The following is a 57,671-nucleotide window of genomic DNA, read 5'->3' on the forward strand; positions in this document are numbered from 1 at the left end:
TTTATTATCGTAAGATATGACTTTGGGATTAGCTTGTTTTCATAAGGGTAACAATTTTTCTCACTATAAATCCAACTTCGCTTATAACGATAATAAATTATTTTTTATTTGTCAGTGCAAAAATTCGTCATAAAATTTTTGTTAAGCGGGTCGCACCGTTCGTATAGTTAAAGAAGAATTCATTATATTTTGGCAGTTGATAAGGGCAGGTATGAAGAAAAAAAACGTCGATCCGGTAGTTACCTTTTTTATCTCCGTAGTGGGTCTTGTCGTAATATTTATGGTGCTCAAAGAACTGCGCCATATCTTCATTCCGTTTGTCATTTCATATTTCCTTTATTTCGTATTCGAGCCGATGAACGGATTTCTAAAGCAAAAGAAGATTCCTCTACCCGTTACGATAATGTTGAATATTATAATCACGCTTGCGCTCTTCGGCGGAGTGGTTCAGATAATTGTTGGACGTTTTGTTCGTTTCGGCGAAGCTTTGCCCGTTTATCAGGAAAAGATAGCTCGTTTGTTTCAGGAAGGGATGCATTCGATCGGAATGAACGATACGATGATGCGCGAATTTATGAAGACGATTCAAAACATAAATTACGGCTCCATCGTCGGAGGCTTGTTCTCGTCGACTCTCGACATATTTGTGAGTATTTTTCTCATTCTCTTCTTTTTCATTTTCATCAGCAGCGGTCACGAAAAAATATTCGAAGCCATAAGAATTCGTTACGTGGAAAAAAACGTCAAGTCGACGGTCAAGAAACTTAAAAAGGAATTGAAGGAAAAAAGTCTCAAAGAAGGATTGAAGGCGAAATCGCTGGACGACCAGCTTGCCACTATGACCATTCAAAGAGAAATGAAATTGAAAAAGACTTTCAAAGACATTACGAGCCAGGTGCAAAAATATATCATAACGAAATTTCTTATTAGCCTGACGCTCGGCGTTCTTGTGGGGCTTGTATTATGGCTTTACGGAGTGGAGTTTTATGTGGTATGGGCGACGCTTGCATTTCTGCTGAATTTTATTCCCAATATCGGCTCGATAATTGCCGTAATACTTCCGGCGTTAATGACGCTTATACAATTCGAATCTTTCGGTTATATGGTGCTGGTTACAGCCACATTGATTCTGGTTCAAAACATACTCGGCAATATAGTCGAACCGATGGCTTTCGGCGACCGTTTGGGATTAAATCCGCTCGTAATTTTAATTTCCCTTATGCTCTGGGGATATATCTGGGGAATAGTGGGAATGTTCCTTTCGGTGCCGTTGACGGCGGTAATCAAAATCATCATATCGAATTCGAGCTCCAAAAACATGCGTTTTATAGCCAATTTGATGAGCAATTAAATCCCTTCTGAGGAACTTTTTTTCGCATCCGGCTGTAATTGAAAAGCCCTGATTTTGGTAGTGCGGAGCGGCTTGAAATTTATTATATTTGTCTCAATTGAAAAGTAATGTATAAATAAAAAGAGCAGAAGAAGAGCAGATGAATCGTGTTGGGCAGTTGCCCCGATATGTAAGGGGAGGAAAGTCCGAACTCCGCAGAACAAGGTGCCGGGTAACGCCCGGGGTTCCGGTTAAACCGGAACACGGATAGTGCCACAGAAAACAGACCGCCCTGACTTTAGTTGGGGTAAGGGTGAAAAGGTGAGGTAAGAGCTCACCGCTTCGGCAGTAATGCAGGAGGTCCCGTTACGGGATCCCGCCTCCGGCGGGACAAGGTAAACCCCACCTGGAGCAAGGTCAAGCAGAAGGTCTTCCCGTTTTGACGGGAAAAGGTTGTTCGCCTTTAGCGCCTTCGGGTAGACCGCTGGAACCCGGTAGTAATGCCGGGTCTAGATAAATAACTGCCGTCCGCCTCAGGCGGATTACAGAATTCGGCTTACAGACACGATTCATCTGTTCCCTCTTCTGAATAGAACATGAAATCTAGACGCTGGAAATTAAAAGATTTACCCGATGAAAAATCGATTCTGGCGCTGGCAGACAGCCTGAATATTTCGAATGCTTTAGCCGTCCTCCTGATTCAAAGAGGAATTACAAACTTTTTTGAAGCCAAGACGTATTTCCGTCCCTCGCTTGCCTCGCTCCACGATCCGTTTATGATGGACGGTATGCAGCAAGCCACGCAGCGGGTTATCGAGGCAATTACGGGAAATCAGAAGATCTGCATCTATGGCGATTACGACGTAGACGGCACCTGCTCGGCGGCTCTGATGTATCTGTTCCTTAAAGAATTGGGCGCCGATGTAATGACTTATATTCCCAACCGTCTTACTGAAGGTTACGGCATATCGAATCAAAGCATCGATTACCTGAACAATCAGGGAGTAAATCTAATTATTTCCGTCGATTGCGGAATTACCGCCGTCGACGAAATCGAACACGCCAAATCCCATAATATTGAAACCATCGTATGCGACCATCATCAGCCGAAGGAACAATTGCCCGATGCTTATGCTGTCCTGGATCCCTTAAAACCGGGAGATACGTATCCTTTCAAGAGTCTTTCCGGGGCGGGCGTTGCATTTAAATTGGCTACGGCAATCGGCGACAGAATCGGCAAAAAAGAAATGGCGTACAAGTATCTCGATCTGGTTGCGCTTGCCAGCGCGGCCGATATTGTTCCTCTGGTCGACGAAAACAGAATCCTTGTCCGGGAAGGTCTCGAGATTATTAATAAAAATCCCAGACCGGGCATCGAAGCTCTGATTCGCTCGGCAAGAATGGAACCGGGTAATTTATCCGCAGGACAAATTGTTTTTACGATTGCCCCGAGAATCAATGCAGTCGGTCGACTAGGCGACGCTCATCGCGCGGTCGAATTATTTACAACTAACGATCCCGGCAAAGCAAGTCAACTGGCAAGAATACTCGAAGAAGAAAATTCGAAAAGAAGAGAAATCGACGAAGCGACTTTCAGCCATGCCGTCAGTATTGTAGAAAAACAGATTGACCTGAACGCCGACATTGGAATCGTATTGCACAATCCCGAATGGCATCCGGGCGTTATAGGCATAGTGGCGTCGCGCCTGGTTGAAAAATTTTACCGTCCCGCCATAATGCTGACCACAGTCGACGGCATTGCCAAAGGCTCGGCGCGGAGCATTCCGGGATTCAATATTTACGAAGCGCTTCAAAGCTGCGAAGACCTTTTGCTTCAATTCGGCGGGCACGAAGCGGCGGCTGGACTTGCAATCGAAATCGATAAACTCGACGAATTCAAAAAACGCTTTAACGACATCCTCGGCAAATCGATGAACGAAGAGGATATACGGCCGGAAATTACGATCGATTTCAAACTTTCATTTTCCGAGATATCGCCGAAGTTTTTGCGAATCCTGCGTCAGTTTGCCCCGTTCGGTCCGGGCAATATGCGTCCGGTCTTTTTGAGCGAAAACGTCAGTCTGGTCTATCCTCCGAAAGTTGTCGGCATGAATCACATCGTAACTTCTTTCAAACAAAACGGCAACGACAAAGTCTTCGACGCAATCGGATTCAATCTCGGTTATTATGCCGATTATATTGATAAAGACCGGGATTTAGTGGATATTGTGTATACGATTGAAACAATTAATAAAGACGGTAAGGAATTTCCGCAAATACGCATAAAGGATTTGAAAATCAAAAATAATATAAAGGAGTAATTTATGTCCGGACATTCAAAATGGGCTACTATCAAAAGAAAAAAAGCCGCATTAGATGCCAAGAGAGGTAAATTATTTACTAAACTGATTAAAGAGATAACAATTGCAGCCCGTCAGGGCGGAGGCGATCCGGAAGGCAATCCGCGACTCAGACTGGCGATCGACAACGCAAAAGCCGCTAACATGCCAGCCGACAATATAGAACGCGCAATTAAAAAAGCCACGGGCGAACTCGAAGGCGCCACTTATTACGAAGTGGTTTACGAAGGTTACGGTCCCGGCGGCATTGCAATTCTCGTAGAAGCAGCTACGGATAATAAAAACAGAACCGTTGCCGAAGTCCGTCATATCTTTTCTAAAAACGGCGGCAGTCTCGGCGAATCGAATTCGGTCGCATGGATGTTCGAAAGAAAAGGCATTATTACAGTTAAACGCGACGGCATGTCGGAAGACGAAATGATGGAAATTATTATCGACGCGGGCGCAGACGACTTGCAGACCGAAGAGGATTTCTTTGAAGTAGTGACAACGCTCGAATCGTTCGAACCGGTAAGACGCGCTTTGGTAGATAAAGGCTTGCAGGTAGAAAACGCATCTTTGCAATGGATTGCCAAAAATCAGGTTGCCGTTAAAGGCGAAGAGGCTGAAAAAGTGATGAAATTAATCGAGTCGCTCGAGGACAACGACGACGTTCAAAACGTCTTTACGAATGCAGATTTTGTAGAAGAACAATAAAATGAGAATCTTAGGTGTTGATCCCGGCACTCTCGTAACGGGTTTCGGGATCATCGATTTTAAAGACAACGAAATTTCCTACATCGCATCGGGTGTTATACGCATTCCCGCAGTAAACGACTTTTCTGTAAGACTCAAAAAAATTCACGACGATTTAACCGCTGTAATTAAAAAATATAAACCGGACGAGTTCGCTCTCGAAACGGCATTTTACGGAAAGAACGTTCAATCGGCGCTTAAAATCGGTTATGCAAGAGGCGTTTCGTTATTGACTGCGGCGCAGAACAATCTGACTGTCCGGGAATACTCGCCGAGGGAAGTCAAAAAAGCCGTCTGCGGAAAAGGCTCTTCATCGAAACAGCAAATCCAATTCATGATTTCGAAAATCTGCGCCATAAAAACATCGGATTTGAAATACGACGAAACGGACGCATTGGCGGTTGCCGTTTGTCATGCATTTAAATTCAAATCCCCGTCTTCAAATTCGAAAAGCAGCAACTGGAAAGAATTTATCGAAAAAAATCCCGACAGGGTAGTGTCATGATCGGATATTTAAGAGGAAAAATCCTTTCTGTCAAACCGACCCGTTTGATACTCGACGTAAACGGAGTCGGTTACAAACTGAACATCTCAATTGCCACTTACGAAAAAATAAGTGACAGTAAAGAAGCGGAGTTGCATACATATCTTGTCGTTAAAGACGACGCGCTCGATTTGTACGGTTTTTATAACGAGGAAGAAAAAGAGATGTTCGAGTTGCTCATCGGCGTAAGCGGAGTCGGACCAAAGACGGCTCTCGGTATTTTATCCGGAATAAGAGCGGGAGAGATTAAACGAGCGATAATTACGGGCGACGTTTCGAAGATTGTGTCGGCGCCGGGAATCGGCAGGAAAACCGCAGAAAGATTGATTCTCGAATTAAAAGACAAAATTAAAACTGTAGGCGAACCGGAACAAGCTGCGGGTTTAAGCGACATTTCAGGCGACGCAATTGCCGCGCTGGTTAATCTGGGCTACAATCAGAAGACGGCTGAAAAAGCGGTAAGAGCTGCTCTGGATAAAAATCCCTCGATTGCGCTCGAGGACTTAATCAAAGAAGCGTTGAGCGGAATGATGAGATAAATCCTCTTTATTCTGTTTCCTCAATGCAATCGCTTAACCCGAGGAAGTCGATTAATCTGTTGTGAGCCTCTTCGGGTAAATCCACGTTGTATTTTCTGTAAAATTGAATTGTAGACTCAATGTTCTGGAAATAGCTCTGGCAGTTTTCGCAATTTTCCAGATGAGTTTTGATTTCGATGCATCGGGGAGAATCCAGGTCTTCCCCGAGATTATCGCAAATGTGATACATTACGTCTTTGCATGAAATTTTATTTGAGTTCATGTGCGAATCTCTCGTTTAATTCGTTTCTTAAAAATGCGCGCGCTCGGTGCAGTCTCGATTTGACTGCCGGCACGCTCAAATCGAGTATCTTTGCAGTTTCTTCGGTCGATAAACCTTCCACATCCCTGAGCATAAAAACCACTCTGTATTCCGGCGCGAGCTTTTGAATCGATTCGTCGAGTATCATTTTCAGCTCGTTATTTTCGGTTACTTTATCGGGCGTCACTTTCCATTCGGCTATCTCTTTTTCGTCGATATAAGTTTCGTCGTCGTCGAAAGAAGAAAAGCCGTATCTATTTTCGGAACGAGCGAGCATAAGACAATGATTCGCTACAACGCGGTAGAGCCAGGTGGAAAGTTTCGACTGTCCCGAAAACTGTCGCAAATTTTTTACCATGCTTAAAAATGTTTCCTGCATAGTATGCTCGGCCCTTTCGCGGTTTCGGCACAGTTTGAATGAAAAATTATAAACAGTCTGTTCATACATTTTAACCAGTTCCGCCAGCGCTTTTCTGTCGCCGTTTTGAGCCGCTACGATTAATTGCTGTTCGTTCATTTGGTATGATGCCGTTACTTTAAAATAGTTTCGAAATTAGTGTCGAGGCTTTTCCACAGGTAGAGCGAAGCGATTGTGGAAAAGGGCGACCATCCGTTCTTTTTTGCCAGTCTTTTGATTTCTTCGCCCGAAGGCAAATTTTTAAGTCCGTAATTTAACATTATCGCCTTTCTAATGCCAAGATCGTCAACGGGCAACACATCGGGTCTGCCGAGAGTGAAGATTAAGAACATCTGCGCCGTCCATACGCCGACTCCTTTGACTTTTGTCAGCTCTTCAATAATTTCTTCGTCTCTCTTTTTCGAAAAATTTTTGAGTTTGACTTCGCCTTCTTTTACTTTTAAGGCGAGGTCTTTAACGTATTTAACTTTTGCATTGGAAAGTCCTAACGAGCGGAGCGTTTCGTCTTTTGCCGAAAGGATGGAATCCGGATCCGGAGAATTATCGAAATAAGCCAAAAATTTCCTGTTAATCGAATCGGCCGCTTTAAGTGATAATTGCTGCCCGATTATTGCTCTTAAAAGAGCAATAAAGTATTTTTTGTGTGTCTTTAGATTGCAAATCCCGTTGTTTTTTATTAATGTTGAAAGCACCTTATCGTTCCTGCTAAGATGTGCAAGCGCTCTTTCAATTTCAATTATTTTCATAACGATTCAGACAATTTTATGGAAAATCAATTAATAAGCAGATTAAGTAAGAATAAGTTACTGAAAAATGCCGATATATCTAAAATCGATCCGGAGAAAATAAAAGGAAAGCTTTTCACCGTCAACGAAGGCGAGTATGTTTATAAGGAAGGCGAACCGGCGGATTCGGTTTACCTGATTATTTCCGGAAAAGTCAACCTGATTAAGAAAAAACTTCTCGGCAAATCGAAAGCCTATCTTTTTGAAGAAAACGATTTCTTCGGGCAGGATGAAATCCTGGAAGGAACTTCCAGAACCACAATTGCCGTTGCGTTGTCCGATTCGTATCTGATAGCTCTTTCTAAAGATGAAATCGAGTATCTTCTTCAAATCGACGAAAACGTTAAGAATAATTTGACCGAACAGCCTGAGGAGGAAGAAACGGCAAGCAAAGCGACTTTCGAAGAGGAAAGTTCGGACGCAGAAAATTCCTCGAAAACAGAGGAATTTTTCATGCCGATTGACGACAAACAATTTCCCGGCAATAAAGAAAGAACAAACGATCTTACATCGATCGATTTCCCCGATGAAAAAATCGAAACAAAAGAAGAGGAAAAGAAGGAAGACGATTTTGATTTCGATCTTCTGCTCGACGAAGACGGAATTCCAAAACCCGAATCCGAACTGCCGGATAACGAAGAGTTCGCAAAAGAAAATCTCGATGAGACAATTTTCGATTTACTGACCGGACACGATGAAACTTTGGAGAACGAAGCGGAAGCCGAAGGCGCAAAAGACGAAGAATTTATTCCCGATGTAATTGCAACTTCCGACGGCGCTGCCGATGAAAAAGAAGAAAATAAAGTTGAGCGTAATGCAGATGAATTTGAAAACAGCGGAGAGGAATTTATACGAGACGGGCAACCCGACTTTGAAGTACCGGAACCGGAAAATACGAATGAGGGCAATAATAATACTCATGAAGAGAGTTCAATAGAAGAGGAAAATAAAATGGACATTGCTCAACTGAAAAAAATTATCAAAGCAGCCGAACTGGTTAATTCCACCGTTAAAATAGACGAAGTGCTTAAAAATATCGTTGAAGCCGCCACGGATATAGCCGAAGCCGACAGAGGAACTCTCTATTTGATCGACAAAGAAAAAAACGAACTCTGGTCGTTGATCGCAATGGGAAAAGAGATTAAAGAAATAAGGCTTAAGATCGGCGAAGGGATGGCGGGGTATGTGGCTAAAACCGGAGAAATACTTAACATCAAAGACGTCTCCAAAGATATCCGCTACAGGTCGGATTTCGACAAAGCCAGCGGATATGAAACCAAAAACGCTCTGACTTTTCCCATCAAAAACAGAGAAGGCGAAATTATCGGCGTGCTTCAACTGCTCAACAGCAAGCACGGCGAATTTTCGAAAGACGACGAAGAAATTCTCAACGCTATGTCGATTCACGCTGCAATAGCTTTGCAAAATGCCGAAATGGTAGAAAGACTTCTGAAAGTCGAAAGGGTTCAATCGCTCGGCAAAATGGCTAATTTCCTGATCCAGGATATTAAAAAACCGATATTGGTTAGCAAGCGTTATGCCGAGCATTTGAGGAATAAAGACCTGACTCCGGACAATATTCAAATAATCGATATGCTGCTCGAGCAATTAAACCACGTGGCGGACCTGGTTCAAACCACGTCGAGTTACTCGGAAGGCAAGGCAATTCTACGCACGATAAATATCAGTTTGAACAAAACATTGAATGACTATGCTTCGCGAATCGGCACGTATGTGGAATCGAGAAATTGCAGCATTAAAAATGAATTCGACAAAGATGTAACGGTAAAAATTGACGTTAAAGAATTTTATCAATGTTATACTCATATCATTAAAAACGCCTGCGACGCCATGCCCGACGGCGGCACAATCGAAGTGATGACAAAAAAAGACGAAAAAAGCGGCGTAGTAAAAATTTTAATTCGCGATTACGGTTTGGGTATTGCCGACAGTCTGAAAGAAAAAATATTCGAACCGTTTTTTACGCAGGGCAAAAAAGAAGGCGCCGGGCTGGGACTTTCGATAACCAAACAGATAGTGGAAGCGCACAACGGAAAAATTGAAGTCGAAAGCTCGCTCGGCGAAGGCACTACGGTGATTATTACCATACCGTATGTTTCCGGTATGTGAACGGCATGAGATATAATTTGATTACCATTTTGGGACCCACTGCGGCGGGCAAAACACGACTCGCAGCGCATTTGGCGTATCGGTTCAACGGCGAAATAATTTCGGCGGATTCGCGCCAGGTATACCGCGGCTTGAACATCGGCGCCGGCAAAGACCTCGACGATTATATTGTAAACGGAAAGCAAATCAAATATCATTTGATCGACGTAGTCGAACCGACCGAAGAATTTAATCTCTATTCCTTCAATCGAATGTTTTATCGGGTTTACGAAGAGATTGTTCGAAACAATAAAATTCCTTTCCTCGCCGGAGGAACGGCGCTCTATATCCATTCTATTTTGAAAGGATACAAACTCGGCAAAGCCGATTTCTCCAGATACGAAGAACTGAATAAACTTACCGACGAAGAGCTCAAAAGTCTCCTGCTGAAAGTAAGTCCGAAACTTCACAACACAACCGATTTGTCAAACCGCGACAGGATGATAAAAGCCATTATTGTAAAAAACGCGGAGGAAGAACCCGCCGCAATAAAAATCGACTCGCTCGTTATCGGTATTCAATATGAAAGAAACGAAATTAAAAAACGAATAACCGAACGCCTCAAGAAAAGATTAAAAGAAGGAATGATTGAAGAGGCGAAAGAATTGATTAAGTCGGGATTGACGTACGAAAAACTCGAATTCTTCGGTCTTGAATACAAGTATCTATCGCTCTATCTTAAAGGCGAGTTGAATTATAACGACATGTTCCAAAAGTTAAACAGCGCCATTCACAATTTCGCCAAGCGGCAAATGACATGGTACCGGAAAATGGAAAGGGAGGGAATCGAAATTTTTTGGCTCGACGGCGCCGACGTTGAAAAAGCAACGGAGATAATAAAAGAATATTACTTCAATGAATAACTTGCCTGAATTCATTAAAAAGTATAAACAACTCGACCTGAGCAGGTCGATATTTACGCGCGACGAAAAAAAGTACGACAGCATTGCGGTTGTGCCTGCAATCGACGAATACGATAATTTGATTGTCCTCTTGAATTCGCTCGCCGAACTCGAAAAAAAGTATCTTGACGATACATTGTTTCTCTTCGTAATAAACAATTCCGATAAAGCCGGCGAAGGCGTCAAAGAAAATAACCGCCGCAGTCTTGAAATGATTAATAATCTTATCCGCAATAAAATTACGGATACGCGTTTAAATCCGGGAATTATCGAATCCGGATTGAATTTAGGAACCGTAGACGCGTCTACTTCCGGAAACGAACTGCCGGATAAACACGCCGGAGTCGGATATGCGCGAAAAACGGGAATGGACCTGGCGCTTACAAAATTCGATTATTCGAACGACAAAAAGAAAATAATAATTTGCCTGGACGCCGACTGCACGGTGGATAATAATTATTTGACCGAGATAGTGGAAAGTTTTAATAAAAGAAATCTTAACGCGGCTTATGTCGACTACGAACATACTCTGCCTTCGGATGAAATCGAAAAGAGCGCCGCTATAACTTACGAAATATTTCTAAGGTATTATACGCTGATGCTTAAATATACGAACTCGCCCTACGCCTATCAGACCATCGGCTCGACAATGGTTTGTACAGCCGAGTTTTACTGCAAAGCGGGCGGTATGAACAAAAAGAAGGCGGGAGAAGATTTTTACTTTCTCGAAAAATTAAGAAAACAGACGGATATTAAGTTGATTTCGGGCGCGAAAGTAAGACCGGCGGGAAGAATTTCATGGCGGGTTCCGTTCGGCACGGGCAGAAGCATAAACGAATTTTGCAACAGCGTTAAAGAAAAAGGCAACGCCGAATCGGAGTTGTCCGTTTATAATCCGTCGATATTCTTATTACTCAAAAAGTGGCACGCTGTCTATTATCGTCATGATTACTACGAGAACGGCCGGGAGATATTGAATAGCGCCGTCTCTGTGCATGAAGGCATTGAGAAATTTCTTGTGGAACAGGGATTTCCAATCGCCTGGGAAAGAATTAATGAAAATGCGGCAAGTCCTGATCAGATAATGAAACAGAAATTTTTGTGGTTTGACGCTTTCAGGACCATGAAGCTGATACATTATCTGAGAGATAATTATTTCCCTAATGTCAATTTGTTCGATGCGGTTGATAGAATGTTCGAATTGTACGATATAAAGCCCGGTATTGCAAGGAAAGGAAATATTCCCGGTATCGAAGAACAGATGAAATATCTCGACTATATAAGAAAATTGTATGTAAAGATTATGGAATCTTAAAAAAGCGAGTAAGCCCTTTATTTAAAGAAGGGCTTACTCTGAATACATATCAGTTCTTTTTGTCGTCGATTTGATCGAGTAAAACCTCGACCGCTTTTTTGAGTTGAGGATCGTCGCCTTTTTCAAGCCAGTCGGGGGGATTCTCGACTATAATATCAGGGATTGCGGGACCCAGTTCCTGATTCTTATCGGTTGCCTTTACAAACCAACCGCGGAATGGGAGCCTTACATAAGACCCGTCTATTAATGTTCTTGCGCCGGTCGATATTACCGAGCCGTTAGTGGGATAGCCGACTAGAGTTCCGATTCCAAGATTTTTATACGCATGTGAAAATATTTCCGCATTCGAATAACTGCCTTCGTTGCACAAAGCGACAGAAGGCTTCAGCCAGGCAGCAAATACAAGGCGTTCGCCAATCGGGTAGTAATCTCGGAATTTTTTCTTTTCTTTTTCCAGATGTTTTGCCGCGCCGCGCGGGATTGTATAAGCGTGCTGTTTATAATTGAGAATTGTCATTAACAAGTCGGTTGTAAATCCGCCTCCGTTGTAACGTACGTCGATTACCAAGCCTTCCTTTCCGTATCCCGCCGCAGTAAGCTCTCTTTCGAAAACTTCCAGACTCGGAATGTTCATCCCCTGAATGTGTATGTAACCCAACCGCCCGTTCGAATACCGTTCGGTCAATTTCTTTCTGCTGTCGACCCATTCTTTATAAAGCAAATCCCTTAAAGATTTGACGGGACGGATAATTATTTCTCTGGTTTTGTCCGCATTATCTTTTACGGTCAGCAGTACCTTTTCGTCTGCGGTTTTATTGAAGTATTTGTAAAAGTTAGTTTTTGCGTCGACTTTAATTCCGTTGACGGCGGTAATAATATCGCCTTCGTAAAGTTTGCTTTCGTTCTTATCGGCGGGCGAGCCTGCTATAACGTGTTTGACAAGCATGCCGTCTTCGACCGGGAATAATTCGGCTCCGAGCAAACCGGTTTCGTCTTCCTGAGTCTCGGCGATATCTCGATTGCGAAATCCCATGTGACTTGAATTTAATTCTCCCAGCATCAAATTAAACATATCCCTGAAATCGTAATTGGTAGAAGCGGCAAGGCAAAGGTCTTTGTATTTATTTTTTAGAGCGCGCCAATTTTTCCCGTGAAAGTCGGGATCGTAGAAATTATCTCTCAAAGCCCGCCATGCTTCTTCAAAAATTTGTTCTTTTTCACCCGGGTAATCGATAAACATTTCCGATTTGAACGGAAGGCTTTCGTTTTTAGATGATTTGAGTTCTATACGACCCAGAGTTCCGTCTTTCTTGCCGTAGTACAGATACTTATAGTTGTTATCAAGTTTAAGCGCATACGGGTTAATTCCTGAATTGGTCAGTTCTTTGATATCCTTTCCGTTCCATTTGATTGAATAAATATCCCGTCCTTTAGAAGACGTGTTTTCTGCTGTGTAATAAAATGTTTTGCCGTCGGCTGAAATAACAACGTCGTCTTCATCGCCCGGAAAGTCGGTTACGTGCACAAGCCGTTCGTGTATGTTTTCAAAATCTATTTTAATGTCTGAATTGCTCTTTTTGTTTTTGCTCGAGTCTTCCTCTTCTTCCCAATCCTCTTGCGTTTTTTCCCAATCCGATTTTTTCAGCCATACAAACCAAACGTCGTCGTCTCTGTTGTGGCGTTCGGAAATAAACGCCAGTATAGAGCCGTCTTTGCTCCAATGCGGGCTAAAGTCGGAGCGAGGATGCATACTTACATTTACCGCAGGCGAGGAATTATCCGCGGCTTGAATAAAAACTTCTTCATTGAAATACAAATCGTCCATCGAGTAAGCCAGCCAATTATCGTCGGGACTCCAACAGACGCCGTGAGGCTTAGCCCACCCGTCATGCAATGTAATTCGGTCGTTCAGTTTTCCGTCGCCGTCAATTGAAGCCGTAATCAACTTTTTCTTTTCGCCTTCAAGAATGTAGGCGATCTTATTTTGTTTGTTGGAAATCACCGGTTCGGCTTCGTCTTCTTTTGTGTTTGTCAAACGTATTATTTTGCGTTTGAGCGTTTTGAATAAATCGGATTCATTCGGGTCGGACGACTTGATTAAATACAATTCGAAGTTATTATCTTCGCGGTCGGATGTAAATATCAACGCAGTGTCGCTGAGCCAGGCGAGTCCTTTGTCGTTAAAAGGAGAATTCGAAAGGTTGACCGATTTGCTGTCTTCTTTGTTATTCTCTTTCAGAAAGATTTCTCCTCTTACAACATAAGCCATTAATTTGCCGTTAGGCGATACGGCGTATTCGGTTGCGTCTTTCGAAAAAGTTTTGAACACGACGGGGTCGTATCTGTAATCGGCGGCAATTTCAATATCGACTTCCCGGAAGTCGTTTGTTTTTGTATCGAGCAGGTATATCGATTTATTTTGCTCGAAGACAATGAAATTACCGTCGCCCGAAATATTAAAATGCCTTATTGAATGATCTTTGAAATTCGTTATCTTCTCCGGCTGTGACGATTGACTGCCGTTTTCGTCGAGCGTGATTTTGTAAATGTTATATTGTCCCGATTCGGAGCTTAGAAAATAAAGGGTGTTGTCGTCTTTCCATCTGGGTTGTATGTCGTTTGTTTCGAAGAGTTTAAGTTTGGTATACTTATCGTTATCGAAGTTGTAAATCCAGATTTCGCGATTAGACGGACCTCTGTATTCGAGACGTTCGACCGGATTAATATCTGCCCGAACAAAAGCGAGCAGTTTGCCGTTCGGGGACAATGAAGGTTCGTAACCTTGAGCGCCTAAAATTCTTTTCTCCGTTCCGCCGTCTTTCGATATGATATAAATTTCCGGAGGGCGTTCGATTTTTCGGAATTCTCGGTATGTGTTGAATAAAATTTTCCCGTCTTTGGTAAAAGATGAAATATTATCGTTAGCCGAATGATATGTCAATCGTTCCGGTTCGCCGCCTGTCGATGGGATAATAAAAATATCGTCGTTGCCGTAACGTTCGCCGGAAAAAGATATAAATTTGCCGTCGGGGCTGAAAACCGGATGGCTTTCGTAACCTTCGTGAACGGTTAAACGTATTGCCTGACCGCCGGCAGACGGCGCCGTCCAGATATCGCCCTGATAAGAAAATGCGATTAATGAACCGTCGTCGTTTAATGACGGGAAACGTAAAAGCTTATCCTGAGCGTTTAAAATAGCCGACGCCAGAATAAACAGAAAGATTATTCTTTTCATTTGTCCTCCGTAAATTTTTCTTAGAGCAGATTGCTTGCCAATTCGGCGAGTAAAGAGCGTTCTCCTTTTTCAAGATTTATGTGCGCGTATAATTTCTGACCTTTAAAATGTTCTATCAAATAAGAAAGTCCGTTCGACTGCGCGTCGAGGTAAGGGTGGTCGATCTGATAGATATCGCCGGTCAGAACAATCTTTGCCCCTTCGCCCGCTCGGGTAATAATGGTTTTGATTTCATGAGGAGTAAGGTTTTGCGCTTCGTCTACGATGAAATAGATGCGTTGTAAACTTCGTCCGCGTATATAACTCAAAGGTTCTATAACCAATTTCTCTTCTTTGAGCATATTGTTGATCGCCTGATAATTTTTGTCTGTCTCGCTGAATTGATCCTGAACTACTTTAAGATTGTCCCAGAGCGGCTGCATATAAGGAGCCAGTTTGCTTTCGACGTCGCCCGGCAAAAAACCGATATCTTTATTGCTCAAAGGAACGACCGGACGGGCCACGTAAATTTGTCTGTAATCCCTTCTTGCCTGCAGGGCGCTTGCCAGAGCCAGTAAAGTTTTTCCGGTGCCCGCTTTACCCGTCAATGTAACGAGCGGAATATCTTTATTGATAAGCGCATTGACCGCAAAAGTTTGTTCGGCGTTCCGCGGCTTTATCCCGTAGACTGTTTCTTTTTCGATTCGATGAAAAGCTTCCATACCGGAATCGAGGTATGCCAAAATCGAACGGGTCGTATTTCTCAATATGAAGTATTTATTCGGCGCGGCGTCAATTTTATATTTTTTTATGATTTTTCCGGCGGGCACTTCATAAGGCGGCTGATAAAGTTTTTGAAGGATGCCGTCGTCGAAGTTATCTATGGTTTCTTTGCCGCTGTAGAGTTCTTCTACGTTCGGAATCCGGTCGGTCGTGTAATCTTCGGCGGGAATACCGAGCGCTTTGGCTTTCATTCTCAGATTTACATCTTTGGTTACGAGAATTACTTTGCGTTTCCCGTCGAATTTTTGTTTGGCTTCGTAAGCCGCGCTCAATACTCGATGGTCTACGTTGTCTTCCCTGAATACTTCCTGTATTTCTTTTGCAAGACCTTTTGTGATTACGATTCGTATCTTACCCTTGCCTTTCCCGAGCGAAATGCCGCCGTTGAAAATATCGTTGCCAGTAATCGAATCGAGCGTGCGCGCGAATTCTCTGGCGTTTAAGTTAATTACCTGATTGCCGCGCTTAAAATGGTCGAGCTCTTCAATGACAACAAGCGGAATTATTATGTCGTTTTCCTCAAAATGATTGATGCAGGTAGGATCGTGCAGGATAACGTTTGTGTCGAGTACAAAAGTCTTGGGATTTTTCTTTTTCATAAAAGAACAAAATTATTTTTTGTTTTCGATATTATATGTAATTTCTTTTCGAACATACGAAATTTTTGACGCAAAAACGAAAAATATTTTACCGGAGGTAAGTCATGCCGCTCAAATCGGTTAATCCAGCTACCGGAAAATTAATTAAAGAATTTTCGGAAATGAGCAAGAAAGAAGTCGAAGAAATAATATCGTCCGCCGATGCGGCATTCCGTCGATGGAAAGAATACGATCCGGAACATCGGTGTGAATTAATGAAAAAAGCCGGCAGCCAATTGTTGAAAGAAAAGGAAAAGTACGCGGAGACAATTACAAATGAAATGGGCAAACCGATAGTTCAATCGGTAGCCGAAGTAGAGAAGTGCGCGTGGGTCTGCGATTACTACGCGGAAAACGCCGCAAATTTTCTGGCGGACGAAATAATCGAAACGGATGCAACCGAGAGCTATGTGTCTTTCGAACCGCTCGGAGTAATCCTTGCCGTTATGCCGTGGAATTTCCCGTTCTGGCAGGTTTTCCGGTTCGCCGCGCCGGCATTGACGGCGGGCAACGGAGCTGTTTTAAAACATGCGTCGAATGTGTCGATGTGCGCTTTGGCTATCGAAGAGGTTTTTGTTAAAGCTGGCTTTCCCGAAAATCTTTTCCGAACCTTGCTAGTCGCTTCTTCTGCGGTAAAGAATATAATCCATAATGATTTGATTAAAGCCGCCACTTTTACGGGCAGCGAATTCGCAGGAAGCATGGTCGCTTCGGAATGCGGAAGCAAGTTAAAAAAGACTGTTCTTGAACTCGGCGGCAGCGATCCTTTCATCGTATTAAGAGACGCCGATGTTGCCGAAGCCGCTTCGGTGGGAGTAAAAGCCAGAATAATTAATAACGGTCAAAGTTGCATCGCCGCAAAAAGATTTATAGTCGCCGAAGAAATTTACGACGAATTTATGGAGCTCTTTATCAAGAACATGAAGGGCTTAAAAGTCGGTAATCCGATGGAAAATAATTGCGATTTGGGTCCGATAGCGAGAGAAGACTTGCTTGCGGAGCTTGAAATGCAAGTTAAGAAATCGATCGAGATGGGAGCGGCAATTATAACGGGCGGCAAGCGACTGAACAGAGAAGGTTTCTTTATGGAGCCGACAATTCTTGAAGGAGTAAAAAAAGGAATGCCCGCTTACGAAGAAGAGATTTTCGGACCTGTAGCTTCGGTCATAAAAATAAGAACCGTAGAGGAAGCGATTAGAATTGCAAACGACACTTCGTTCGGGCTGGGCGCCGCAATTTGGACAAAAGATATTGAAAAGGCAAAGTTATTGGCTCGTAAAATCGATTCCGGCTCGGTCTTTATAAACGGGATGGTCAAAAGCGATCCCCGGCTTCCTTTCGGAGGAATTAAAAAGTCGGGTTACGGCAGGGAACTGTCGCATTACGGAATGAAGGAATTCGTAAATATTAAAACTGTCTGGATAAAATAAAACCGGCGCTTTAAATCGATAAAACGCCGGCATTTAAAAAAGTTTGGCGCGCGTTTAAAGCATTTCCTTTAAGATGTTGTCGACTGCATTTAAAGCTTCGTCGATACGACCGACGTCCTTTCCGCCTGCCGTTGCAAGATGAGGTCTTCCGCCGCCCCCGCCGCCGACAACTTTGGCAACTTTCCCGACCAAATTTCCTGCGGAAAGTTTTTTCTCTTTGATCAGGTCGTCCGATACTACGCATACAATTCCAACTTTACCCTCGATATCGGAAATTAACAATCCTACGCCGCTCTTCATTTTCGACCGGAGTTCGTCGCCCATCGATTTCAAGTGGTCCATAGTGTCAACGGCTACTCTGCCTTTGAAAAGCTTAACGCCGTTAATATCCACGGGATTAGCCAATATGTTATCCAGAGCGGAAAGTTTTTCTTTCAGCTTTAAATCGGATAATTCTTTTTCGAGTTTCTTTTTCTCTTCCAGAAGATTATTGTAGAGTTCTTCCTGACGAGCTATTTTGAGTTCCTGTTCTTTAATGAATTTTTCGACTCCGGCTCCCGTTACGGCTTCGATTCTTCTGACTCCGCTGGCAATCGACGATTCGCTGATAATTTTGAATAGTCCGATTTGCGAACTGTTCTTTACATGCGTTCCGCCGCAGAATTCCATCGTATAATCGCCGAATTGAACCACGTTGACTTTTTCTCCGTACTTGTCGCCGAAAAACATTAAAGCGCCCATCTCTTTAGCCTGTTCGAACGGGATGTCCCTGTGATGAATCAGCGGTAAATTTTCTCTCAGCTTTTCATTAATGAGCGATTCGATTTGTTCGAGTTGCTGACGGCTCGGTTTTTCGAAATGACTGAAATCGAAACGGAGCCTGTCGGGACCGACATACGAGCCGGATTGTTGAACATGAGTTCCGAGGATTTCGCGCAAAGCTTTGTGCAGGAAATGAGTGGCGGAATGATTGCGCATTATGTCCCATCTTCGTTTTTCGTCTACCTGAACGGTTGCATTCATTCCCGGTTCTAACTTGAACTCGTCCGATTTATTTACAACGTGTACAATCATATTGTCGAGTTTAGCCACATTAACCACAGGTAATTTGATCCCGTCAATAATGATAAAACCGGTATCGCTGACCTGTCCTCCGGCTTCAACGTAGAAGGGCGATTTGTCGAGAACGAGGAGGATATTGTCGCCGTCTTCTTTTAATCCGATAATCTTAGCCTCCGACTTCAGCTCGTCGTATCCGGTGAATTGAGTAGGAGCTTTTTCGACAAACGTAAAATCTTCGATCGAATCGTTTTTCAGGCTTGTCGCGGTCGATTTATCGCGCGCGGATTTTCTGGCGCGCGCCTTTTGTTCCGCCATAAGCTTATTGAATCCGTCCTCGTCGATTGTAAAACCTTGTTCGCGCGCCATAACGTTTGTCAGGTCGACCGGGAATCCGAAAGTATCATATAGCTTAAAGACTTCGCTGCCGGGTATAACGGTCTTTTTTTCGCTCCGGAGCTTTTCGATAAGGGAATCGAAGAGTTCGAGTCCGCGGTCGAGCGTTACATTGAAACTTTCTTCTTCGGCTTTAATTATTCTTTCGATATTGTTTTGGTTCTCTTTTATTTCGGGAAAAACGTGCGAAAAATTTTTAACGACAGTATCGACTATCTTGAAAAGAAACGGCTCTTTCAAATTAAGTTTTCTGCCGTATCTGGAGGCTCTTCTCAAAATTCTTCTCAATACGTAACCGCGTCCGTCGTTGCCCGGTATGGCTCCGTCTGCAATCGCAAAAGTAAGCGTGCGAATGTGGTCGGCAATAACGCGCATGGCAATGTTGACGACTCCCTGTTCGGATTTGTCTTCAGCCGGCAATGCGTAGTCGTATTTATGTCCGCTTAAATTTTCAATTGCGGAAATGATAGGAGTGAAAATATCCGTATCGTAGTTCGACTTTTTACCCTGTAGCACCGCTGTAATACGTTCGAAGCCCATACCGGTGTCGACGTGTTTAGCGGGCAATTCATTCAATTTTCCGGTTTCGTCCCTGTGATACTGAATGAAAACGAGATTCCAGATTTCGATGCAGAGCGGGCTTCCGGCGTTAACCAGTTTTGGATTGTCGTAATCGTCGCTTAAATTAATATGGATTTCCGAGCACGGACCGCACGGACCGGTTTCTCCCATTTCCCAAAAATTATCTTTTTCGTCGAATTTCAAGATGTGGTTGGGATTAATATCCGTTTCGGATTTCCAGTATTGAAAAGCTTCGTCGTCAGTACGGTATACTGTAGCCCACAATCGCTCTTTGGGGAGTTTCCAGACTTCCGTTAATAATTCCCACGCCCAGGCAATCGCTTCCTTTTTATAATAGTCGCCGAAAGACCAGTTGCCGAGCATTTCGAAAAACGTATGGTGATACGTATCGCGTCCCACTTCCTCGAGGTCGTTGTGTTTGCCGGAAACGCGTATGCATTTTTGAGTGTCGGCGGCTCTTTTGTATTCTCTGCTTCCAGTACCGAGAAAAACATCTTTAAACTGATTCATCCCTGCGTTTGTAAAAAGGAGCGTCGGGTCGCCGTGCGGAATAACAGGCGCGCTCGGCACTATTTTATGCCCTCTTTCGGCAAAGAAATCGAGAAACTGTTGTCTTATCTGATTCGATGTCATAATATTCCGTTTTTTTAGGTGTAAATATAATAAAAACATTGCGTGTGTACTTGTAAATAGATAGATGTTATGGTTTATCTCGATAAACTTCGATGTTCGCATTTTATTTATAATAAAATAAGTTGTAAATTTGAATCGCATATCATAGTTTTGAAGAGGCAATCAAAGCGGGTTAAGTTGAATAAATTCAAGAATCATACCGATATAGAATTAATGCGGGAGATTGCAAAATTCGAATCCCGCGCGCTGGAGGAGTTGTACGACAGGTATTCCCCTCTGTTATATACTATTGTAAAAAAAATTGCGCCGGATGAAGAATCTGCCAGAGAACTCCTTGTTGAAGTATTTTCGATTATATGGAAAAAGAGCAATAAGTTCGATTTTACCAATGGTAATGTTTATGCCTGGCTTGTAACGTTGACCCGCAATAAAGCCGTCGATTACCTTCGGCGCAGCAGGAAATCCGAATCGATATCTCAAATTTACGACGACGAATACGAAGATTATTTCATACTTCCCACATTTCTGCCGGGAATGGACAGTCTGGACCTGGAAACCGCGCGAAGTTTGAAACCTAAAGTTGAAGAAGCTCTGTCGGAATTGACAGACACTCAAAAATACGTTTTGCATCTCGCATATTACGAAGGTTATACAGTAGACGAAATTGCAAATAAATTGAATGTGCCAGTCGAGACGGTACGGAATAAGGTTATGACGTCTCTCCATAATTTCAGAGATAATCTGGCTAAGGAATAAAATGGCAAAGAATGCGGTTCACGAAATGATTGCCGCCTTTGCGGTCGGTTGTATGGACAGGGATAATTTTGTCCAGTTCAAGGATTATATCGAGGCAGGCGGCGAATTGCCCGAAGGCGAACTGCAGGAAATGCAAAATATTGTCTCTTTAATTCCCATTATACTCGATATTGAAAAACCGGACCCGTCGCTGAAAGACGAAGTGGCGCGGCGGCTTATCGGTATGAAAGACGAAATTAAAACTCGTATCAGGGAAGAAAAGAAAGCCACTGTCGAAAATTTTTCAACTCGCGCAACCAAAGCCGGAACGCAGGCAAGTTTTCAGCTTACCAATCTTAAAAAGACTCAGACTAAAGAAAAAACGGAAGAGCCCGCAAAAACTCCAGCGGGTAAAACCGCCGGCACAATAGACCGTTCGGTTATACCGGAAGAACCGAGCAGATATTTTACAAGTCAACAAACTCAAGTTAAAACTTCTCCGCGCCCTTACGGTAAATCCGGCAGCGTCGTCGGATGGTTTGCGATAGTATTGTCGCTCGTACTCTTTTCCCTCGTCGGCTATTATTCGTTTTCTTCGATCGAAGAATTGAATCAGAAAATTTCTGATATAGAGCAGGATATAAACGTATACAGGAGCGAATTGGCTCGCACAAATAATTTCGTAAATAATTATATAGCGTTGATCGAATTTTTCAATTACGGCGACGTTACAATCGTCAATTTAAAATCGAATTTGCCGGGCGAAAACGCATCGGCGAAAGTGCTGCTCTCTTTCGACGCCAAAGAAGGACTCATTCAATTCAGAAACGTGAAGCCTCTGCTTGCAAACCAGGGGTATCAATTGTGGCTCGTCAGCAGGGGAATTTCGTATTCGATGGGTGTATATCAACCCTCGGGAAACGAATTTATTCATATAACTTCATTCCCGATTATTCCAAAAGAAAACATCGAGTCGCTTAAAATTACTATAGAATCGAATACCGGATCGCCAACGCCGTCGGTAAATGAATATATGTCGGCGCCGTTTCCGAAGGAAAACCGCAGACGCTAATCGAAACGCTCCCTCTTTAAAAACAAACCTATGCCACCGGCGATTAATACGGCGGGCAAAATTTTTATCGCATAACCGACTCCTTTTACAGCGAGGTTATTTACATATGCGAATTGTAAAAGAAAATAGGCTCCGACGGTTGAAACGGCTCCGATTATGAATCCGTAGAAGAATATTCTTTCTTTCGGATTGTCGATATAGAGAACCAACAGAATCGATGACATCGAAAACATTCCCGAAAAAATTATTACTTCCGCGTTCAAACGAATGTCGTAATATTTCAAAGAAAACGTCAGAATTGCAAAAAGAAATACGAAGACGGCAAAAAGCATCGTTCTGCGGTTGTTCGTTTTGAGTGAAAGATAGTTAACTGATATTCCGTATAACGCAATAACAATTATGATTGCCGGATCGTAAAAATTAATACTCGTATAGACGTCGGCAACCTGCAGGGCTCCCGCAATAAACAACAACGTTCCGGTCAATGTTCTGAAATTAACTTTCATAATCGTTTGCTTCCTTTTCTTTTTCGACGAAGAACGACAGGAGCAGATAAGGGATCAGAGATAAACCCGCGGTCAACAAAACGCCGATTAAAAAGACGGTTCTTATAACGGCGACTTCCAAGGAAATGTATTCTGACAAACCGCCGCATAATCCCGTTATAATCTTGTTCCTTTGCGACCTGTATAATTTTACCGGATTTTCTTCGACGGCGGGTTGTATGCGTCTGTTTTTGAGGACAACATATATTCCGGTAATCATCAAAACCCCGCCCATTAAAGTAGAGCGATTGTCGAGCAGGAAATAAGTTCTGTGAGTCAAATTGAAGTCGCTTAAAAACAGATATAGACCGGAAGTCATCAGTATGCCGCTTAGAAAAACCAGGTTGTTTTTTTTGCCTGATATTATTGGAGAGGTTCCTCTTTCCAGAGGGAGCATAACGGACGCTATGAAATATAAAAGGATAACCCATCCGCCCAGCAGAACCGAGAACATGAAGGCGACTCGAATTTTTGAGGGATCGATATTAAAATACTTACCCAGCCCGCCGCACAAGCCGGTAATCAAATAGTCCGATGACGAACGTTCTAATCTTTTTGTCGGCGTCGGACTCTCAGAGGAAATATCGTCGTCAAATAAATTCGGGAAATCGCTTTCTTCCATTTTCTGCATCTGTTTTTTTTATTGTGTCGCAAAGTATAAATTATTTTGTCAATTGTAAAAAATATTTCGTAATAGACTACAATAAAAGCATTTAAGCTTACTTTTTGAGTTTAAAAGCCAATAATGCAAAAATTTTTTTGTCCGGGAACTTACATAATTACAAAAAAAATATTACATTAAACAGCGATTTTATGTCTGTTTACCTTCTTGCGGATCCATTATTTGAGTTATGTGTACGCCGGTTAAAAATCGGATAAGGATAATAACAAAATAAAAAAACAGCTTAAGTTTTTCAGAATTATCGGGAGTTAAAAACATGTGGTCAGCAATAGCTATAATAGTCGTATTGATAATCCTGTTTCTGATTTATGAATACAGATTGCGGAAACCCGACCAGTTGGTGTTGTACGAGTCGGACGGAAAAATCATACTCCGAAAGGGAAGGTTCTATCCGCGTCATTTGAGCCTGGTGCTTCCCAGAACGATCCATTCGGTTCAATTAAATATCGATTCGACTGCCAAAGGAAATCTCGATATAAAAATTAAAATGACGCTGAGCGTAGCGCTTTCGCTCGAGAATATTCATAAATTGATTAAAGCCGGAGGATGGAACACTAAAGCCGTCGAGAAAGCCACGAAAGAACTCGAAATTCTGATTGAAAGTTTGGTGAGGGAATTCACCGAAAAGTTTGAAATCGAGGAATTGAACGGCGAAAAAATTTACGAATATCTGAATCAAAAGACCGAAATTAGCAAAGATAAATTCGGGTTGGAAATTGTTTCGATTTCGATACAGTTAATTGAAATTCTCGATTCCAAAATCGCGGACGCCATTAAACAACAGGAATCTGCCCGCATTCTGGAACAAACCGAAGAGCTTAATCAGAAAGCTCGCATTGCGGCGGCCAAAGCAAAATTCAAAGCCGAAGAAGAGATTGCTTTGATGGAAAATCAGCTCGAAATGAAAAAATTCGAACTGAAAAACAAGGAAATCGAAAAAGAAGCCGAAATAGCCGAAAAACGAGTTAAAGAAGAACTTAAAAGAAAACAGATGCAGCTCGAATTCGAATCGAAAGAATTGGAATTGCTCAAGAATAATCCCGAACTGTTGCTCCTTACTCCTCAAGCCGCTCGCCTTGCGGAAGCAAGTCAAACGCTTAAAAATGCGCGTACGGTTGTATCTTTGTCGTCCGCCGATTTGCCTCAGAGCTCGGAATTAGCGGGACTTTTTCAGAATCTTCTCCATAATCTAACGGGAAGCAGAAAGAAAAACAGTGAAGGAAAAACCGAATAGCTATCAGAATGAATTCAAAAGATCCGCTGTTGCTTTTTGAACTGAAACCGATAAAAGCGGCGAAAGTCTCGGAAATAAGCGAATCGACCGCCGCTTCTTCCGTGCCGGTTCAGGAGAGAGTTAATTTCCATATCGGAAATCCGGTGCAGGACGACCGGCTTCACTCTCTTTATATGCGCCTGGCTATGAACGTCGGACTGCTAGACGAGAAATTTTCGATTGAAAATCCCGAAGAATTTTGCCGCGAATTAAACTGTTCGGAAAATGACATCCGGAAAGTAAAACTGATTGGGGAGCTTATTAAAAGAGCGGCTCCGTATTCGCCGCGAGGCGGCTATGTTAAATCGAAGCCGGAATTTATAATCGATTTTTTTAATGACTGGCTTTCGCATAAACAGCAGGACCCGCTTTCATACGATACGGGCGCAAAATCGGGCAAAAGAGAAATAATCATTGCCTCGAACGGAATAGCCGAAACTCTGCGCGTTTTTCTCCATTCGATTTCGGAGTTCTTAGTCAATCTGCCTGCCGATGTTCTTTTGTACGATTACGAAATTCCTGCGCATCTTAAAAACTTTGAAGGCGTTCGTTTTCACAATCTGGGAAATACGGAAGACGCCCTTCTGCCTCAATTGACCCGGCTCTTGAATAACGATAACCTTCCAAAGTTTCTTATTCTGGGCAGCATTACAAACGAAGAAACAAGAAGACGTTTAAGGAATCTGAGTTTAGAGCATCCTCTTTTTTTTGTAGAAATAAATAACGCTCCAAATCACCTGTCGCTGGCTCGCGAAGCCAAAATGATGAACCGCGTTCTTCGTTTTATCACTCCTTCGGCGTTTTCGAAAAAGTTAAAAGGTTTTTCGCTCGTTTTTATCGCCGGCAATCATGAGTTTATTAAAGTTCTCGAAAACGTGCACTTCAAACTGAAAGGAACGCCGTCTTCGACTGAAATAACATTGTTGAATTATTTACTGAAGAACGGAATCAAGGAAGACGATGAGTCGATAGACCTCGATATCGAAGCCGATATCGAAGGGGAATCGATTAAATTCGGATTCGAACCGCTTTCCGACATCGCCGCTACTGCCGAAAAAATTATCGGTAGTATCGCCGAATCGAGAGGCAGTGAAATAGAAAAAAAGATTAACGGAATTATACAAAAATTCAACTCCCATTTAGATGTGAGGGAAAGATTTTCCTCGAAAATCAGTTACGACAGATTTGCTTCGTACAACGCGATCGAACTGTTCGACGAAATGACGGAAAATTTTAACAACCCGGATTGGAAAAAAGACCTCAAAGCGTCGTACCTGAGCGCATTTATCAATCATCATCCGGAATATAAACCGGAGCACTGCCTGGTAGTCAGCGGTTCTTCGAGAACAGCCCTAAGCATACTCGGATTCCATTGCGGAATTCGGGAAGTTATTATTCCCGACCTCAGCTGGACTTACGAACATTGTTTTCCCGAAGTAGTAACGGTTCCATTAAAAGATAATTTCCAGATCGATATTGACGCAATAATAAACGCAGTTCGAAACAAAATTTCGAATGATTCCGGCTGGAAGAAATACGGCGCGGTTGTGTTAAACAATCCTCATAACGCCACAGGACAAATATTCGACAGAAATGATTTGAAAGAACTGCTCAAGTGGCTGCTCGAAAAAGAAATTACGGTGGTCGACGACCTTTCGTACCAGAATGTGAAACCTTCTCCGGAATTGGAAAAAGTAGACACTCTGCGTCAATTGTGCAATGAACTTGTTGAAGAAGGTTATATAACGGCCGAAAAAGAAAAGTTTGTCGTTACGATTCATTCGATGTCGAAAACCGATTCATTCGCGGGCGCCCGACTGTCGGTTGCCGAAATTCGACTCCCCGAATTACGGGATAAATTCAAAAATATAATCGATACATTTCGCGATAACGTTTCGGCTATTTTTATTTCTTATCTGCTCTACCGTAATAAAGTGGAAGACGTCAAAGCGTATCATAAATTCCGTAACAGGATATTTTACGAAAGGAGCAATTCAATAGCCGAAGCCGCCGAAGACCTCCCTGCGGATAGAAACAGATTTAACATAAAAATAAAACCGCCGGCAGGAAGTATGTATCCTCAGATGATAATCGAAAATTTGCCGGCAGGATTATCGCTCGACTGGCTCGCTTCGGGACTTGCAAGACAGGGAATCGGACTTGTTCCGCTTTCGACATTTGCGAGAACGGAAAAAGGTTTCGAGACTGGCAGGAAATCATTCAGGCTAACGCTCGGCGGTTCTGACGGCGCCGACATCCTTGCGCGTAAAACTCGTCGTGTTTTAATCGATCTGAACAGAATGATCGCCGAAGAATCCGCAAATTATAATAAGCGCGAATTCGAAGTGAAGAAGCTTAATCTGAAGAAAAAGTTCGTACTCGCAGATTTTTCGGACGACTGGAAAGCGCTGGAGAAACGCATCCTCGACAATATCGAACATATCTTTACGGGTCATCTGAATAAAATAAACGGCGGAGCGGATTTTTCGTTTAATAAAAAGAAATTCCTCAACGAATTTATTCCTTACAAATTATCCGTTTACAGAAACAGATTCGAAGAACTTCAGTCGTACGTCAACGAGTTTGCGGGATTTATTCTTTCGGACAATCAGAATAAATTCGAATCTATTCTGGAAAGAGAATTTTATAAAGATTCGCTCGAAAGACGAAAGAGAGCTTTCCGCGCAAGAATGTTCGACAGAACAGTCCATCCGACGCAAATGTATTCTATTAAAACGGATTTAATTGCCGAAAGGATTATCGAAAATTTACTGAGGGGAATCCGGATTCAGGAAAGCGAACTGGAAAAGTTGAAAGAAGAGCTTGCAAGAGAATATCTGGGATTAAACGTGGCAATTGTCTCGAGCGAAGAGCCTCAGGAGTTGATACTCGATTTAAATGCAATGATTTCGGCGGAAAATTTTATCGGACTCTATTCCGACCGCAAATACGAAACCTTCCTGTCTTTCTGGGGCGACTGGGACGGCAGCAATCGACCTTCCGGACAGGGACACAGTCTGGTGGCTTTTGTTTTAATCGAAAATATAGTCCGTCAGGCGAGAATATTGGAAATGCTGCTAAAGAACAATCAGTCGCTTAGACTCGACGAATATCTTATTCGGGAATTGGAAAAACTTCCTCAACGAAACAAGCGGTTTACGGCGCTGTTGAACCAGATTACTCAACTAACTCATCAGCTCGAAAAGAGATACCGCGGCACTCTGCCGTTCAATTTGCAGCCGGGTAAATTGAGAAAACTCGGAATGAAACTTCATATTGCTCAGGACCCGCTCACGCTTTTGTGGCATCATAACGACCGCCTCGAAAGGAAAATGCTCGACCTGAGAATTAAAAGAAGAAACACGCTCGAATATTACTTCGATCTAAATAAAAGACTGCGTAAGACGTTGCGCTCAAATATTCCGGAAATAATGAATAATCTTTCGGACAAGCGACTGCTCCTTGAAACTCTGATGTACAGAGACCTGTTGAGAAGATTCGTCGTTACTCCGCGTATTCATCAAAAACTGATTACGGCTCAGGATCAATTTGCCATCGATACAACAGTGCATAATATAAATGAAATTAATGAAATTGCGGCTAAGTACGGAAACCCGGGAATGGTATTGGCTCTTCAGGTGAGCATGACCACGAAACCGGAGGCGTTGATATCGCTCGACCGTAAAATGAGATCGAAACGCGAAGAAATTTTAAGGGAAAACCACAATCTCGACTTGCCCGGCGTATGGCTGGTGCCGCTCTTCGAAGACCTCGATTCTGTAAGAAACATAAAGAATTATCTCGACAGAATTTGGGAATATTCTTTCCAGAGCAGAAGAATGAATCAGGATACAGCCGATCGTTTCAATGAAATTATTACGGAAATTTTTGTCGCGGGTTCTGATTTGAGTCAGCAGGTGGGACAGGCGATGGGTATGAATCTTTACAGGGAGTCGAAATACGAATTGACCACTTGGCTGGCGTCTCATAATTTGATAGGGCGGGTCCGAATGAAAATGGGCAGCGGCGAGCCGATGCAGCGTCAGGGCGGGTATTATTCGGAAGTTGCAGGAAAAGAATTGTTTGTCGATTCGTATCTGTCCCAAAACCGTTTTAATAAATACCTGGCAGAATCGACGCGTAAGAGCACTCAATATGCAACCACGCCGTTGTTGGGAGTCTTTGCAGGCGGCGACCTGCGGACTTTCCAGAGCAATATCTCCGAAAAGCTGAGACATATTACAACCGCTCAAAGAGCGCAGCTGCTATTCCATGTTATGGAAGCTCAAAAATTCAACGAAAAAGAGATCCAAAGAGCGGGCGAACCTTTGTCGGAAACAAGGCTTCAATTCAAAACGAGAGGTTTGCAGGAGCTTGAGCGACTTACCGTCGGCAAGAAAGACGAAATATTCAACGAATTCCTGAATCTGCACCGTGAGAATTTCCGTCAGATTTTATACGGCAGAGACGAAGACGTGGTGGGAATTCATCTGATATCATATTTTATCGGGAGAACAACGCCGCCTTTACGCGATCGTCCCACCGTGCGGCCGGGGCAGGGAGTCGGCGAAGGCGCCGGTCAAAAAATTCTTGAGAAAATTGCAGGCACAATACCGTTTTCGAAATACGGAAGTCTTCTGCGGGCTATATCGCACAATCAGTCTCAGAGCGTCATACTGGGCATTAACCAGTTGACAACGGGATTGTTCCGCGCCCTCAACAATTTTTCGCAGCGAGAATTTACCGAAGGCGAACCGATCTATTTGATATCGGAACGTATTTTGCCCAAACTTCCGGTTTATGAAATGCTTCAAACGCTCAGAATCTATCACGACGTCGATTTGAAATATTTGAGTAAAATGGAAAAAGCTTTTCCGGCGGGCAACTCAGCATTGATTGCGCTTCGCGAAGATATCGACTCGATGCACAATTATTTGAGCTATTTCCAGAAAGAACTCTTGAGAAGACACGGACTGGAAGTGGCGGAATTCTTTGAAGGCGATAATTTTATTCCGGACTTGTTGCCCACTCTAAGACCTGATGTCGCGGTGCTTTTGCAAAAGAATTTGTTTAATACCGACGTCGAAGAGATATTAAAAGACATTAAAGGGGATGTCGACGAGAAATGGCTTGAGGAAATAAAGTGCTTAATGAAAATCCCCGAAGAAATCCGAATGTGGCGCAGGAAAATATGGGATTTACTCGAAGAACCGGTCTATCAACGAGTGGCAAGCTTTGTCGAACTTGCAATTGCTCTCTATTCAATATCGTCGAGTTCTTCTTATAAAGAGTATCTCTTTTCCCCGAAAAAATTGAAAGCCGCGCCACAATTCGCCAAATCTTCTTTTGACGACAACATGCAGCAATTCCTTTCGGCTGCAGTCGAATATCTTTCCGCTATCTCTCAGGAGATGGTTGAAGTTCCGATTAATATTATTCGCGCATTGAAAGAAGTCGAAAGAATTATTAAGATTGAAGAGCAAGCGCTCTCTCCGAAAGATCAGGATAAACTGAAGTTCTATCTGTTGCAGATAGCTCGCCTTGCAGGTGAAAACGGTTGACGCTAAATTTGACTAAGTAAAAATTAACGAGGGGAAGATAAGATGAATGAATTTCAGACTCTCGGAAAAATTCTTGTTGTCGGCGGAATCGTTTTGCTCGTCGTCGGACTTTTGTTAATCTTCTTCGGTAAAATCCCTTATATCGGAAAATTGCCCGGCGATATTACTGTCAAAGGAAAAAATTATACAATTTATTTCCCGCTGGCTACTTCAATAATTATCAGCATAATTATTTCTTTGATATTATATCTTTTCCGAAAGTGAAACCGAATTGATTATTGTTCATCTTACCTTATAGAAAATAATTGAACAAAATAAGAGGAATCAATGGCAACCAAAACAGCAATAGTTAAACATATCGATGGGGTAACGTTTTTAGGTAAGACGGATTCGAATCATTGGGTAACGATGGACGGACCCGAGCAATTCGGAGGAAGCGACGCGGCAGTTCGTCCCAAGGAACTTATTTTAATTGCGCTCGGCGGATGTACGGGAAGCGATGTGGCGGTAATATTGAAAAAGAAAAAAGTAAAGTTCGACTCTTTCGAAATGAATATTAAAGCCGAGGTTCAGGAAACTCACCCGCAGGTATTTACTAAAATTCATCTCGAATATGTATTCTACGGAAAAGATATACCGAAGGAAGCCGTGGAAAGGGCAATCGAATTGTCCCAGAAAACCTATTGCAGCGTAACTGCGATGTTACAAAAATCGGTGGAAATTACGCATTCTTATAGAATTGAAGAAGAAAAGAAATAGTCTGATCAGAGGTATTCGGGCGGTATCGGTTTTCTGTCCGAATACCCGTTTGTTAATTCGTGATAAAACTTAATCTCCTTTTCGTCGCTTCGCCAGCAGAGATAAACTTCTTTATCGTTTATAAGAGCGGGAAAATCTACCAGCCCGATCTGAAAATTCCAGTCCTTGTATAAGCAGCCAATCTCTTCGAGTTCCTTTATGTATTCGTTTATCTGCGAACTCATTTTTAGAATATCCGGATTGCCATGATAATGACCGCCAAGCAAATCCGACTTCGACCGTATTTCGTATGCGGTGTTGATTATGTCTCTTACTATTCTCTTAACGAGCGGCAGCGTCCTGTTGGCTTCCGCTACCGTGAAATATTTTACTTGTGTTTCCACCCGTTTTTCCTTTCGCGCAGTCTTTAATCAAATAATGTCTCTTTAATGTTAATAAAATTTGGCATAAAAGAAAATAAAAACCGTATAAATTATTTTAAGTTTTGTATATTATCGAAATAAACGGCGAAAATCGAATGAAAAATCACAAAAAATACGACAAAAAAACAGAACTTGCGCTGAATACCTGGATTAAACTTGCCAGAGCCTACTCTATATTCAGCCGTCTGACAAATGAAGACATCAAAAAGTACGGGTTGACTCAAGCTCAATTTGCGGTTATTGAAGCGCTCGGACACCTGGGCCCATTGAAGGTCGGCGATATTTGTAAAAAAATTCTTGCCACCGGCGGCAATATGACCGTTGTTCTGGACAACGCTGAGAAACTCGGATTTATTGAAAGACGACATGACCCGCAAGACCGCAGAGCGGTGCTTGTAGATCTGAGTCCCAAAGGGAGAAAAACTTTCGAGGAGATATTTATTCAGCATGCCTTTCATATAACCCGGCTGATGTCCGTTTTGACTCAGGAAGAACAGAAAAAACTGGGGAAGCTTCTTAAAAAATTAGGCTCTTCTCTTGGTAATGAATAATAAATTTAGCTTGCGACAAGTTTTACAATAATACTTTTATATGCTATTTTTCTTTTACGAATTTTTTCGATTTATAAAAAAGGGGAAGTTATGGCTCTCATACGTCCGTTCAAATCGCTAAGACCGCACGAAAAAGTCGCCCATCTGGTTGCAAGCGTTCCCTATGACGTAGTAAACAGGGAAGAAGCCGCGGAACTCGCCAAAGGAAATCCGCTGAGTTTTTTGAGAGTAACGCGTGCCGAAATCGAAATGCCTTCCGATATCGACGTTTATTCTAGCGAAGTTTACGCCAAAGCAAAAGAAAATCTGGAGCGCCTTAAAAACGAAGCGCCGCTTGCGCAGGACGAACGACCGCATATTTATTTGTACCGATTGATAAGAGAAGGAAATTCTCAGATCGGACTGGCTGCCACTTTTTCGGTTGATGAGTATGAACAAGATATTATTAAAAAACATGAAAAGACGAGAAAAGTAAAAGAGGACGACCGCACGAATCATATTGTCACGACGAGAGCGCAAACGGGTCCCGTTTTTCTGACGTATAAAGGCGTCGACGTTATAAATGACGCTGTTAATCAAATAATACAAAATGAAAAACCCGTTTACGACTTCAAAGCGGCGGACGGCGTTCGGCATACGGTTTGGATAGCGCCCGATAACAAGGTCGATATTATTGTCGAAGCGATGAAAAAGGTTGATTCGCTTTATATAGCAGACGGACATCACAGAGCCGCGAGCGCCGCCAGAGCCCGTAAAACCATGATGGAGAATAATCCAGCGCACACGGGCAATGAAGATTACAACTTTTTCCTTGCAGTTCTCTTTCCCGCAGAGCAGCTTAAGATAATGCCGTACAACAGAGCGGTTCATAAATTGAATATGCCGGAGAGCGAATTCCTGGAAAAAGTAAAAATAAATTTTGAAGTGGAAGAAACCGATAACCCCGCGCCTCAGGCTAAGAGAAATTATTGCATGTACTTGTCGGGGAAATGGTACAGCCTGAAACCGAATGCAAATGTAAAACCGGGCAATACTGTCGGGGATAATCTCGATGTAAGCATACTGCAAAATTATTTATTGCATCCCGTTTTGGGCATAGAAGATCCTCGCACCGACACAAATATCGATTTTATCGGAGGCATCAGGGGAACGGAAGAACTTGTTCGACTAGTCGATTCCGGCAAAGCCGAGGTCGCATTTTCCTTGTATCCGGTATCGATTGACGATTTGATAAATATTTCCGATGCGGGTGAAATTATGCCTCCGAAATCGACCTGGTTCGAACCGAAATTAAGAGACGGTTTGTTGGTTCACCTAATTTAATGCGATTTCTAACTGACATTAATATAAAGGAGTGAAGTATGGAAAAGAGAATTTATAATTTCAGCGCCGGACCCGCCGTTTTACCGGAAGAAGTTTTGCTCGAAGCTCAGAAAGAACTCTATTCTTATAAAGGCGCCGGCATGAGTATTATGGAAATGAGCCACCGCGGAAAAATTTTCGATCAGGTAATCAAAGAAGCAGAAGCCGACTTGAGAAAGTTACTCGATATCAACGATAACTACGCGGTCTTGTTTCTTCAGGGCGGCGCAACGCTGCAATTTTCGATGGCGCCTTTGAATTTGATGCCCCCGAAAAACAAAGCCGATTATATTATTACCGGTTCCTGGGCAAAGAAAGCCATGAAAGAAGCCAAGCGAGTCGGAACGGTTAACGTAGCCGCCTCAACCGAAAGCGATAATTTCACAAGACTGCCTAAACAATCCGAATTGAAACTCGACCCGGACGCCTCGTATGTTCACTTTACTTCGAATAATACAATCTACGGAACGCAGTGGAAAACCGAACCGGAAACGGGAGGCGTTCCGCTTGTATGCGACGCATCTTCCGATATCCTTCACAAAAAAATCGATATTAACAAGTACGGGTTAATTTACGCTGGAGCTCAAAAAAATATCGGACCCTCGGGCGTCGTAGTTGTTATTATACGCAAGGATTTATTGGAAAGATCATCGGACGATTTGCATACTTATCTGAATTACCGCGTTCATGTCGAAAACAATTCGCTCTACAATACGCCGCCTACTTTCGGCGTTTATATGGCCGGATTGGTATTTAAGTGGTTGTTGAATATGGGCGGTCTGGACGAAATGTACAAACGCAACAAGGAAAAAGCTCAGATATTATACGACGCTATCGATTCGAGCGACGGTTATTATAAAGGAACGGTAGTAAAAGAAGACAGGTCTTTGATGAACGTAACGTTCAGGCTTCCGAACGAAGAACTCGAAAAGAAATTTATCGAAGAAGCTAAAAGCAAAGGCTTCGAAGGTCTAAAAGGCCATCGCAGCGTAGGAGGTATCAGAGCCTCAATCTACAACGCCTTCCCGAAAAAAGGCGTTGAAGAACTTGTTCAGTTTATGGAAGATTTCAAGAAAAACAATTAATTGTTAACAAAGGCTGCTCCTTCGGTATTGAGAGCGGCCTTTTTATTTTCTTTTTCGCTTTTGAACCAAAACGGCTCCTACGAACACAATAATCAATCCTGTAATTTCTTTTGCATTCAAACTTTCGCCCAGAAATAGAAACGACAAAACGGCGATTTGAATCAACATTGTATTGTTTATGACGCTCGATTCGACCGCCGTCAGTTCGCGTAACGTTTTGTTCCAGAGAGTAAAAGCCAGCGCGGTATTTATTCCTGCCAGCCATAAAATATAAATCCAGTCTTCGAAACCAATGGAAGGAAATCCTTCGAAAATTATTGCCGTCAATAGAAGAAGAAACGAACCTGTTCCCATACTGACGAACGTAATTGTCAAAGGAGTGAATTTATGTCCGCGGTTTATCTCTCTTCCCAAAACTGAAGCCGCCGCGTTTGCCGCAACTCCCAATGTCATAACTCCCATACCTGCAAGTTGCGCATTGTTTAAATCGACAGGAAGAAAATAAATTAATGTGCCGGCAAGAAATATTACAATCCCGACAATCTGGATTTTACCGGGTCTCTCGTCCAAAAATATTATCCCCATAGCGAGTACCGCCAGAGGAGTAAAGTTCAACATTAAGCTGACCGTAACCGAAGGCAGCAAGGAAAGTCCGATAAACTGAGTTCCCTGAGTTGCGAAATAAAAAATAAATCCCAAAAGAAATAGTTTTTTGAAATCCTTTCGGGTCAGTCGTTTAAGTTCGTCTATTTGATTTTTTTTAATTACAAACGGAAGAAAAATTATAAATGCCAAGGAATATCTCAATCCCGCGTAAAAAAGAGGCGGTATTTCTTTCAAGCCCCACTTGATTATAATGTACGATGTAGACCAAAGGAATGTGACGAACAGAGCTTCGAATACGGGTAATAATCTGCGACGGGTTTCCAATAATATTGTCCTGATTATTTGAAGAGAAAATATATCAATAAATTTTCAGACAGCCTCGGCGCAGTTGAAATTAGTCGGGCGATTAAGTAGATTGCTTAAAATTATAAGAAGAGTTATGAAAAAACTATCTCTGCTGATTTTGCTTGCGCTCGTTATATTTGCCTGCGACAAGCCTGCGAATTTCGAACTTACCAATGCGGAAGTCTTCGCATATTTGGTAGACGGCGGATGGGAAATAAACGCCACATGCATAGCGAAAGGATTCGATCAGGAAAAATCGAACGGAGTTTATATTGCGCGACTTTCATATACCGTCGATTTGATTACGCCGGATAATAAAAAATTGGAATATATCGACGAAGGGCTTGTTGATAAATCTTCCGGTGAAGAAATCGAGTATTTGCAAATTGAATCTCAGTTTCAAATCGATTCGACTTTCTCCGAGGGAAATTATAAGATTGTTATTAATGCTCAGGACGACAACACGCAAAAATCCGCAAGCGTCGAAAAAGAATTTACGATTTCGAGGGACTGATGAGTCTGTATACAATTGTTTTTGTGCTTGTTGCAATTTTAATAATAGCCGGGCTTGCCGTTTTCGGACTGCTTGTGGTTAAACTCGACAAGTGGATCGACAGGAAAGAGCGACTCGGCAGAGAAAGTATATACAAAGAAAACCGTAAAGAAAATTCGGATTAATTGAGTTTAACCTTCTTCTCTACGTTTTTAAGAATTATTCCGTCTTTAACAAGTCCGATAGCCTTATCGATATCCTCTTTCAAAAGCCTGTCGTTTTTGAGGGGAGGAATGGATTTTCTGATAATTTCGTATGCCGCCTGTGTGCCGATGCCGCATTTAAGCGGTTTATGGTGTTCGATAGCCTGTGAGGCGGCGAGCAATTCTAAGGCCAGAACGGTTATTGTATTCTGGAGCACGTCGTAACATTTCCGCGAAGCAATCGAACCCATCGAATTATGGTCTTCCTTAAAAGCAGAAGTCGGAATCGAGTCGACGCTTGCCGGATGAGCGAGAACTTTATTTTCAGAGACCAATGCCGCGGCTGTATATTGAACAAGCATGTAACCGGAATTGAGACCGCCTTTATGCGCAAGAAACTTGGGCAGTTTTTCGGACGAGCCGTTTAATATCCTGTCGGTGCGTCTTTCGGAAATGCTCGCCAGTTCCGATAAAGCGATTGCCATAAAATCCATTGCAAGGGCTACCGGTTGACCGTGGAAATTTCCTCCGCTTATGTAATCTTTTTTGTCGGGGAAAATCAAAGGATTATCCGTAACGGAATTTAATTCTGTTTCTATCTGGCGGGTTATATAGTTAATTGCATCGCGTGAAGCGCCGTGCACCTGCGGTATGCATCTCAATGAATATGCGTCCTGAACGCGCGGGTCGTTGTGTTTATGAGACGCTCGTATTTGACTTCCTTTTAACAATCTCTTTAAGTTGCTCGCAGAATCTATTTGTCCTTTGTAAGGTCTTAGCTTGTGAATTCTCAAATCGTAAGCCGAATCGGTTCCTCTCAACGCTTCGTTCGAAAGCGCCCCGGCAATATCCGCAACTTTTACGAGCTTGTTTGCTTCAATGGCTATATAAGCGGCATACGCCGTCATCATCTGAGTGCCGTTGATTAAAGCCAGTCCTTCTTTGGCAGTCAGCCGAACCGGTTTTAATCCGAATTTCTTCAATGCGGAATTAGCGTTCATAATTTTTTTATGGCGATTGCTTTCGTCGAAATACGAATCGTTAATTTCCACTTTGCCTTTGCCGAGCATTGCCAGAACCATATGAGCCAGAGGAGCCAGATCGCCGCTCGAACCTACCGAGCCCTGCGACGGAATTAACGGCAGGATGTTGTTATTCAGCATATCGATTAACAATTGCAAAGTTCGGAGTCGAATGCCGGAATGACCGGAAGCCAGAGCGTTAATCCTTAATAGCATCATCAGTTTTACGATGAAAGAAGGCAAAAGTTTGCCCACTCCCGCCGTGTGGCTGAGGATCAAATTTTCCTGTAGTTTGGAGATGTCTTTCTTGTCGATTCGAACGCTCGAAAATCCTCCGAATCCTGTCGTAACTCCGTAGATGGTTTCGCCTTTATCGACCCATTCGTCAATAAGTTTACTGCCGCGAATAATTCTTTTTACGGCTTCTTTCGATAATTCGATTTTGCAATTATTGTGGAGGAAGTAGTTGATTTGTTCGAGCGTGAGGGATTTTCCGTCGATAATAATTTTCATAAAAATGTTTCAATTGTGTTGGATTAGTTTTTTAATATGGGTTTCGTTTATCTTGCTGGTTCTGTATTTCAGCAAAACAAATTCGTCCTCGTAGCGCGTGTCGAGCACCTCCGCTATTTCGTAAACCATTGAAATTTTCTTCGGTTGAGTGTGGCTTATTCTCAGTTCGCCTTCTACGAAGTTTTGTTCGTATATGTCTATGAGCGCCGACTTCAATTTTTGTATGCCGATACCCCTTTGAGCCGAAACGAGGTAGCTGCCCGGATAGTTTGCGGAAATATAATTGATAATATCTTTTTCTTTCAGAGCGTCAATCTTATTGAATATTTTTATCTGAAGTTTTTTATCGCAATGGAGCTGGCGAAGAGTATCGTCCACGGTCTTTATGTGGTCTTCAAAATAATCGTGGGATGCGTCGATTACATGCAGTATTACATCCGCGTCGCTTACTACGTTAAGCGTACTTTTGAATGAAGCGACAAGATGAGCGGGAAGTTTTCTGATAAAACCGACCGTATCGCTAAGGAGAATTTGTTTGTTCTTTTCCAGATTGAATATGCGCGTAGTGGAATCGAGCGTAGCGAATAATTTGTCTTCCGCAAGCACGCTGGCGTTAGTCAGAAGATTCAACAAAGTGGATTTGCCTGCGTTTGTATATCCCACAAGAGTTGCATTGATTAATTTTTTACGGGCGGAACTTTTTACAATCTGTTGAGATTCGATTTTGCGCAGATTCTCTTTCAGCTTGGAAATGCGCGTACGTATTAATCGCCTGTCGGTTTCTATTTGTGTTTCGCCCGGTCCTTTTGTGCCGATTCCGCCGTATTGTTTGGACAAGTGCGTCCATGCTCTCGTAAGTCTCGGCAGCATATATTCAAGCTGAGCCAGTTCAACCTGCGTTTTGGCTTCCCGCGTTTTGGCATGAAGGGCAAAAATATCGAGTATCAATCCGCTTCTGTCGAGAATTTTACGATTGAACAACTTTTCGAGATTTCGTACCTGTGTGGGATTCAGGTCGTTGTCGAAAATGACAATCTGTATGTCGTTTAATTCGATTAATTGCGCAATCTCTTCGGCTTTCCCTTTGCCGATAAAGTATGCCGGGTCGGGTTTTATCCTGTCCTGAAGAATTTTAAATACCGTTTCGGCGCCTGCCGTTGATGCAAGCAGTTCAAGCTCGTCCAGGTGTTCTTCAACTTGTTCTTTTGTAAAGCCCCCAACCGGCAGCGCTATTAAAATCGCTCTTTCGCGCTGCGTATTTTTAAGATCGATCATAAATCCTTTCTAATTTCCTTTCCCCAGTTCGATTACTTCTCTTTTATTGCTTTTCGACAAAAATGTTTCTATCGCCGCCAGTAATATTACTAAAATAATCAAATATTTCCACAGCTCGCTGCCGTATCTCAGTCGGGTAATTTCTTCCTGCCTGAATGAAAGCGCGCTGATGGGAATAAAACCGGCGGCGCTCTTTAATTCCTCGTCGGTATAATTTTCAAGCTCCGATTCCGCCGGGTCGGTATTGACGACAGCAAATTTTATTAATTGCGAACCGGCATAAAAACGATACAAACCCGGCAGTCCGGTTTCTGTATACGATACAATGTCTCTGCCTGGACTTTCGTTTCTGTTAAGATAGGTCGTTGTGTTGTCAGGTTTGCTAATTTTTACAACTGGCGAGGAAACGCCGGTTAAATCGATTATGATTCTTTCGCCGGTTCTGTATTCTTTATCAGTATCGATTGAAGCGGTATATCTGGCAAGTCTGTTGATTAACGGAGCAAAGAGCGATTTGAAGGGAAAGTCGCTCCATTCCGCAACAGGCGCCGTATTAAACAAAAAAATTCTTCCCGCTCCTTTTTTAATCTCCGCCAGAAAAGGCGACCCGTCGTCCATAGCAATAATTATATCGCCCTCATAAAATCCGTTTAATCGGTAGTACCTGTAAAATTCAGGCGAGTCGATTTCAGCCCTCCCTTTGTTTTCGAATAAATCTGTTATAAGCGGGTGGCCCGGAATTTTTTTATCCGTATAATGAACGGAGTTAAAAATCTTTTGAAATCGACCGTCGCGGATTCCCAGCGCCTCGCAAAACTTTTTATGGCTTTCCATGTTATCGGCAGAGGAAGGGAATAGTATCAGGTTTCCTCCATTGTAAACATATTCCGAGATTAAACCGTATTGGGACGCGTCCGGAGCTCCTACGGAAATTATCGTATTGTATTTATCCAAATCAACAGGAGTGGGAGAACTGTAAGAAGTTTCATCTAAAATGACGGTTTGATTTTTATCCGTAAGAGAAGATGTCAGAGCGGCATTCAGAAAAAAAACGTCTTTTTTGTTTTCAGACAGCATGAGAACTCTTATTTTACCGGGCACATAAAAAGCGAGGTGTCTCTCGTTATCGTAAACTATATCGTCGTCTTCAAGCGCTATTTTTGCGTTTATAATGCCGGTGTCGATTAATGCGGTTTCGAAATTTACGATTGTTCTTTCTTGAGCGGCGATTGAAAAACTTTGCTGCGCAGCTCTTCGTCCGTTTATATACAGAGAAGCGATTCTGTTAACTGCTTTACTGTTAGAGTGATTATTGATTGCGGCGGCGAAGGAAATTGATTTATTTAATTCGAAGATCTGATTGTCGGTGTAAAAGCTGTCGACCGATAGATTGCTACCGTTTTTTCCCCGAATGGTTATCGCGTAAATTTTAATTTTAGAGTCCGAATTTATTCTCTGAAGATCGAGAGCCGATTTCTGAAAATCCGAAAAGATAAAAATTTCTTTATTTACCGCGGACTCTTTGCTCAATTTATTTGCGGCAAGAGTCAGAATATCATTAAGTTTAACCGCCCTCGGGGTAACGGTCATAGCGTCGACTAGTTTCAGAGCTTCTGAAAGCGCGGCAAAATTAATTTTATTACCGTCCGAAGATGCGGGCAGCGCCGCAATGCGGTCTTTGGATGTAAATGAGGAGGCTATTTCTTTAAAGAATTTTTTTGCAATGTTGAATAAAGAACCCTGCGGAGTTATTAAGGACATGCTGTACGAATCGTCGAAAATGAAAACAGCCGCCGTAGTCCCCGCCTCGGTTGCCGTCCCTTTGATTGTGGGACGCGCAAATGCGAGCACGAGAAATATTATTATCGATACCCTGATTAACAGCAAAAGCCATTGACGAAATTTAATCCGTCTTATTTTGCTTTTCTGCAATTCCTTCAAAAACGCCAGCGTGCTGAATTCGACTTTCTTCAACTTTTTTAAATTGAGAAAATGAATTATTACCGGTATGCCGGCGGCCAAAAGACCAATCAATATTGCGGGATTAAGAAAAGTCATTTTTCGTTCAACGCTTCCTTATAAATTGCAATCAATTTGTCTGTAAAAATTTCGATGTCAAAATGTTCCACCGCTCGTTGCCGGGCGTTGGCGCCGAGTTTTTCTCTTAAATATCCGTCGTCGATTAATCTTTTCAATTTTGAGGCAAGGTCGTTTGCCGATTGCTTCTCGAACAGTAGCGACGTTGCTTCGTTTACTGCAATATCGAGGACTCCGTCCGAAGCCGAACAAACGCTCGGTTTAGCCATGCTGAACGCTTCGATGAGAGCTATACCGAAAGCTTCAGCGTGGGACGGAAAAACGAAAATATCCATGGCTGCGAGAATATCCGGTATATCTTTTCTGAATCCGGTAAAAATAATTTTTTCTCCGATACCCGACCGCCGCGCCGCGTCTTTAATTTTGATTTCGTAGTCGTCTTCTCCCCGGCTGGCTTTTCCTACAATAATGAATTTGAGATTGTTATATTCTTTACACAATATTTGAGCGGCTTCAATAAATTCTTCGTGTCCTTTGCCGGGACTGAATCTCGCAGTCATGCCGATTAGCAGTTCGTCGTCTTTTATGCCGAATTCCGAACGCACTTTATTTTTGTCGTATTTCCCGGGATCGAAAAATTTTGTGTCGATTCCGTTGTGGAGTAATTTAATTTTGTCCGGATTCAACGGCGTTGTATCGACCAGATTTTTCGCTATGACGTTGCTGATTGCAAGAGCATAGTCGAGACGTTTATAGATAAATCGATGAAGCAAATCTTTTTTTACTATATACGAGCCCATGTGCTTTGTCATTAAAAGAGGAGTGTTTAAACCCGTAAGTTTTAGCGCGGGCGTAACAAGCCATAAATCTTTTGAAGTGGCGCAATGTATAATGTCGAAATTTTCTTTCTTCATCAAAGCGATTGTTTTTTTTATCCCTGACGGATTTATATATCCGGCGTTGTCGATTGTTACGGTGTTAATATGATGCGCTTTCGCTTCTTTTGCGATAGGCGCGTCTTTTAGAGAAAAAAGAGTCGGATTTAATCCTCTTTCGCGAAGCTTTAGAATTGTAGTCAATGAATAAATTTCGAGTCCGCCCCAGCTTTTTGAAAAGCAAGTTTTTAGTATTCTCATCAATAAATCTTTTTGATTTTGGCTCCTTTGAAATAATGCGACAGAATTTCGTCGAACAGATATCCGATATTCGACATCGCTGCGGCGCCTATTTGACATAAGCCTACACCGTGTCCCCAGCCTGCTCCTTTGAGGATGAACTTGGCGGGTATGTTATCTTTAATTTCTTCCTTCAGAACGGTAAAAGCCGAACTGTAAAGATGCGTCGGAGAAAGCCAGCGCCGGATTTCGAGTTCTTTCCCGACGGTCAAAGTTTTCTTAGCGCCTCTTATCTTCAATTTGATTATTCTTCCCGAGTAACCCCGTTTTACCGGTTCGAGATCGATTATGTGTCCGAAATCGATTCCGCTTTTTTCTTTTATTATCGATGAAAGTTCGTCCTGGGAATATTCAACTTTCCATCTGAAGAATTCAGTTTGTCTGTCGTAATCGTTCAATACCTGCTGAAGTATTTTTGCGTCGGCGGTATTGCAGAATGCGTGAGGCGAAATGTTTATCCACTTCTCGGCGTTTTTTTCTTTTGTCAGGTCGTATTCGATGCCGTCGATTTCGAATTTATAATCCGTAATTGATACTAGATATCTCACTCTGATCGGTTCCCATACATTTTCGTACGATTCGGTAATGCCGCCGCAGCATTTCGAATAACGCGTGTCGCATACTTTGTCTTCGTACGTCAACACAATGCCTCTTGTGTTTTCAACGGCGTTGTAAACGTTTTCGTTTATTATTCTCGTAATCCCCTGATATCGCTGGCAATGGTCGTCCGAACAAAAATCGTAATTCTGATGATTTGTAGAATCGTACCATCTGATGATTTCGTCGTCGGAAATCAATTCGTTGACATGCTTTGTCGTTTCTTTTTTCTTTTCGAGCTGGGAGAGAATCCAGCTGCGTGAAATTACGGCGTGAGCTTTGAGCAATTCCGGGGAGCTGTTGGCGTTCATTTCCGATGCGATAACGCTCGCCAGATATTCTTCCAGGGGAATAATATTGACGGCGGTTATATTGCCGTCTTCAATAAAGAGTCTGAGAGTTCCTCTGAAACGTTGTCTTTCTTTTTTCTGCCAGTGAAAATTTTTTCCTATAACTACATCGTAAAGAACGAATGACTCGATATCGATATCGTTCGGAGTGAAAATTATTTCGTCTGATTTGCCGGCTTTTTTGTCGTCTTTATAAACTGCGATTTTTCCTTCTTCCAATACGGCTTTGTAATTCCCGCTGCATTTGTCTGTGCCGAAATTGCTATTGAATTCACCGTAGAGGTCGAAACGGATTTCTTTAGAGGCGAGTATTCCGATATTTATTTCCGGCTCTGTCATCTTAGAGTTTCTTTATTTTTCATTCGGAAATATAGCAATGTTTTTTCAAATCCCGGGTTACTGTTTTTATCCATTCGGATTTTTTATAATTATGTTAAATACGCCGCGAGGCTTTCTTAAGGTAATGCGGAATAATGGAGAGGACTAAATAAGTTAGGGTAAAGGCAGGAAATTTTTAAAAAAGGATTGAAATTCCCATTTTCATTCATTACATTTGCAGAGAATTATAAGAGCCAGCCAAAAGCTGCCGTAATATTAAAGAACCTACCCGGTTCTGTGTACTTGAAAAAGTTTTTTATAGAGATTTAAAAATGAAACAAAGATATAATCTAAATCGTCACGGCAGATATATTCGGTACGCAGAAGAAATCATCCCGTTATGCATTATTGCTGCGATTAAAAGCATACGCACGCTACGGCGTTAATGCCGTAATCTACATTTTTAATAGAAATTTAACCTCTCTAGTAAATAATTACCAGTAAGTTTGAGAGATATAAAGGAGAAACAGATGGGGAACAATTATTTATATAGCGCTGACGGGCGTTTGAAAAAGAACGCATTATACGATCCGAAATTCGAAAGGGACAATTGCGGCGTCGGATTCATAGCAAAACTTGACGGAATACCGACGCATAAGGTGGTCGAAGATGCGATTAATATTTTGGTTAATCTGGAGCACCGCGGCGCTCTGGGCGGCGATAAATCGACCGGAGACGGCGCAGGTATTATGATTGATATCCCCGACCGTTTTTTCCAGGACGAAGCTCCTTCGGCGGGCATTAAATTGCCGGCATACGAAGATTACGCCGTCGGTATGGTGTTCCTTCCCGCCGATAACGTATTGGCGGATAAATGCAAAAAGATTTTCGAAAAGTATGTGCTCGAGGAAGGATGCGATATGCTCGGCTGGCGGGATGTTCCTGTCGATAGCAGCGCAATAGGTCAACTTGCAAAGTCGACCGAACCCCGGGTTGTTCAGATTTTCATACATCGCGGAAAAATAAACAAGGAAGCTTTCGAAAGAAAACTTTATGTAATAAGAAGGCAGGTGGAAAAAGAAGTCGACGCTTTACCCGAAGATACATCTCAATTTTACGTTACGAGTCTTTCTTCTAGCAGACTGGTTTATAAAGGACTTTTGACTGCAAATCAATTGCCCCGCTACTATCCCGATTTGTCAGACGAAAGATTTCAATCGAAATTTGGCGTAGTTCATCAGAGATACAGCACAAATACACAGCCTACGTGGAATCTGGCTCAGCCTTTCCGGTTTCTTGCCCACAACGGCGAAATCAATACGTTGAGCGGCAACATTAATCGAATGAAAGCCAGGGAATTTACGCTTAAGTCCGAATTGTTCGGCGACGACATTGAAAAAATAAAACCGATTATTGTCGAAAGCGGAAGCGATTCGGCAATCTTCGACAATGTGCTGGAACTACTCGTAATGGGCGGACGCTCTATACCTCATGCGATGATGATGATGGTGCCCGAAGCCTACGGTCCGAAAATCCAGATGAGCGAAGATAAAAGAGCGTTTTACGATTTCCACTCGGCTATTATGGAACCGTGGGACGGTCCCGCCGCGATTGTATTTACCGATTCGAGATTCCTTGGCGGAATACTCGACAGAAACGGATTGAGACCTGCGCGCTATTCAATCACAAAAGACGGTATGGTTGTGCTCGCCTCCGAAAGCGGAGTCGTCGAATTCCCGCCTGAAAAAATAATTAAAAGAAGCAGGCTCTCTCCGGGCAAAATGCTTTTGGCTGATTTTAAACAAAACAGAGTTGTGCCGGATAAAGAAATTAAAGCAAAAATATCGCGGCAGAAGCCTTACAGAAGATGGATTAAAGATAATATAATTACTCTGAGAGGACTCTTTACTCCTGCAAGCGCGCCCGAAGTTGAGAACGAAGAATCCCTTCTCCGAAAGCAACACGTATTCGGTTATACGGAAGAAGAATTGAAATTAATAATAACGCCGATGGCTTCGCGAAGCCAGGAACCTGTCGGCTCTATGGGCAACGATACGCCGCTTGCAATATTGTCGAACAGACCTAATCTTTTGTTTTACTATTTCAAACAGAGATTTGCGCAAGTTACGAATCCGGCTATCGATCCGCTGAGAGAAGAGTTGGTAATGTCGTTGGAGAGCTTTGTCGGAGGCGAAGGCAATCTCCTGGAGGAAAGTCCGGAAAATTTCAGAGGATTCAAATTTCCACATCCCGTTTTGACTCCCGAAGATCTGAAAAAGATAGAACATGCAAATCATCCCAATATAAAAGTAAGTTACATCGACATCCTCTTCGACAAAAAAGGAGGGGATAAAGCGCTCGAAAGAGAGCTGAACAATATATTTGAAACCGCTGCCGAGAAAATAAAAAACGGCAGTACGGTTATCGTATTGACAGATAAAAACGTGGACGAAAACAGAGCGCCAATTCCCTCGCTGCTGGCGGCTTCGGGTCTTCATCATTACTTGATACGTAACGGATTGAGAACCAAGACTAGTATAATAGTCGAATCGGGCGAAGTTAGGGAAGTGATGAATTTTGCGCTTTTGATTAGCTACGGCGTCGACGCTATTTGTCCGTATCTCGCGCTAAACACAGTGAGATATCTTGCGGAGAATAATTTCCTTGAACAAAAACTGAAGCCCGAAGAAGCAATTGATTCTTACATTATTGCCGTTAAGAAAGGTTTGCTTAAAACCATGAGCCGTCTGGGCATTTCGACGCTTCACAGTTATTTTGCCGCTCAGACATTCGAGGCGATCGGTTTGAGCAAAGATCTGGTTGAAAAATATTTTACCGGCACTATAAATCGCCTCGGCGGCATCGACCTCGACGATATTCAAAAAGAAGCCATAATAAGACACAGCGCGGGATTTCCCGAAAAAGGCAATCCGGAAAATCTGCTCTCCGCAGGAGGCGAGTATTCGATTCGTTTGAACGGCGAAAAACATTTCTGGAATCATGACTCGATATCGAAACTTCAACTTGCGACAAGAACCGACGACTACGAAGTGTTTAAAGAATTTACAAGGATTGTCAACGAAGGCGAGAACAGCCCTGTTGCGATCAGGAAAATGCTCCGGTTCAAAAAGAGAAATCCGATTCCGATTGATGAGGTCGAGCCTGTCGAAAGCATAGTCAAAAGATTTGTCGTTTCGGCAATGTCGTTCGGTTCGATCAGTAAAGAAGCGCATGAAACTATAGCAATTGCGGTTAACAGAATCGGGGCAAGAAGTAATTCCGGCGAAGGCGGCGAAGATATGGCGCGGAATAAAGTCGATGCAAACGGCGACACCGCCCGATCGAAAGTTAAACAGGTGGCTTCGGGACGTTTTGGCGTTACGCCGGAATACTTGTTGAGCGCCGAGGAATTACAGATTAAAATTGCTCAGGGCGCTAAACCCGGCGAGGGAGGGCAGTTGCCGGGCCATAAAGTTACTCCCGAAATCGCCAGAGTGCGTCATACGACCCCGGGCGTTACTCTGATTTCGCCTCCGCCCCATCACGACATTTATTCGATTGAAGATCTGGCTCAATTAATTTATGATTTGAAATGCATTAATCCCAACGCCAAAGTATCGGTTAAACTCGTTTCCGAGTCGGGCGTGGGCACGGTAGCGTCCGGCGTCGCAAAAGCGAAAGCGGATATTGTTCTGATTTCGGGATACGAAGGCGGCACGGGAGCTTCGCCTCTTACATCGATTAAACATACGGGAATTCCTTGGGAAATCGGTCTTGCAGAAACCCATCAGACTCTTATTCACAATAAGCTGCGGGACAAAATAAGAGTGCAGGTTGACGGTCAAATAAAAACAGGGCGCGACCTTGCTATTGCAACTTTGCTGGGCGCCGAAGAATACGGATTCGCGACTTCCGTATTGATAACAATCGGATGCGTTATGTTGAGAAAATGTCATCAGAATACCTGCTCCGTAGGTGTGGCTACCCAGGATCCGGCGCTCAGAGCGAGATTTTCCGGAAAGCCCGAATATATCGAACGTTTCTTTAGATTCCTTGCTCAGGATTTCAGAGAAGTAATGGCTGAACTCGGATTCAGGACTGTAGACGAAATGGTGGGACATACCGAACTGCTGGAATTCAGTCCTCCGCCGGATTTATGGAAAGCGCAAAAGTTCGATCTTAGACCGCTTCTCGATTCAATGGTCGACACTGCGGGAAAATGTTGTATGGTGAATATGCCCAACCGGGTGGAAGTTTATGACGAAGAATTTGTAGATAAATTAAAACCTGCGATTGAAGAAATGAAACCCGTTGAATTGGAGCTGCCGATCAGAAATATTCACAGAACTGTCGGCGCCAGATTGAGCGGTTATGTTGTCAAAAAACACGGCTCCAAAGGATTGCCCGAGGACACAATAAAAATTAATTTCAAAGGTTCGGCGGGTCAAAGCTTTGGGGCATTCTTGTCGCCCGGAATTACATTCAGACTCGAAGGCGACGTGAACGATTATATGGGAAAAGGAATGGCTGGCGGAAGAATAGTCGTAGTTCCTCCCGCAAACGCAGGATTCGCTCCGCACGATAATGTGATTTGCGGAAACGTCGCGCTCTACGGCGCTACGGGCGGAGAAGTCTTTATTAACGGAAAAGCAGGCGAAAGATTTGCTATAAGAAACAGCGGGGCTACAGCGGTAGTGGAAGGTATCGGAGACCACGGCTGCGAATATATGACGGGCGGTACGGTCGTTTGTATCGGATCTACGGGTAAAAACTTTGCGGCTGGAATGAGCGGCGGAATTGCTTTCATATATGACGAAACTCAACTCTTCGATACCAAATGTAATCTCGATATGGTCGATTTGGAAAGCGTATGGGACAAAAACGACAAACTTTTCCTTAGAACAATGATTGAAAAACATTATTATTTTACAAACAGTCCAAGGGCTAAAATGATACTGGAAAGATGGGAATCGAGCCTCCCGCTTTTTGTTAAAGTAATTCCGATCGAGTATAGAAAAGTGCTCGAAAGAATGAAATTGAGCGAACATGCGGATGTAGAAACGGTAGCCGCTACCGAGGAGGTGTACGATGGCTAAAGCAACGGGATTCCTGGAATATAACAGAGAAAATCCTCAAAAATTACCTCCCGAGGAAAGAATCAAGAATTTCAAAGAATTCGAAATTCTTTTGCCGGAGGATAAATTAATAAAGCAGGCAGCGCGTTGTATGGACTGCGGAATTCCGTATTGCCATTCTTACGGCTGTCCTGTAAATAATCGCATTCCGGATTGGAACGATATGGTATACAAAGGTCACTGGAAAAAGGCTTTGGATCTGCTCCATTCGACCATTAATTTCCCCGAGTTTACCGGACGCGTTTGTCCCGCTCCTTGCGAAAAGGCATGTACGTTGTCAATTAATATCGAGCCGGTAACAATAAAGCATATTGAACTTGAAATAGTAGAAAAAGGCTGGAAAGAAGGATGGATTAAACCTCAGATGCCGGTTTATAAAACAGGTAAAAAAGTCGCCGTCATCGGATCGGGTCCGGCGGGTCTTACAGCCGCTCAGCAATTGATTCGAGCCGGGCATAATGTGGTGGTCTTCGAAAAGAGCGACAGAATCGGCGGTCTGTTGAGATACGGTATTCCGGACTTTAAGCTTGAAAAGTGGGTCATCGACAGACGCATTGAACAGATGAAAGCCGAAGGCGTAGTTTTCGAAACCGAGGTAAATGTGGGTATCGACATTTCGGCAAATTATCTTAAAAGGACGTTCGACGCCATAATAATTGCGGCGGGATCTACCGTGCCCCGCGATTTGAATATTCCGGGAAGGGACTTAAACGGAATCCATTTTGCAATGGAGTATTTGACTCTGCAAAATAAAATTAACGCGGGCGATAATATACCGGAAGAAAAACGGATTACAGCCAAAGACAAAAACGTTGTGGTTATCGGAGGCGGCGACACGGGTTCCGACTGTGTGGGAACAGCTCGTCGTCAGGGCGCAAAATCGATTACACAGGTCGAAATTCTTCCTCAACCGCCTAAAGAAAGAACGCCGTATAATGCCTGGCCGACCTGGCCGAGAATTCTTTATACTTCAACGTCTCATGAAGAAGGCTGCGAACGGCTCTGGTCGCTTTCGGCAAAAGAATTTATCGGGAAAGAAGGCAAAGTTAATAAAATTAAATTCAGCAAATTAAAATGGACCGAGCCGGATAAATACGGCAGGTCTTCATTCGAGGAAATTCCTGGCGAAACCCTGGAACTCGACGCCGACCTCGTTTTGCTTGCAATGGGTTTTCTCCATGTGGAGCACGGGAAGCTGGTTAATGACCTGAATCTGAAAACCGACGAACGCGGTAATTTAATTGTGGATAAAAATTTAATGACGAGCGAAAATAAATTCTTCGCTGCCGGAGATTCCGTTTCGGGAGCTTCGCTCGTCGTCAGAGCGTTCAATCAGGGCAGAAGAGTGGCTCAAGCCGTTAATGATTATCTGAAATAAATTATGGGACTGCCTCGACTGAGGCAGTCTTTTTTTATTGCCTGTCGATTACTTCGATTTCGTATACCAGCGTGGAGTTGGGAGGAATAACAAATCTTTTGCCGTTAACGGTTCGCATGCTTGCGAGGTGCAAAAAGAATTTGGGTGAGCGAAGCGAACTGCAAAGACGCTGTTAGGTGCCGTTTTCATTTATTTTACTCTTTACCTCAAATGCTAATCTATATAAACGATAAATATGGTAGCATAAAGAATCGAACTCTTTAACATTTATATGGATATTCCATTTTCGATCATTAAATTGAATGATATTAAAGTCATCACTGATTTTGAACGAACCATGACAAAGTGAATTGCGTATATGTTGTGCTAATGTATCCTCACTCTTATTCCTGCAGCCAGCACGAAATACCTCTTTATACACTTTTAGACAAGAACTGTTGTCAACTCTATCAAGTCCTCGTTCTAGTATATCGCTCCTCATATAGACAAAAGTGATATATGCTCTGAAAACGATAATGGAACTCCAACGTATTCCTTCAATGTAAGGAGCCGGTATCTCTTTTAGGCCACCTCTTACAATATCGACATCCAAACCTGATAGAAGTTTTGTGACTCCAAAGCATGAGAAGGCGGTATTATATTTATCTATGCTTATAGATAGTTTATATTTTTGAAGTTCGTTTTTGAGTTTATTGTCGCTAACTTGATTTAACTTCTGTATTATATTGTTGATAGTAGTCATCTAAATCCTCCTATGACTTTGCTTGTGAAAATGGCGTCTAACAATGCTCCTGCCGTAATAACCGTATATTCCGTACGCCAATGACGAGGGTAATATTATAATTCTCTTTTCGCCTTTTTTCATCAACGGTATGTATTTGTTTAATCCCGGATTGATATTAGTTTTGCCGGGTGCGAAATAAAAATCTTCCGCATAGTCAGAAATTCCCGGTAATCCGAGAGAATCGGAATAAAATTTCTGTTCGTTTAAAAGATGAAAACCGGAATATCTTACTTTTATTTTGTCAACCGCGCCGATATCATCATCGGCTCCCTCGTTAATTATTAAATGTCTTGAACCGTCGTCGTAAGTTTCTATTCCGGGAAACAGTTTGTTTATTTTTTCTTCTTCGAGTTTCTTTTTTAATTTTTCTTCTTCCCGAACTCGTTTACGAGCCTGCTCAAGCAGAGTCAGAAATGAATCGGTCGTTGGTCTGAATTTATTTGCATCATCTCCTATTCTGATAATCTGAACGCGTTTGATAGTGTCTCCTTCCGTAATTTTATAGACAACGTCCATTCCTTCTTCAACTTCGCCGAACAAAGTATAATTTCCGTCAAGATACGACCTGTCTGCCAAAGTTATATAAAACTGGCTGCCGTTTGTGTGTGGACCGGCATTTGCCATGCCGACCATTCCGGCTTTGTTGTGATGCAATTCCGGACTTATTTCATTCGGGAATTCATATCCGGGACCTTCGGCTCCCGTAACGGGTTTGCCGGCTTGTATAACATGCCCCGGGACAACACGATGCCATATCGAGCCGTTGAAGTAAGGAACTCCTTCAGGCAATTCGGAATTTTTGATTGTTCCTTCTGCAAGTCCAACGAAATTAGAAACGGTAAGAGGAGCTCGCTTGTAGTCTAGGTTTATTAAAATTCTGCCTTTATTTGTGTTTAGTTCCGCATAGAGTCCGTCGGGAAGGAATGCGCCTTCGCGCGAAATTAAGGAATCCATATTGGCTGTTTGATAAGCGGCGAGGGCAATTATAAGCGACGAATGTTTTTGCGCCGACGGGATCACTTCGTTATAAGTGTCAAATATCGAATGCCATGTCCGTCTGTATACGTGCGGACCTCTAAGAATAAGCCAGGGAGCGGGAACGCCGTTCATTACGAAAGAATGGCTGTCGGTGCCTCCTCTGCCTGCGCGTCTGAATTTGGGTATAGTATCGAGTGAAAACGGATATTCAAACTTGAGTTCTTTTATCGGATTTAAAACGCCTTCAACTTGCTTTAATATCGATTCGGGCAGTCCAAAAGCGACTAGCGGATTTGTGCCGCCGTCATTGTTAAACATTATGGAAATCTTATCGAGCGTATATTTGTTCCTCTCGACCCACGATTTGGAGCCGACAAGACCTCTTTCCTCTGCGGCGTACAACTGTATCATGATTGAACGTTTCGGCTTTGCGCCCGCCGCGCTCAATAATCGTATCGCTTCCATCATTCGCGCTACGCCGGAGCCGTTGTCGATAGCTCCGGTAGCGCCGTCAAACGAATCGAGATGCGCTCCGAGTATTACGTATTCATCGGGTTTTTCCGAGCCTTTTAGAATCCCTATGACGTTATGATATTTAACGGGTCCCCGATAAAAATGATTCCTGACGTCGAATTGGAGTTTTACAATTTTATTCTCTTGCAGTAAATTAAATATCTCGTCATACTGCTCGTCTAATAATTTAATATCCGGTAAAACAGGAAGATTATCCCAGGAATCGACGCAACGCGATTCGAGAAGTCTCAACGGGAACGGCGATTTCTGAATCGTGCCCAGAGAGCCTGCATTTATCAAATTTTTTGTAATTATTGAAATCGAATCTCTGTCGCGCGCCCAACCGTTATTTTCTCCTTCTATCAAAACCCACTTGCCTGCCGCCATATCTTTCAAACTCGAACTGTGAATGATTACCGAGTCGGGCAGGTAAATTGCACATCCTTCCTGAATCCCTTTTGTGGGGGCGGTATATGAAGGAGTTCCGAATGTAAGGTTCTTTTCGTAAGGCTCAATCATCTTTCCGAACCAGGGACCTCTGTCGAATCCCACAGGCATTTCTCCCACTTCGTCCAGATAAGCGTCGAGTCCCCATTCTTTGAATTTGTCCAGAGCCCACAAAGCTGCGTTTGTATATGCATTTGAGCCTGTAAGTCTGCCCCCGAACACATTGCAAAGATAATGTTGATGCTCCATTACCCGGTTGTCTTCTGTGCCCAGTTTGTAGATTTTGTTAAATACCGAATCGGTCTGGGAAAAAGAATCGAATGACGTTAGAAAGATTAAATAAAATAAAACGGCTGACCGGAGTATTCTTTTCATATTTGTATTCCCGTATAATTTGACACGATGCAATATAATTATTTCCGGTTTTGTTATGAAAATTAATTGAGGAATGTTTATTTTCAGGAAGGGCATAAGTAAATAGCAGGGCAATGAAACAGTGGAAAAAGCTAATCGTCTTTCTTTTTCCCGTTGTTACGAATATTACGGCTCAAAATCTGATTATAAGCGAAATAATGTTCCGTCCTTCCGAGAGCAACGGAGAATTCATAGAACTCTTCAATAAGTCTTACACGGAAACGTACGATTTAACGGAATTCGGCATTAAATATCACACATCTTCGGCGGATTATTTGCTGCCCCTTAAAAACGGAAATTTGCTTTCTCCGAGGAGCTATGCGGTCATACTCGAAGGAGATTATGATTTCGCTGCAGGCGAGTATATGAAATTGATTCCCGATACCGTCATTATAATGACAATCGACGATAATGCGTTTGGCAGTTCCGGTATGTCGAATTCTTCGGACAGGGAAGTGTCGATTGTGGATAAGAACGGTAACATAATCGACAGCCATATGTATATCGCGGATAATTCTGCGGGGTACTCCGATGAATTGATAAGCGTCGACGAAAATCTCGGCTGGGAAAATTCTTTAATAATCGGCGGTACGCCGGGCAGAAAAAATTCTGTGTCTCCGGTGGAATATGATCTCTGTTTATGCAGCTTGTCTCTATCGCATACCGATCAAATGATTGGGAAGAATATAGTTTTTACGATTGTCGTCCGCAACGGCGGTTTGAAAGAATCGAATGAATTTATTCTGAAAGTCTTGGCATCCAAAGGCGATTCGGTTACGAACGAAATATTTTACGAAACTTATTCAAATCTTAATCCCGGCGATTCGCTGTATATTAATTTCAATTACGCATTTACACAATCGGGAGTTTACAATGTTACCGCGCTCATTGTTAGCGACTACGACGAAACGAGTTCAAACAATACCGCGGATATCGAAATTAGGATTTTCGAACCGGAGGCAAATTATAACGATATCGTCGTCAACGAGATTATGTACGCTCCGGCAGACGAGGAGCCCGAATGGTTGGAACTTTACAATAATTCATCGGATACGCTGAATATTAAAGGCTGGTTCGTCGCCGACAGTAAATCTTCGGTTTTGTTGACGTATGAAGATTGCTATCTTTATCCGGAATCCTATGTCGTCATTACGAGAGACTCATCCTTGAAAGAGTTTTACAAACACGAATTCAATATGCTGTTAACAAATCTCCCGTATTTAAATAACGGCGGCGACGAAGTTATCTTAAAAGATAATTATAAAAACGTCATAGACAGCGTTTATTATAACGGCGAATACGGGGGAGTTAACGGAAAATCGCTCGAGCGAATAAATGCAGGGATGCCTTCAAATCAATCGACCAATTGGGGCGCATCAAAAAGCAAGTCGAACGGTACGCCGGGAGCAGTTAATTCGTTGTCGCCGAAAGAGTACGACGTTAAACTCGATACGGTAATCGTGAAAAATCCTTTTCAATTAATTAATAATCTTTCCGAAATAACGGTAACGGCGAAGAACGTCGGCAATTCGGCGATTGACAAGTACGCTATTGAGCTTTATAACGGGAATAACGAAAAACTAGACGAATGCTTCCTGCAATTTTTACAAGCAAATGAAAACGGAACCTGCTCTTTCGAAATCGTCGAAAATGAAGCCGGGAGGCATGAATACTATTGCGTCGTATTTAGCGAAACAGACCAGTTCCACGATAACGACACGCTCTTCTTTTCAATCGACTACGTCGATAAATTACTTAACGGAAACGACCTTGTAATTAACGAAATTATGTACGCGCCGAATCCGCCGGAGCCTGAATGGATTGAGATATTTGACAATACGTCGGAAGAAATAAATTTGAAAAAAATCGAATTGGTTGTAGGCGATAAACGGTTTGAGTTGTCCGCCGCGGATTATTTGATAAATCCCGGAGATTACCTGCTTGTAAGCAACGACTCTTCGATTGCCGGGATTTATACGGACGTAAAAATAATATTTACTGATTTTAGTTATTTAAGAAACAGCGGCGAGAAACTAAAGCTCGTTGATTCGCTCGGCAGAACGATCGATTCCGTCTTCTATAATTCCGCCTGGGGCGGCAGGAGCGGTAAATCGCTTGAAAGGATTGACGCTTTTCGCAGCGGCTCGGATTCGTTGAATTGGAGAGAATCGAAAGACGCCAACGGTTCTACTCCGGGCAAAAAGAATTCAAACGCAATTAAAAATTATGACGTCAAAATCGACAACGTGAATATTATGCCCAAACATCCCGTTGTCGGAGAAAAGATGGGGCTGACTATATACTTGAACAATGCCGGTCGCGAACCGCTCGAAGGTAATCTTATGGTTTATATGATAACAAACGGCAAGAAAGAAAAAATAATATCCGAATATCTGAAGGTTTATGAAACGAGTATCCTGAACTACGATTCCCTGTTCCGGATTTCAAAACCCGTTGATTTGGAAATCTTATTCTATTCCGTTTACGATGAAGATGCGACGAACAATTGTTACTACGTCGATATTATCCCGGGATATTTACCCGGCTCGCTTCTGATCAATGAAATAATGTTTTATCCCTCGGATGAAATGCCCGAATGGATTGAATTATATAATAATTCGGAAAGCATAATTTATCTGAATGAATTTACCGTTAACGACAGGTATACGAACGTTTCCGTAATTAAAATAGATAGTTCTTTTGTTAAACCGCGCGAGTATTTGATCATTGCCGCAGATTCTTCTTTTTTCGAATATTATGATGTGGAGGCGAATGTTGCCGTTACGGGCTTGCCTGTTTTGAATAACGACAGCGACGCCGTTGTAATAAAAGACGCGCGAGGCGTTACAATCGATTCCGTTTTTTATCATCCTTCCGGCGTCAAAAAAGCAGGCGTTTCCTATGAAAAACGCAGCGCCGAGCTGGAGAGCAACGATTCGCTCAATTGGAAATTTTCGCGGGATTCGTCGGGCGCCACTCCGGGAAGAAAAAACAGCGTCTGTTTGAACAGACGCGACCTTGCAGTTGGCCGCATCTGTTTCGATAAGGATTATGCGAAATCCGACGACCCGGTAAGAATCTGCTGCGATGTGATTAATAAAGGAACCGAGAACGCAAACAACTTTATCGTCGAAATATTCGCTGCGAAAAACGGAGCGTACGAATTACTGGAAAGATTTATATATGATCTCTTGTCCCCGTTCGATACGGTTACGATATGTACGGAAGAAAAATATCCTGCGCAAGACAACTCCGATCTGATGGCGAAAATTATTTACCTGTACGACGAAGACATAACCGACAACGAACGGAAATCTAAATTAACATTCGGGTATAAAAAAGGCGCATTGGTAATTAACGAAATTATGTATAATCCAAGCGGGAACGAGCCGGAATGGATCGAAATTTTCAACGCTACGGAAAATGAAATTAATTTGAAAAACTGGGTCCTGTCGGATATAATTCCCGAGCCCGGAAGGCAAATTAAGGTTAATGAAGATATTTATATAACCCCTTTCCAATACCTTGTTCTTTGTCCGGAAGGATATAATAAATATCCCGAAGGAGCTGTTCCCCTTTCCGAATTCCTTTTGCTGAATAATGCCGAAGACGGCGTTGTTATTTACGATCCGTACGGGAATGATATAGACAGTGTCTATTATAAGTCGGGCTGGGGCGGTAAAAGGGGAATTTCGCTCGAAAAAATTTCACCTTATGTCGACGGCAGCGATTCTGCAAACTGGTCGTTATCTTTATCGCCGGCAGGTTCTACTCCGTCGGCTGAAAATTCTATTGTTAATTTACCGGCTATAGAAAATCGTCAGATTGTAATCAACGAAATACTGTACGATCCGGCTGAAAGTAATTCCGAATTCATAGAACTGTTTAATAATTCTGATGAAAATCTACAGGTCGGCGGTTTGTCAATCGAAGGGCATAATGATTTCCGTTTCGTAAATGAACTTACCGTAATCTCACCTGGTGAATATTTTTTGTTGGCGAATGACTCTGCTTTGATTGACTACTACGGAACGGAGGCAAAACTTTTCGTAGATAAATCTTTTTCGCTGCCTAATGAAGGAGCCGTTATTAAACTTGTAGATTTTTACGGCAATTTGATCGATTCGCTCCGCTACAATCCCGAATGGCACAGCCCTTTAATCAACAATACAAAAAACAAATCGCTCGAGCGCATTAATCCTTTTATATCGTCGACCGACGAAAACAATTGGAGCACTTCCGTAAATTCAAGAGGAGTTACGCCGGGCAGGGAAAATTCGATTTATACGAAAGGAACCGACGCCGAGGAGGAAGTTACAATTTACCCGAATCCTTTTTCGCCGGATGGCGACGGGTATGAAGATTTTACTACGATTACGATTAAACTGAACAATAAAATCGGACTCGTTAGAATCCGTATTTTCGACAGCAAAGGCAGACCTGTAAAAACGCTGGAGAAAAGCCGTCCCGCAGGTCCCGAAACCGTAATTGTTTATGACGGGCTCGACGATAATTACAAACATCTCAGAACGGGAATTTATATTCTTTTAATCGAAGTAATCGACGAATACGGCGCGACTACGGTCTTCAAAAAGCCTCTCGTATCGGCGAGAAAATTGTAACAGGGAAATGAGAAAATTTTCTTATTTTTGCCTCTGAAATTAAGCGAGGTAATATTGTCGATATCGAGAGAATTAAAAAACATCTGGCAACCCAAGCTGCTCAATAAAAGCTTTAGAAACAGATTTTTTCTTTCGATGGCAATATTGATTACGGTTCTTTTGAGTCTGGCAAAATTCTTGGTTTATAACGAGAAACGGCCCGGAACGGAAATTTACGACCCTGTGCTGACGCTTTTTACGCCGGTCGACGTAACATGGATTACTTTTTTTCTTCTTTATTTTTCGG

At 42.7% G+C, this 57,671-nt stretch carries 41 protein-coding genes and 1 other RNA gene (1 of these 42 only partly in view); 25 read left to right on the forward strand and 17 right to left on the reverse strand.

Annotated features, from left to right (window positions below; all coding sequences use genetic code 11):
- Positions 1–211: 211 nt before the first annotated feature.
- From ACOYVE_RS02595 to ruvA, 6 genes are all read left to right on the forward strand, one after another.
- Positions 212–1,351, forward strand: coding sequence for an AI-2E family transporter (locus ACOYVE_RS02595; RefSeq protein ID WP_422880683.1), 1,140 nt, complete (start codon positions 212–214; stop codon positions 1,349–1,351).
- 141 nt (positions 1,352–1,492) lie between these two features.
- Positions 1,493–1,905: RNase P RNA component class A (gene rnpB / locus ACOYVE_RS02600), an RNA gene on the forward strand.
- A 21-nt stretch (positions 1,906–1,926) separates the two neighbouring features.
- Positions 1,927–3,651: a single-stranded-DNA-specific exonuclease RecJ gene (gene recJ / locus ACOYVE_RS02605; RefSeq protein ID WP_422880684.1), complete on the forward strand. Its 1,725-nt coding sequence runs from the start codon at positions 1,927–1,929 to the stop codon at positions 3,649–3,651.
- A gap of 3 nt (positions 3,652–3,654) precedes the next feature.
- A complete protein-coding gene (locus ACOYVE_RS02610) occupies positions 3,655–4,386 on the forward strand; it encodes a YebC/PmpR family DNA-binding transcriptional regulator (protein ID WP_014855423.1) in 732 nt (243 codons plus the stop codon).
- A 1-nt stretch (position 4,387) separates the two neighbouring features.
- Complete coding sequence (ruvC, locus tag ACOYVE_RS02615; protein ID WP_014855422.1) at positions 4,388–4,930, forward strand: crossover junction endodeoxyribonuclease RuvC; 543 nt, start codon at positions 4,388–4,390, stop codon at positions 4,928–4,930.
- A complete protein-coding gene (gene ruvA, locus ACOYVE_RS02620; RefSeq protein WP_422880685.1) occupies positions 4,927–5,508 on the forward strand; it encodes a Holliday junction branch migration protein RuvA in 582 nt (193 codons plus the stop codon). Before ruvC ends, ruvA begins: the two co-directional genes overlap by 4 nt.
- Before the next feature lie 7 nt (positions 5,509–5,515).
- On the opposite strand, the gene ACOYVE_RS02625 is transcribed toward ruvA, so the two are convergent.
- The 3 genes from ACOYVE_RS02625 to ACOYVE_RS02635 are packed head-to-tail and all read right to left on the reverse strand — an operon-like array spanning position 5,516 to position 6,973.
- Positions 5,516–5,770: a zf-HC2 domain-containing protein gene (locus ACOYVE_RS02625; RefSeq protein WP_014855420.1), complete on the reverse strand. Its 255-nt coding sequence runs from the start codon at positions 5,768–5,770 to the stop codon at positions 5,516–5,518.
- The gene (locus tag ACOYVE_RS02630) at positions 5,757–6,326 is read right to left on the reverse strand and encodes an RNA polymerase sigma factor (protein WP_422880686.1); all 570 of its coding nucleotides are present in this window, start codon (positions 6,324–6,326) and stop codon (positions 5,757–5,759) included. The genes ACOYVE_RS02625 and ACOYVE_RS02630 overlap by 14 nt, the downstream gene beginning before the upstream one ends.
- Positions 6,327–6,340: 14 nt before the next feature.
- Positions 6,341–6,973, reverse strand: coding sequence for a DNA-3-methyladenine glycosylase family protein (locus tag ACOYVE_RS02635; protein ID WP_422880687.1), 633 nt, complete (start codon positions 6,971–6,973; stop codon positions 6,341–6,343).
- Between the two features lie 18 nt (positions 6,974–6,991).
- Here ACOYVE_RS02635 and ACOYVE_RS02640 point away from each other — a divergent pair, with 18 nt between their 5' ends.
- Genes ACOYVE_RS02640 through ACOYVE_RS02650 form a run of 3 tightly spaced genes read left to right on the forward strand, consistent with a single transcriptional unit; the run spans position 6,992 to position 11,398 of the window.
- Positions 6,992–9,142, forward strand: a complete 2,151-nt coding sequence (locus ACOYVE_RS02640) for an ATP-binding protein (protein WP_422880688.1) — start codon at positions 6,992–6,994, stop codon at positions 9,140–9,142.
- Positions 9,143–9,147: 5 nt separating this feature from the next.
- Positions 9,148–10,044, forward strand: a complete 897-nt coding sequence (gene miaA, locus ACOYVE_RS02645) for a tRNA (adenosine(37)-N6)-dimethylallyltransferase MiaA (RefSeq protein ID WP_422880689.1) — start codon at positions 9,148–9,150, stop codon at positions 10,042–10,044.
- Positions 10,037–11,398, forward strand: coding sequence for a hypothetical protein (locus tag ACOYVE_RS02650; protein WP_422880690.1), 1,362 nt, complete (start codon positions 10,037–10,039; stop codon positions 11,396–11,398). The genes miaA and ACOYVE_RS02650 overlap by 8 nt, the downstream gene beginning before the upstream one ends.
- A gap of 49 nt (positions 11,399–11,447) precedes the next feature.
- Here the strand turns inward: ACOYVE_RS02650 and ACOYVE_RS02655 are convergent, their stop codons facing one another.
- Both ACOYVE_RS02655 and ACOYVE_RS02660 read right to left on the reverse strand, forming a co-directional pair.
- Positions 11,448–14,633 (reverse strand): S41 family peptidase, encoded by a 3,186-nt coding sequence (locus ACOYVE_RS02655; RefSeq protein ID WP_422880691.1) that lies wholly within the window; start codon positions 14,631–14,633, stop codon positions 11,448–11,450.
- 20 nt (positions 14,634–14,653) lie between these two features.
- On the reverse strand, positions 14,654–15,994 hold the full coding sequence (locus tag ACOYVE_RS02660; RefSeq protein ID WP_422880692.1) for a PhoH family protein: 1,341 nt from the start codon (positions 15,992–15,994) through the stop codon (positions 14,654–14,656).
- A 104-nt stretch (positions 15,995–16,098) separates the two neighbouring features.
- On the opposite strand from ACOYVE_RS02660, the gene ACOYVE_RS02665 reads away from it, so the two are divergent.
- Positions 16,099–17,463 (forward strand): NAD-dependent succinate-semialdehyde dehydrogenase, encoded by a 1,365-nt coding sequence (locus tag ACOYVE_RS02665; protein ID WP_422880693.1) that lies wholly within the window; start codon positions 16,099–16,101, stop codon positions 17,461–17,463.
- 54 nt (positions 17,464–17,517) lie between these two features.
- Here the strand turns inward: ACOYVE_RS02665 and alaS are convergent, their stop codons facing one another.
- The gene (gene alaS / locus ACOYVE_RS02670) at positions 17,518–20,133 is read right to left on the reverse strand and encodes an alanine--tRNA ligase (RefSeq protein ID WP_422880694.1); all 2,616 of its coding nucleotides are present in this window, start codon (positions 20,131–20,133) and stop codon (positions 17,518–17,520) included.
- Positions 20,134–20,310: 177 nt separating this feature from the next.
- Between alaS and ACOYVE_RS02675 the strand changes: the two genes are divergently transcribed.
- Entirely contained in the window at positions 20,311–20,889 is a 579-nt protein-coding gene (locus tag ACOYVE_RS02675) for an RNA polymerase sigma factor (RefSeq protein WP_422880695.1), read from the forward strand.
- 1 nt (position 20,890) lies between these two features.
- Positions 20,891–21,940: an anti-sigma factor gene (locus ACOYVE_RS02680; protein WP_422880696.1), complete on the forward strand. Its 1,050-nt coding sequence runs from the start codon at positions 20,891–20,893 to the stop codon at positions 21,938–21,940.
- On the opposite strand, the gene ACOYVE_RS02685 is transcribed toward ACOYVE_RS02680, so the two are convergent.
- Both ACOYVE_RS02685 and ACOYVE_RS02690 read right to left on the reverse strand, forming a co-directional pair.
- Positions 21,937–22,446, reverse strand: coding sequence for a hypothetical protein (locus ACOYVE_RS02685; protein ID WP_422880697.1), 510 nt, complete (start codon positions 22,444–22,446; stop codon positions 21,937–21,939). The two genes, ACOYVE_RS02680 and ACOYVE_RS02685, sit on opposite strands and share 4 nt — an antisense overlap.
- Complete coding sequence (locus tag ACOYVE_RS02690) at positions 22,436–23,107, reverse strand: PspC domain-containing protein (RefSeq protein WP_422880698.1); 672 nt, start codon at positions 23,105–23,107, stop codon at positions 22,436–22,438. The genes ACOYVE_RS02685 and ACOYVE_RS02690 overlap by 11 nt, the downstream gene beginning before the upstream one ends.
- Positions 23,108–23,423: 316 nt before the next feature.
- On the opposite strand from ACOYVE_RS02690, the gene ACOYVE_RS02695 reads away from it, so the two are divergent.
- The 4 genes from ACOYVE_RS02695 to ACOYVE_RS02710 all read left to right on the forward strand — a co-directional run bounded on the left by ACOYVE_RS02695 (position 23,424) and on the right by ACOYVE_RS02710 (position 30,760).
- Positions 23,424–24,401 carry a hypothetical protein gene (locus ACOYVE_RS02695; RefSeq protein ID WP_422880699.1) on the forward strand — a complete coding sequence of 326 codons (978 nt, stop codon included), beginning with the start codon at positions 23,424–23,426 and terminating at the stop codon, positions 24,399–24,401.
- An 8-nt stretch (positions 24,402–24,409) separates the two neighbouring features.
- Entirely contained in the window at positions 24,410–30,001 is a 5,592-nt protein-coding gene (locus ACOYVE_RS02700; RefSeq protein WP_422880700.1) for an aminotransferase class I/II-fold pyridoxal phosphate-dependent enzyme, read from the forward strand.
- 42 nt (positions 30,002–30,043) lie between these two features.
- Complete coding sequence (locus ACOYVE_RS02705) at positions 30,044–30,265, forward strand: DUF2905 domain-containing protein (RefSeq protein ID WP_014855404.1); 222 nt, start codon at positions 30,044–30,046, stop codon at positions 30,263–30,265.
- Positions 30,266–30,328: 63 nt separating this feature from the next.
- Complete coding sequence (locus tag ACOYVE_RS02710) at positions 30,329–30,760, forward strand: OsmC family protein (protein ID WP_422880701.1); 432 nt, start codon at positions 30,329–30,331, stop codon at positions 30,758–30,760.
- Between the two features lie 5 nt (positions 30,761–30,765).
- Here ACOYVE_RS02710 and ACOYVE_RS02715 read toward each other — a convergent pair whose 3' ends face one another.
- Complete coding sequence (locus ACOYVE_RS02715) at positions 30,766–31,143, reverse strand: DUF2203 domain-containing protein (RefSeq protein ID WP_014855402.1); 378 nt, start codon at positions 31,141–31,143, stop codon at positions 30,766–30,768.
- Positions 31,144–31,277: 134 nt separating this feature from the next.
- Here ACOYVE_RS02715 and ACOYVE_RS02720 point away from each other — a divergent pair, with 134 nt between their 5' ends.
- The 3 genes from ACOYVE_RS02720 (at position 31,278) to serC (ending at position 34,180) form a co-directional block, all read left to right on the forward strand.
- Positions 31,278–31,733: a MarR family winged helix-turn-helix transcriptional regulator gene (locus ACOYVE_RS02720; protein WP_157867295.1), complete on the forward strand. Its 456-nt coding sequence runs from the start codon at positions 31,278–31,280 to the stop codon at positions 31,731–31,733.
- A 90-nt stretch (positions 31,734–31,823) separates the two neighbouring features.
- Positions 31,824–33,056 (forward strand): DUF1015 domain-containing protein, encoded by a 1,233-nt coding sequence (locus ACOYVE_RS02725; RefSeq protein WP_422880702.1) that lies wholly within the window; start codon positions 31,824–31,826, stop codon positions 33,054–33,056.
- Between the two features lie 38 nt (positions 33,057–33,094).
- The gene (gene serC / locus ACOYVE_RS02730; RefSeq protein ID WP_422880703.1) at positions 33,095–34,180 is read left to right on the forward strand and encodes a 3-phosphoserine/phosphohydroxythreonine transaminase; all 1,086 of its coding nucleotides are present in this window, start codon (positions 33,095–33,097) and stop codon (positions 34,178–34,180) included.
- A gap of 42 nt (positions 34,181–34,222) precedes the next feature.
- Here serC and ACOYVE_RS02735 read toward each other — a convergent pair whose 3' ends face one another.
- Positions 34,223–35,110 (reverse strand): DMT family transporter, encoded by an 888-nt coding sequence (locus tag ACOYVE_RS02735; protein ID WP_014855398.1) that lies wholly within the window; start codon positions 35,108–35,110, stop codon positions 34,223–34,225.
- A gap of 115 nt (positions 35,111–35,225) precedes the next feature.
- Between ACOYVE_RS02735 and ACOYVE_RS02740 the strand changes: the two genes are divergently transcribed.
- Together ACOYVE_RS02740 and ACOYVE_RS02745 are read left to right on the forward strand one after the other, a co-directional pair.
- Entirely contained in the window at positions 35,226–35,645 is a 420-nt protein-coding gene (locus tag ACOYVE_RS02740) for a hypothetical protein (RefSeq protein ID WP_041355814.1), read from the forward strand.
- Complete coding sequence (locus ACOYVE_RS02745; protein WP_014855396.1) at positions 35,645–35,809, forward strand: hypothetical protein; 165 nt, start codon at positions 35,645–35,647, stop codon at positions 35,807–35,809. Before ACOYVE_RS02740 ends, ACOYVE_RS02745 begins: the two co-directional genes overlap by 1 nt.
- On the opposite strand, the gene hutH is transcribed toward ACOYVE_RS02745, so the two are convergent.
- From hutH to ACOYVE_RS02770, 5 genes are read right to left on the reverse strand one after another with little or no spacing between them, the layout of a single operon-like run.
- A complete protein-coding gene (gene hutH, locus ACOYVE_RS02750; RefSeq protein ID WP_422880704.1) occupies positions 35,806–37,362 on the reverse strand; it encodes a histidine ammonia-lyase in 1,557 nt (518 codons plus the stop codon). The two genes, ACOYVE_RS02745 and hutH, sit on opposite strands and share 4 nt — an antisense overlap.
- Positions 37,363–37,371: 9 nt before the next feature.
- Complete coding sequence (gene hflX / locus ACOYVE_RS02755) at positions 37,372–38,637, reverse strand: GTPase HflX (protein WP_422880705.1); 1,266 nt, start codon at positions 38,635–38,637, stop codon at positions 37,372–37,374.
- Positions 38,638–38,646: 9 nt separating this feature from the next.
- Positions 38,647–40,695 carry a BatA domain-containing protein gene (locus ACOYVE_RS02760; RefSeq protein WP_422880706.1) on the reverse strand — a complete coding sequence of 683 codons (2,049 nt, stop codon included), beginning with the start codon at positions 40,693–40,695 and terminating at the stop codon, positions 38,647–38,649.
- Positions 40,692–41,810 carry a glycosyltransferase family 4 protein gene (locus ACOYVE_RS02765; protein WP_422880707.1) on the reverse strand — a complete coding sequence of 373 codons (1,119 nt, stop codon included), beginning with the start codon at positions 41,808–41,810 and terminating at the stop codon, positions 40,692–40,694. The genes ACOYVE_RS02760 and ACOYVE_RS02765 overlap by 4 nt, the downstream gene beginning before the upstream one ends.
- A complete protein-coding gene (locus ACOYVE_RS02770; RefSeq protein ID WP_422880708.1) occupies positions 41,810–43,135 on the reverse strand; it encodes a SpoIID/LytB domain-containing protein in 1,326 nt (441 codons plus the stop codon). The genes ACOYVE_RS02765 and ACOYVE_RS02770 overlap by 1 nt, the downstream gene beginning before the upstream one ends.
- A gap of 509 nt (positions 43,136–43,644) precedes the next feature.
- Between ACOYVE_RS02770 and gltB the strand changes: the two genes are divergently transcribed.
- Positions 43,645–48,210, forward strand: coding sequence for a glutamate synthase large subunit (gene gltB / locus ACOYVE_RS02775; protein WP_422880709.1), 4,566 nt, complete (start codon positions 43,645–43,647; stop codon positions 48,208–48,210).
- Complete coding sequence (locus ACOYVE_RS02780; protein WP_422880710.1) at positions 48,203–49,627, forward strand: glutamate synthase subunit beta; 1,425 nt, start codon at positions 48,203–48,205, stop codon at positions 49,625–49,627. Before gltB ends, ACOYVE_RS02780 begins: the two co-directional genes overlap by 8 nt.
- A 172-nt stretch (positions 49,628–49,799) precedes the next feature.
- Here ACOYVE_RS02780 and ACOYVE_RS02785 read toward each other — a convergent pair whose 3' ends face one another.
- Together ACOYVE_RS02785 and ACOYVE_RS02790 are read right to left on the reverse strand one after the other, a co-directional pair.
- Positions 49,800–50,369 carry a hypothetical protein gene (locus ACOYVE_RS02785; RefSeq protein ID WP_422880711.1) on the reverse strand — a complete coding sequence of 190 codons (570 nt, stop codon included), beginning with the start codon at positions 50,367–50,369 and terminating at the stop codon, positions 49,800–49,802.
- Positions 50,370–52,724, reverse strand: coding sequence for a peptidylprolyl isomerase (locus tag ACOYVE_RS02790; RefSeq protein WP_422880712.1), 2,355 nt, complete (start codon positions 52,722–52,724; stop codon positions 50,370–50,372).
- A 113-nt stretch (positions 52,725–52,837) separates the two neighbouring features.
- Here ACOYVE_RS02790 and ACOYVE_RS02795 point away from each other — a divergent pair, with 113 nt between their 5' ends.
- Both ACOYVE_RS02795 and ACOYVE_RS02800 read left to right on the forward strand, forming a co-directional pair.
- Positions 52,838–57,385, forward strand: coding sequence for a lamin tail domain-containing protein (locus tag ACOYVE_RS02795; protein WP_422880713.1), 4,548 nt, complete (start codon positions 52,838–52,840; stop codon positions 57,383–57,385).
- A gap of 27 nt (positions 57,386–57,412) precedes the next feature.
- A protein-coding gene (locus tag ACOYVE_RS02800) for a phosphatase PAP2-related protein (RefSeq protein ID WP_422880714.1) crosses the window boundary here: on the forward strand, positions 57,413–57,671 show its 5' end (the start). The gene runs 410 nt beyond the window's last position; only the first 259 of its 669 coding nucleotides appear in the window; the start codon lies at positions 57,413–57,415; its stop codon lies off the right edge, out of view.

Source organism: Melioribacter sp., assembly GCF_049325435.1.
Lineage (GTDB): Bacteria > Bacteroidota > Ignavibacteria > Ignavibacteriales > Melioribacteraceae > Melioribacter > Melioribacter roseus.

Coding starts and splice junctions, on each gene's coding strand:
- ACOYVE_RS02630 (WP_422880686.1), bottom strand. CDS start 6,326: ATGAACGAACAGCAATTAATCGTAGCGGCTCAAAACGGCGACAGAAAA.
- ACOYVE_RS02745 (WP_014855396.1), top strand. CDS start 35,645: ATGAGTCTGTATACAATTGTTTTTGTGCTTGTTGCAATTTTAATAATA.
- ACOYVE_RS02700 (WP_422880700.1), top strand. CDS start 24,410: ATGAATTCAAAAGATCCGCTGTTGCTTTTTGAACTGAAACCGATAAAA.
- ACOYVE_RS02790 (WP_422880712.1), bottom strand. CDS start 52,724: ATGAAAAGAATACTCCGGTCAGCCGTTTTATTTTATTTAATCTTTCTA.
- ACOYVE_RS02770 (WP_422880708.1), bottom strand. CDS start 43,135: ATGACAGAGCCGGAAATAAATATCGGAATACTCGCCTCTAAAGAAATC.
- serC (WP_422880703.1), top strand. CDS start 33,095: ATGGAAAAGAGAATTTATAATTTCAGCGCCGGACCCGCCGTTTTACCG.
- ACOYVE_RS02710 (WP_422880701.1), top strand. CDS start 30,329: ATGGCAACCAAAACAGCAATAGTTAAACATATCGATGGGGTAACGTTT.
- ACOYVE_RS02705 (WP_014855404.1), top strand. CDS start 30,044: ATGAATGAATTTCAGACTCTCGGAAAAATTCTTGTTGTCGGCGGAATC.
- ACOYVE_RS02660 (WP_422880692.1), bottom strand. CDS start 15,994: ATGAAAAAGAAAAATCCCAAGACTTTTGTACTCGACACAAACGTTATC.
- ACOYVE_RS02640 (WP_422880688.1), top strand. CDS start 6,992: ATGGAAAATCAATTAATAAGCAGATTAAGTAAGAATAAGTTACTGAAA.
- ACOYVE_RS02650 (WP_422880690.1), top strand. CDS start 10,037: ATGAATAACTTGCCTGAATTCATTAAAAAGTATAAACAACTCGACCTG.
- ACOYVE_RS02720 (WP_157867295.1), top strand. CDS start 31,278: ATGAAAAATCACAAAAAATACGACAAAAAAACAGAACTTGCGCTGAAT.
- ACOYVE_RS02625 (WP_014855420.1), bottom strand. CDS start 5,770: ATGAACTCAAATAAAATTTCATGCAAAGACGTAATGTATCACATTTGC.
- ACOYVE_RS02690 (WP_422880698.1), bottom strand. CDS start 23,107: ATGGAAGAAAGCGATTTCCCGAATTTATTTGACGACGATATTTCCTCT.
- hflX (WP_422880705.1), bottom strand. CDS start 38,637: ATGATCGATCTTAAAAATACGCAGCGCGAAAGAGCGATTTTAATAGCG.
- gltB (WP_422880709.1), top strand. CDS start 43,645: ATGGGGAACAATTATTTATATAGCGCTGACGGGCGTTTGAAAAAGAAC.
- ACOYVE_RS02680 (WP_422880696.1), top strand. CDS start 20,891: ATGGCAAAGAATGCGGTTCACGAAATGATTGCCGCCTTTGCGGTCGGT.
- ACOYVE_RS02785 (WP_422880711.1), bottom strand. CDS start 50,369: ATGACTACTATCAACAATATAATACAGAAGTTAAATCAAGTTAGCGAC.
- ACOYVE_RS02695 (WP_422880699.1), top strand. CDS start 23,424: ATGTGGTCAGCAATAGCTATAATAGTCGTATTGATAATCCTGTTTCTG.
- ACOYVE_RS02595 (WP_422880683.1), top strand. CDS start 212: ATGAAGAAAAAAAACGTCGATCCGGTAGTTACCTTTTTTATCTCCGTA.
- ruvA (WP_422880685.1), top strand. CDS start 4,927: ATGATCGGATATTTAAGAGGAAAAATCCTTTCTGTCAAACCGACCCGT.
- ACOYVE_RS02760 (WP_422880706.1), bottom strand. CDS start 40,695: ATGACTTTTCTTAATCCCGCAATATTGATTGGTCTTTTGGCCGCCGGC.
- recJ (WP_422880684.1), top strand. CDS start 1,927: ATGAAATCTAGACGCTGGAAATTAAAAGATTTACCCGATGAAAAATCG.
- ACOYVE_RS02685 (WP_422880697.1), bottom strand. CDS start 22,446: ATGAAAGTTAATTTCAGAACATTGACCGGAACGTTGTTGTTTATTGCG.
- alaS (WP_422880694.1), bottom strand. CDS start 20,133: ATGACATCGAATCAGATAAGACAACAGTTTCTCGATTTCTTTGCCGAA.
- ACOYVE_RS02610 (WP_014855423.1), top strand. CDS start 3,655: ATGTCCGGACATTCAAAATGGGCTACTATCAAAAGAAAAAAAGCCGCA.
- ACOYVE_RS02635 (WP_422880687.1), bottom strand. CDS start 6,973: ATGAAAATAATTGAAATTGAAAGAGCGCTTGCACATCTTAGCAGGAAC.
- ACOYVE_RS02655 (WP_422880691.1), bottom strand. CDS start 14,633: ATGAAAAGAATAATCTTTCTGTTTATTCTGGCGTCGGCTATTTTAAAC.
- miaA (WP_422880689.1), top strand. CDS start 9,148: ATGAGATATAATTTGATTACCATTTTGGGACCCACTGCGGCGGGCAAA.
- hutH (WP_422880704.1), bottom strand. CDS start 37,362: ATGAAAATTATTATCGACGGAAAATCCCTCACGCTCGAACAAATCAAC.
- ACOYVE_RS02780 (WP_422880710.1), top strand. CDS start 48,203: ATGGCTAAAGCAACGGGATTCCTGGAATATAACAGAGAAAATCCTCAA.
- ACOYVE_RS02795 (WP_422880713.1), top strand. CDS start 52,838: ATGAAACAGTGGAAAAAGCTAATCGTCTTTCTTTTTCCCGTTGTTACG.
- ACOYVE_RS02725 (WP_422880702.1), top strand. CDS start 31,824: ATGGCTCTCATACGTCCGTTCAAATCGCTAAGACCGCACGAAAAAGTC.
- ACOYVE_RS02665 (WP_422880693.1), top strand. CDS start 16,099: ATGCCGCTCAAATCGGTTAATCCAGCTACCGGAAAATTAATTAAAGAA.
- ACOYVE_RS02765 (WP_422880707.1), bottom strand. CDS start 41,810: ATGAGAATACTAAAAACTTGCTTTTCAAAAAGCTGGGGCGGACTCGAA.
- ACOYVE_RS02740 (WP_041355814.1), top strand. CDS start 35,226: ATGAAAAAACTATCTCTGCTGATTTTGCTTGCGCTCGTTATATTTGCC.
- ruvC (WP_014855422.1), top strand. CDS start 4,388: ATGAGAATCTTAGGTGTTGATCCCGGCACTCTCGTAACGGGTTTCGGG.